This is a genomic window from Rhizobium sp. BK049 (assembly GCF_014193135.1).
Classification (GTDB): domain Bacteria; phylum Pseudomonadota; class Alphaproteobacteria; order Rhizobiales; family Rhizobiaceae; genus Rhizobium.
The window spans coordinates 54,846-111,337 of sequence record NZ_JACHYV010000024.1 but is presented as its reverse complement, the minus strand read 5'-3'; the positions used below and the strand labels follow the sequence as shown (position 1 = coordinate 111,337).

54 protein-coding genes and 3 pseudogenes (2 of these 57 cut by a window edge) are annotated in these 56,492 nt (G+C 61.0%); 23 read left to right on the top strand and 34 right to left on the bottom strand.

Going from position 1 to position 56,492, the window contains the following annotated elements; all coding sequences use genetic code 11:
• Positions 1 to 235 carry the 5' portion of a DUF2493 domain-containing protein gene (locus FHT70_RS22945; protein ID WP_183705076.1) on the bottom strand. Its footprint begins 707 nt before the window's first position, so only the first 235 of its 942 coding nucleotides appear in the window; the start codon lies at positions 233 to 235; its stop codon lies off the left edge, out of view.
• 319 nt (positions 236 to 554) lie between these two features.
• On the bottom strand, positions 555 to 1,589 hold the full coding sequence (locus FHT70_RS22940) for a toprim domain-containing protein (RefSeq protein WP_183705074.1): 1,035 nt from the start codon (positions 1,587 to 1,589) through the stop codon (positions 555 to 557).
• Positions 1,590 to 2,018: 429 nt separating this feature from the next.
• Between FHT70_RS22940 and FHT70_RS22935 the strand changes: the two are divergent.
• The 3 genes and pseudogenes from FHT70_RS22935 to FHT70_RS22925 all read left to right on the top strand — a co-directional run bounded on the left by FHT70_RS22935 (position 2,019) and on the right by FHT70_RS22925 (position 4,509).
• Positions 2,019 to 3,210: pseudogene (locus tag FHT70_RS22935) on the top strand (DUF1173 domain-containing protein).
• A gap of 235 nt (positions 3,211 to 3,445) precedes the next feature.
• On the top strand, positions 3,446 to 4,039 hold the full coding sequence (locus FHT70_RS22930; protein WP_183705072.1) for a DUF433 domain-containing protein: 594 nt from the start codon (positions 3,446 to 3,448) through the stop codon (positions 4,037 to 4,039).
• 92 nt (positions 4,040 to 4,131) lie between these two features.
• Entirely contained in the window at positions 4,132 to 4,509 is a 378-nt protein-coding gene (locus FHT70_RS22925) for a PIN domain-containing protein (protein WP_348649564.1), read from the top strand.
• Positions 4,510 to 4,579: 70 nt separating this feature from the next.
• Here the strand turns inward: FHT70_RS22925 and virB11 are convergent, their stop codons facing one another.
• The 13 genes from virB11 to FHT70_RS22865 are packed head-to-tail and all read right to left on the bottom strand — an operon-like array spanning position 4,580 to position 14,782.
• Complete coding sequence (virB11, locus tag FHT70_RS22920) at positions 4,580 to 5,656, bottom strand: P-type DNA transfer ATPase VirB11 (protein ID WP_246721932.1); 1,077 nt, start codon at positions 5,654 to 5,656, stop codon at positions 4,580 to 4,582.
• Positions 5,657 to 5,666: 10 nt separating this feature from the next.
• A complete protein-coding gene (gene virB10, locus FHT70_RS22915; protein ID WP_183705070.1) occupies positions 5,667 to 6,845 on the bottom strand; it encodes a type IV secretion system protein VirB10 in 1,179 nt (392 codons plus the stop codon).
• Positions 6,846 to 6,853: 8 nt separating this feature from the next.
• Positions 6,854 to 7,711, bottom strand: coding sequence for a P-type conjugative transfer protein VirB9 (virB9, locus tag FHT70_RS22910; RefSeq protein ID WP_183705068.1), 858 nt, complete (start codon positions 7,709 to 7,711; stop codon positions 6,854 to 6,856).
• A complete protein-coding gene (locus FHT70_RS22905; RefSeq protein WP_183705066.1) occupies positions 7,708 to 8,379 on the bottom strand; it encodes a virB8 family protein in 672 nt (223 codons plus the stop codon). The genes virB9 and FHT70_RS22905 overlap by 4 nt, the downstream gene beginning before the upstream one ends.
• A complete protein-coding gene (locus FHT70_RS30475) occupies positions 8,373 to 8,666 on the bottom strand; it encodes a hypothetical protein (protein ID WP_246721931.1) in 294 nt (97 codons plus the stop codon). The genes FHT70_RS22905 and FHT70_RS30475 overlap by 7 nt, the downstream gene beginning before the upstream one ends.
• Before the next feature lie 39 nt (positions 8,667 to 8,705).
• Entirely contained in the window at positions 8,706 to 9,638 is a 933-nt protein-coding gene (locus tag FHT70_RS22900) for a type IV secretion system protein (RefSeq protein WP_183705064.1), read from the bottom strand.
• 3 nt (positions 9,639 to 9,641) lie between these two features.
• Complete coding sequence (locus tag FHT70_RS22895) at positions 9,642 to 9,875, bottom strand: EexN family lipoprotein (protein WP_183705062.1); 234 nt, start codon at positions 9,873 to 9,875, stop codon at positions 9,642 to 9,644.
• Entirely contained in the window at positions 9,872 to 10,573 is a 702-nt protein-coding gene (virB5, locus tag FHT70_RS22890) for a P-type DNA transfer protein VirB5 (protein WP_183705060.1), read from the bottom strand. Before virB5 ends, FHT70_RS22895 begins: the two co-directional genes overlap by 4 nt.
• A complete protein-coding gene (locus tag FHT70_RS22885) occupies positions 10,570 to 12,936 on the bottom strand; it encodes a VirB4 family type IV secretion system protein (RefSeq protein WP_183705059.1) in 2,367 nt (788 codons plus the stop codon). The genes virB5 and FHT70_RS22885 overlap by 4 nt, the downstream gene beginning before the upstream one ends.
• Positions 12,929 to 13,267: a type IV secretion system protein VirB3 gene (locus FHT70_RS22880; RefSeq protein WP_183705057.1), complete on the bottom strand. Its 339-nt coding sequence runs from the start codon at positions 13,265 to 13,267 to the stop codon at positions 12,929 to 12,931. The genes FHT70_RS22885 and FHT70_RS22880 overlap by 8 nt, the downstream gene beginning before the upstream one ends.
• Positions 13,268 to 13,272: 5 nt before the next feature.
• Positions 13,273 to 13,572 carry a TrbC/VirB2 family protein gene (locus FHT70_RS22875; protein ID WP_183705055.1) on the bottom strand — a complete coding sequence of 100 codons (300 nt, stop codon included), beginning with the start codon at positions 13,570 to 13,572 and terminating at the stop codon, positions 13,273 to 13,275.
• On the bottom strand, positions 13,569 to 14,240 hold the full coding sequence (locus FHT70_RS22870) for a transglycosylase SLT domain-containing protein (protein WP_183705053.1): 672 nt from the start codon (positions 14,238 to 14,240) through the stop codon (positions 13,569 to 13,571). The genes FHT70_RS22875 and FHT70_RS22870 overlap by 4 nt, the downstream gene beginning before the upstream one ends.
• 2 nt (positions 14,241 to 14,242) lie before the next feature.
• Complete coding sequence (locus FHT70_RS22865) at positions 14,243 to 14,782, bottom strand: hypothetical protein (RefSeq protein ID WP_183705050.1); 540 nt, start codon at positions 14,780 to 14,782, stop codon at positions 14,243 to 14,245.
• Between the two features lie 101 nt (positions 14,783 to 14,883).
• Here FHT70_RS22865 and FHT70_RS22860 point away from each other — a divergent pair, with 101 nt between their 5' ends.
• Positions 14,884 to 15,249 carry a MarR family transcriptional regulator gene (locus FHT70_RS22860; RefSeq protein ID WP_085782007.1) on the top strand — a complete coding sequence of 122 codons (366 nt, stop codon included), beginning with the start codon at positions 14,884 to 14,886 and terminating at the stop codon, positions 15,247 to 15,249.
• Positions 15,250 to 15,658: 409 nt separating this feature from the next.
• On the opposite strand, the gene FHT70_RS22855 is transcribed toward FHT70_RS22860, so the two are convergent.
• The 3 genes and pseudogenes from FHT70_RS22855 to FHT70_RS22845 all read right to left on the bottom strand — a co-directional run.
• Positions 15,659 to 16,846 carry a DUF932 domain-containing protein gene (locus tag FHT70_RS22855; RefSeq protein WP_183705048.1) on the bottom strand — a complete coding sequence of 396 codons (1,188 nt, stop codon included), beginning with the start codon at positions 16,844 to 16,846 and terminating at the stop codon, positions 15,659 to 15,661.
• 118 nt (positions 16,847 to 16,964) lie between these two features.
• A complete protein-coding gene (locus FHT70_RS22850; protein ID WP_183705046.1) occupies positions 16,965 to 19,127 on the bottom strand; it encodes a ParB/RepB/Spo0J family partition protein in 2,163 nt (720 codons plus the stop codon).
• A gap of 403 nt (positions 19,128 to 19,530) precedes the next feature.
• Positions 19,531 to 19,755 (bottom strand): annotated as a pseudogene (locus tag FHT70_RS22845) (gfo/Idh/MocA family oxidoreductase); the annotation flags it as partial.
• Positions 19,756 to 19,759: 4 nt separating this feature from the next.
• Between FHT70_RS22845 and soxR the strand changes: the two are divergent.
• Positions 19,760 to 20,184, top strand: a pseudogene (gene soxR, locus FHT70_RS22840) (redox-sensitive transcriptional activator SoxR).
• A 157-nt stretch (positions 20,185 to 20,341) separates the two neighbouring features.
• Here soxR and FHT70_RS22835 read toward each other — a convergent pair.
• The 9 genes from FHT70_RS22835 to FHT70_RS22795 all read right to left on the bottom strand — a co-directional run bounded on the left by FHT70_RS22835 (position 20,342) and on the right by FHT70_RS22795 (position 28,657).
• Entirely contained in the window at positions 20,342 to 20,725 is a 384-nt protein-coding gene (locus FHT70_RS22835; RefSeq protein ID WP_246590423.1) for a DUF3307 domain-containing protein, read from the bottom strand.
• A 12-nt stretch (positions 20,726 to 20,737) separates the two neighbouring features.
• Positions 20,738 to 22,600 (bottom strand): adenylate/guanylate cyclase domain-containing protein, encoded by a 1,863-nt coding sequence (locus FHT70_RS22830; protein ID WP_183705042.1) that lies wholly within the window; start codon positions 22,598 to 22,600, stop codon positions 20,738 to 20,740.
• Positions 22,590 to 23,867 (bottom strand): NAD(P)/FAD-dependent oxidoreductase, encoded by a 1,278-nt coding sequence (locus tag FHT70_RS22825; RefSeq protein ID WP_183705090.1) that lies wholly within the window; start codon positions 23,865 to 23,867, stop codon positions 22,590 to 22,592. The genes FHT70_RS22830 and FHT70_RS22825 overlap by 11 nt, the downstream gene beginning before the upstream one ends.
• Before the next feature lie 45 nt (positions 23,868 to 23,912).
• Entirely contained in the window at positions 23,913 to 24,386 is a 474-nt protein-coding gene (locus FHT70_RS22820) for a DoxX family protein (protein ID WP_097601291.1), read from the bottom strand.
• Between the two features lie 14 nt (positions 24,387 to 24,400).
• Positions 24,401 to 25,183 (bottom strand): putative DNA-binding domain-containing protein, encoded by a 783-nt coding sequence (locus tag FHT70_RS22815; protein ID WP_183705040.1) that lies wholly within the window; start codon positions 25,181 to 25,183, stop codon positions 24,401 to 24,403.
• Positions 25,173 to 26,198, bottom strand: coding sequence for a DUF692 domain-containing protein (locus FHT70_RS22810; RefSeq protein ID WP_183705038.1), 1,026 nt, complete (start codon positions 26,196 to 26,198; stop codon positions 25,173 to 25,175). Before FHT70_RS22810 ends, FHT70_RS22815 begins: the two co-directional genes overlap by 11 nt.
• A gap of 32 nt (positions 26,199 to 26,230) precedes the next feature.
• Entirely contained in the window at positions 26,231 to 26,500 is a 270-nt protein-coding gene (locus FHT70_RS22805; protein ID WP_085862087.1) for a DUF2282 domain-containing protein, read from the bottom strand.
• A gap of 222 nt (positions 26,501 to 26,722) precedes the next feature.
• Positions 26,723 to 27,796, bottom strand: a complete 1,074-nt coding sequence (locus FHT70_RS22800; RefSeq protein ID WP_176536388.1) for a patatin-like phospholipase family protein — start codon at positions 27,794 to 27,796, stop codon at positions 26,723 to 26,725.
• A gap of 30 nt (positions 27,797 to 27,826) precedes the next feature.
• Positions 27,827 to 28,657 (bottom strand): 3-hydroxybutyrate dehydrogenase, encoded by an 831-nt coding sequence (locus tag FHT70_RS22795; protein ID WP_183705036.1) that lies wholly within the window; start codon positions 28,655 to 28,657, stop codon positions 27,827 to 27,829.
• 181 nt (positions 28,658 to 28,838) lie between these two features.
• Between FHT70_RS22795 and FHT70_RS22790 the strand changes: the two genes are divergently transcribed.
• From FHT70_RS22790 to FHT70_RS22775, 4 genes are all read left to right on the top strand, one after another.
• Positions 28,839 to 29,735 (top strand): LysR family transcriptional regulator, encoded by an 897-nt coding sequence (locus FHT70_RS22790; protein WP_097601250.1) that lies wholly within the window; start codon positions 28,839 to 28,841, stop codon positions 29,733 to 29,735.
• Positions 29,736 to 29,928: 193 nt separating this feature from the next.
• Positions 29,929 to 30,429: a cupin gene (locus FHT70_RS22785; RefSeq protein WP_183705034.1), complete on the top strand. Its 501-nt coding sequence runs from the start codon at positions 29,929 to 29,931 to the stop codon at positions 30,427 to 30,429.
• Positions 30,430 to 30,517: 88 nt separating this feature from the next.
• Positions 30,518 to 31,723: an MFS transporter gene (locus tag FHT70_RS22780; protein ID WP_183705032.1), complete on the top strand. Its 1,206-nt coding sequence runs from the start codon at positions 30,518 to 30,520 to the stop codon at positions 31,721 to 31,723.
• A gap of 124 nt (positions 31,724 to 31,847) precedes the next feature.
• On the top strand, positions 31,848 to 32,300 hold the full coding sequence (locus FHT70_RS22775; RefSeq protein WP_246721940.1) for a DUF302 domain-containing protein: 453 nt from the start codon (positions 31,848 to 31,850) through the stop codon (positions 32,298 to 32,300).
• 304 nt (positions 32,301 to 32,604) lie between these two features.
• On the opposite strand, the gene FHT70_RS22770 is transcribed toward FHT70_RS22775, so the two are convergent.
• The gene (locus tag FHT70_RS22770) at positions 32,605 to 33,288 is read right to left on the bottom strand and encodes a peroxiredoxin-like family protein (RefSeq protein ID WP_183705030.1); all 684 of its coding nucleotides are present in this window, start codon (positions 33,286 to 33,288) and stop codon (positions 32,605 to 32,607) included.
• Between the two features lie 544 nt (positions 33,289 to 33,832).
• Between FHT70_RS22770 and FHT70_RS30470 the strand changes: the two genes are divergently transcribed.
• A complete protein-coding gene (locus FHT70_RS30470; RefSeq protein ID WP_097601245.1) occupies positions 33,833 to 34,021 on the top strand; it encodes a hypothetical protein in 189 nt (62 codons plus the stop codon).
• A 133-nt stretch (positions 34,022 to 34,154) separates the two neighbouring features.
• Positions 34,155 to 35,294, top strand: coding sequence for an ROK family transcriptional regulator (locus tag FHT70_RS22765; protein WP_183705028.1), 1,140 nt, complete (start codon positions 34,155 to 34,157; stop codon positions 35,292 to 35,294).
• A gap of 28 nt (positions 35,295 to 35,322) precedes the next feature.
• Here FHT70_RS22765 and FHT70_RS22760 read toward each other — a convergent pair whose 3' ends face one another.
• Positions 35,323 to 36,369, bottom strand: coding sequence for a Gfo/Idh/MocA family oxidoreductase (locus FHT70_RS22760; protein WP_183705026.1), 1,047 nt, complete (start codon positions 36,367 to 36,369; stop codon positions 35,323 to 35,325).
• Between the two features lie 341 nt (positions 36,370 to 36,710).
• On the opposite strand from FHT70_RS22760, the gene FHT70_RS22755 reads away from it, so the two are divergent.
• The 9 genes from FHT70_RS22755 (at position 36,711) to repC (ending at position 47,163) form a co-directional block, all read left to right on the top strand.
• Positions 36,711 to 38,009: an extracellular solute-binding protein gene (locus tag FHT70_RS22755; protein ID WP_097601244.1), complete on the top strand. Its 1,299-nt coding sequence runs from the start codon at positions 36,711 to 36,713 to the stop codon at positions 38,007 to 38,009.
• An 84-nt stretch (positions 38,010 to 38,093) separates the two neighbouring features.
• Entirely contained in the window at positions 38,094 to 39,023 is a 930-nt protein-coding gene (locus FHT70_RS22750) for a sugar ABC transporter permease (RefSeq protein ID WP_183705024.1), read from the top strand.
• Positions 39,020 to 39,862, top strand: a complete 843-nt coding sequence (locus FHT70_RS22745; RefSeq protein ID WP_085782016.1) for a carbohydrate ABC transporter permease — start codon at positions 39,020 to 39,022, stop codon at positions 39,860 to 39,862. Before FHT70_RS22750 ends, FHT70_RS22745 begins: the two co-directional genes overlap by 4 nt.
• Before the next feature lie 43 nt (positions 39,863 to 39,905).
• Positions 39,906 to 41,144, top strand: a complete 1,239-nt coding sequence (locus FHT70_RS22740; protein ID WP_097601242.1) for an ROK family transcriptional regulator — start codon at positions 39,906 to 39,908, stop codon at positions 41,142 to 41,144.
• A 45-nt stretch (positions 41,145 to 41,189) separates the two neighbouring features.
• Complete coding sequence (locus FHT70_RS22735) at positions 41,190 to 42,044, top strand: sugar phosphate isomerase/epimerase (protein ID WP_183705086.1); 855 nt, start codon at positions 41,190 to 41,192, stop codon at positions 42,042 to 42,044.
• 22 nt (positions 42,045 to 42,066) lie between these two features.
• Positions 42,067 to 43,128 (top strand): sn-glycerol-3-phosphate ABC transporter ATP-binding protein UgpC, encoded by a 1,062-nt coding sequence (gene ugpC / locus FHT70_RS22730; protein ID WP_183705022.1) that lies wholly within the window; start codon positions 42,067 to 42,069, stop codon positions 43,126 to 43,128.
• Between the two features lie 240 nt (positions 43,129 to 43,368).
• Positions 43,369 to 44,577, top strand: coding sequence for a plasmid partitioning protein RepA (repA, locus tag FHT70_RS22725; RefSeq protein ID WP_183705020.1), 1,209 nt, complete (start codon positions 43,369 to 43,371; stop codon positions 44,575 to 44,577).
• A gap of 70 nt (positions 44,578 to 44,647) precedes the next feature.
• Positions 44,648 to 45,622, top strand: a complete 975-nt coding sequence (gene repB, locus FHT70_RS22720; protein ID WP_183705018.1) for a plasmid partitioning protein RepB — start codon at positions 44,648 to 44,650, stop codon at positions 45,620 to 45,622.
• A gap of 212 nt (positions 45,623 to 45,834) precedes the next feature.
• Entirely contained in the window at positions 45,835 to 47,163 is a 1,329-nt protein-coding gene (gene repC / locus FHT70_RS22715) for a plasmid replication protein RepC (RefSeq protein WP_183705016.1), read from the top strand.
• Here the strand turns inward: repC and FHT70_RS22710 are convergent.
• From FHT70_RS22710 to FHT70_RS22695, 4 genes are all read right to left on the bottom strand, one after another.
• Complete coding sequence (locus FHT70_RS22710) at positions 47,145 to 48,950, bottom strand: methyl-accepting chemotaxis protein (RefSeq protein WP_183705015.1); 1,806 nt, start codon at positions 48,948 to 48,950, stop codon at positions 47,145 to 47,147. The two genes, repC and FHT70_RS22710, sit on opposite strands and share 19 nt — an antisense overlap.
• 8 nt (positions 48,951 to 48,958) lie before the next feature.
• Positions 48,959 to 49,942, bottom strand: coding sequence for a cytochrome c peroxidase (locus FHT70_RS22705; protein WP_183705014.1), 984 nt, complete (start codon positions 49,940 to 49,942; stop codon positions 48,959 to 48,961).
• Between the two features lie 190 nt (positions 49,943 to 50,132).
• The gene (locus FHT70_RS22700; protein WP_183705013.1) at positions 50,133 to 51,347 is read right to left on the bottom strand and encodes an MFS transporter; all 1,215 of its coding nucleotides are present in this window, start codon (positions 51,345 to 51,347) and stop codon (positions 50,133 to 50,135) included.
• 114 nt (positions 51,348 to 51,461) lie between these two features.
• The gene (locus FHT70_RS22695) at positions 51,462 to 51,938 is read right to left on the bottom strand and encodes a ProQ/FINO family protein (RefSeq protein WP_183705012.1); all 477 of its coding nucleotides are present in this window, start codon (positions 51,936 to 51,938) and stop codon (positions 51,462 to 51,464) included.
• A 252-nt stretch (positions 51,939 to 52,190) separates the two neighbouring features.
• Between FHT70_RS22695 and panC the strand changes: the two genes are divergently transcribed.
• Positions 52,191 to 53,114, top strand: coding sequence for a pantoate--beta-alanine ligase (gene panC / locus FHT70_RS22690; protein ID WP_183705011.1), 924 nt, complete (start codon positions 52,191 to 52,193; stop codon positions 53,112 to 53,114).
• The gene (panB, locus tag FHT70_RS22685; RefSeq protein WP_183705009.1) at positions 53,111 to 53,932 is read left to right on the top strand and encodes a 3-methyl-2-oxobutanoate hydroxymethyltransferase; all 822 of its coding nucleotides are present in this window, start codon (positions 53,111 to 53,113) and stop codon (positions 53,930 to 53,932) included. Before panC ends, panB begins: the two co-directional genes overlap by 4 nt.
• Positions 53,933 to 53,977: 45 nt before the next feature.
• Here panB and FHT70_RS22680 read toward each other — a convergent pair whose 3' ends face one another.
• Positions 53,978 to 54,892 (bottom strand): hydrogen peroxide-inducible genes activator, encoded by a 915-nt coding sequence (locus FHT70_RS22680; RefSeq protein ID WP_183705007.1) that lies wholly within the window; start codon positions 54,890 to 54,892, stop codon positions 53,978 to 53,980.
• 143 nt (positions 54,893 to 55,035) lie between these two features.
• On the opposite strand from FHT70_RS22680, the gene katG reads away from it, so the two are divergent.
• Positions 55,036 to 56,492: the 5' portion of a catalase/peroxidase HPI gene (gene katG / locus FHT70_RS22675; RefSeq protein ID WP_183705006.1), read on the top strand. The gene runs 730 nt beyond the window's last position; only the first 1,457 of its 2,187 coding nucleotides appear in the window; it begins with the start codon at positions 55,036 to 55,038; its stop codon lies off the right edge, out of view.

Here is a 56,492-nt window from a genome sequence, read left to right as displayed (position 1 = left end):
AGAACAAATCTTCGAGATCAGGCTCAAGCCGTGTGCCGCCGAGCATCTCGAACAAGGCGTCGAAGATTGCGGTCAACCCGGACTGGACGAGCGGTTCTTCGGGCAGCGGCCGCGGGTCCGGCTCGTCCTGAAAAGGACGATAGCCGTGAAGCTGCATCTCGTAGATGAAGTGGTCCGTTGGGGAGGACGCGTGGTGGGGCTCGATGGCATCGTCGATGGGAAGGGGCAAGGTCATGAGGATCTCCATCCGGTTGCGACCGCGCCTCGCGCGGCCTGACGGCGATCCTGCTCACGCGGAGACGGGCCGGAACCGCGGCGCAAAGCGCTGCGGCCCAGCGCAGCGCCGGGCGGCAGAAGGAAGGTTTCTTGGCCCGCGAGGAGCGCCGGCAAAGCCGGCGCGGGGAAGAAACCTGACTGATCCGCTGAAGGCCCGCCGCCGCGTGGTAAAGGTCGCCTCCCGACAGGCCCGCAGGCGAACCCGGCTGGAGGAAGTGCTTTTGAGCGGCCTTCACCATCTGCCAGCACCGCCACCGCCGCCTGCCGTTCGGTCTGCCTCACGGGGTCAGGAAGTTCATTGCATCTCCTGGAACAAGCTGAGCCTGCAGGTTGGTCTTCAACCGGTCCGCCCCGAGCCAGCGCAGATCCTCGTTGAAGTCGCCGAGTTCAGGGGCGAGGACAAGCGGCAGGATACCAAGTGCCTGAGCGCGACGGCTCAGTCGCTTGATTGCCTGCCGCCCCGCCGCATCGGCATCGCCAGCAATGTAGAGGCGCAGACATCCGGCAGGAGGGCAAAAGGCTGCGAGGTGATTGGCTGTGAGTGCAGCGACCGCTGGCATGCCTGGCATCACCTCCAATAGCGACAGCACCGTTTCGAGACCTTCAGCCGCGGCCAGGACCGGCACAGGCTCACCGGGGGGAAACCGGAAGCGGACGGCGTTGCCGAGAAGACCACCGAGCGCCCGGCGCGGATCGGCCACCTTGGCCTTGCCGCCGCTCGGATCGAGCCATGTGCGATGAATGCCGGTGACTGTGCCGGAAGGATCGGTCACAGCGGCAATGAGTGCGGGATAGGCCTCCGTGCTGCCCGTGGCAAGGTCACGATAGTAGCAGGATGGATGAAATCCGAGCGCCGAATGAGCTGTAGCCTGCAAGAGGCCACGATCGCGCAAATAGCCCTCGGCAAGTGTGCCGGCGAGCGGCTGTGTCATGGCAAACAGGCGCCGAGCCCGTTCCGCAGCCGGGCGGTTGGCCAATCGGCGCTCGCTAACATCGATATTCTCGGACGAGGCCATTTTCGGTTGGGACAAGCTCAGGAAGCGCCTTGCTTCCTCCGCGACATCCCGGAAATCGAGGAGCCCGCACGTCTCCCGTATGAGATCGAGAAGGTCTCCATACTCGCCGGTCGCCGCGTCCGTCCACCGGCCGGCGCGCGGGCCCGTCAGATGGACATAGAGTGATCGGCCCTCTTTGTTTCTGGCATCTCCGACGATCCAGTAATTGCCGGCACGCCTTCCTGCAGACAGATAATGACGGCAGAACGCGACTGCATTTAGCGCTAGACGATCTGCCAGTTCCGAGATTGATAACATGATGCTGCCTCCCTCATGGACGACTGATAAAGATCGAATGGCAGCCTCGCGCAGTGTCGGCACATGATTGTCGGTCGCGTTATCTGGACTGTAGAAGGTACGCGGCGCGAGGAAGATTGCGAGGACACAGCCGTGTTTGCGTGTTTGCCGCCAGAAATGAGTTTGTATTCATGGCAGGTCCTCTAAGAGCGAGGAGTGACGTTGCGCTGAAACTCTTTTGCCCTGCCCGGCCCCCTCTTCCGGCCCCTCCCTGCCTCTCTCACCCTGCCAACGGCCGCCTTGCGCACCTGCCGGGCGATGGCGAGAAACAAAACCCCAGCGGCAAAGTTCGAATTCACTATACTAACTATTTTGCGCTAGTATAAAGCGTCATCATTGTGCTAATTCCTTATGAGGCTTGTTGAGCCCTGCAGGGACCCCGAGGAGCAAGTGAAACAGTTTGTAATAGGCAATCAGGCGCTCGAAGAAAGCTCACCAGAGTTTCAGTCAGAGCTCGCACGCGCCTACGAGCAGAAGCTCAGGCCACTTTGCCGGTGTCGGGAACCGCCGGTGCCGATGTACATCGCCCGGATGGACGGCCAGTTCCTGGTCAAGCGCATGCCGCTGTCAGGCCGGCAGCATGATCCGGTTTGTCCGTCCTATGATCCGACCCTATGAACTATCCGGCCTCGGGCCGTTGATCGGCAGCGCGATCCAGATCGATGCGGCAACCGGTGCGGCCATGCTGAAGCTCGACTTCTCCCTGTCGAAACGAGGCAACCGATCCAACTCGAGCGCGTCATCGGAGCCGACGGAAACTGTGCGAAGCCAGCCAAAAAAACTCTCGCTCCGAGCGATGCTCCATTATCTGTGGGATACGGCAGAGCTTACAGAATGGACATCGTTATGGGCTGGCAGGCGAGGCTGGGCCCGCGTTCGCAGCAGTCTGATGAATGCGGCAAGACAGATGATCGTTCGCGGCGGCCCGTTAAGCGATATCCTGTTTATTCCGGAAGTATTTCACCAGGAAGACAAGGAGGGTATTTCTGCCCGGCGCGCTGCGACGCTGGCTGGCGCCCAAGCAGATACTTCCGGACCGCGCAAACTGATGGTGATGGTCGCAGAAGTGAAAGAGTTTTCGCCAGCCCGCGACAGCCAGAAAATCCTGGTTCGCCACCTCCCCTTTCCCCTCATGATCGATGAGGGAGCATGGAAGCGGTTGAATGGACGATATGACACCGAGCTGGAACTTTGGCGATCAAACGAAGTGTTCCATCTTATCGTGATCGCCACTTTCGGCATTTCGAGCGTAGGGATCGCATCTGTGGAGGAAGTGGCGATGATGGTGGTGAACGAGAACTGGATCCCGTTCGAAAACATCTACGAACAGCGTCTCCTCGAACGGCTCTCCGGGTTAAAGCGCATAAGCAAAAAAGGATTGCGCTTCGATCTTTCACGTGGTCAGCCGATCGCCTCCGTGACATTACCAGATCCAAGGCCGGCGCCCGTGGCCCTTTTCATCGTTCCGACGAATGCGGACGAAGATTATGAGGTTGCTCTGAGCGAGATGATTGCCGCCAGACCAGAGATGGCGTCATGGATCTGGCGTGTGGCCGAGGGTGAAATGCCGCGCTTGCCTTAAACTATTGAGCTCTAATACGCAGCAGCCGATTTCTTGCCAAGAGCAGCTTGGCGCACCCGGTGCTCAATTGTGCGAGATGGCAATTGGTTCAATCCTGCTGCTTTGAGCGCGTCCGTAGCCTGGCTGGTGCGATCGGACGTTAGTTCCTCGACGTTTAGGGCAGTCGCTTGACCTGATCGATTGTCGACACCTATATTAATTCATCTCCACATGGAGTTGAATTAGGACCATCGACATGAGCAATATGGAATTTACGGTTACGGAAGCGAGCTTCTTGGCAGATCGCTCTCCTACGGACGTTCAAAACGCAGTCGACAAGAAGGTCGTCAAATCCACCGTGGTTAAAGTCGGGCAACGAGCTCAACGCCTTCTAGGAAGGGCTGAGCTGCGGTTTCTAACGATGGATCGCGAAATCGGCGAAGCCCTGTCCGGCGTAGGCAAACGCCGTCTTTATGAGGAACTGTCGAGGCTTCCAGAAAAGGCCACGACGGCGCGATTTGGCGCGCTCGTCGTGGATCTTCGAAAAAGCGACGCCAAACTCAAGAGGAGATTGAGGCTGCTCGAAACGATCAAGGCTTCAATAAAAATGAAAGGGGGAGAGCCTTTTATCAAGGGAACCGATATTCCTGCTTATCAGGTGGCTGCCTTGTATCCTGCGGCTTCTATCGAGGAGATCCTCGAGGATTTTCCCTCGCTCAAGCGTGACCAAGTTGAACATGCGATCGACTTCGCGAGGGCATATCCAAAAAAGGGGCGCCCTTATCCTTCGACGTCCCTGAAACGCGGAATCTCCGGTCTTATCAAAAGCGGTGTCTTTGATGATGACTAAGACAGGGCCTCGGAGTGCTTAAATATTTGCTCGACGAGTCCGTCATCCGTTCAATGGATACGCACAACAATGTCGTTTAGTGGAAGAGATCCATCGACGACAACGAACTGGCAATTTGCGTTTTCACGCTCTTCGAGAAACGCAAAGGCGCCGAGGCGCAAATGAAAAAGGATCCGAAGAAGGCTCAGGCCAAGTTAGACGCGATAGCCGCGTTCGAAATCAGCTTCGGGCCCGATCGCGTTCTCAGTCTCGACGCAGCGGCAACGAAAGAATGGGCTTCTTTTGTCGGCGCTAGGGAAAAGCATGTCATGGATGCCGGCATCGCCGCCGTCGCGAAAACGCACGGGCTTATCATTGTCACCCGCAACCTGGAAGACTTTGCTGACTTCCGCGTACCCTGTCTCGACTCATTCCGAGACCCACCGCTTCTGGTGGAATATGGCGACCAGCGGACGAAGAGCAAAAGATGAGATGAAGACCATTCGGTCGGCGACGGCACCTCTGGGATCGGAAAGCTGGCGACCTCGGTTGGTTAGCCACTTAAACACCCGCGTCGCTGCGACGCCTGCTACTGCGCATAGCGCTGTTTCGAAATGCCCCCACGCCAGTACGATTGCCTCCCCCAACTGCATCTCGATAATAGACCTCGCTCACCCGAAACCGTCCGCCGATGCGCTTGCACTGGACGATGATGTCTATCGCAACTGTCAGCATTTCGCGAATGTCGCTGCGTTCGAGATTCCCGCCACCTTCCGATTCCTTGACCAGCAACGTCAACTGCTCGAAGGCAAGGCGTGCGGAATCGGCGTGCACGGTCGTGATTGAACCGGGATGGCCCGAGTTGACATTGCGAATATAATAGAAGGCCGTTCCGTCCCGTAACTCCTGCAGCAGGATGCGATCCGGCCGCATGCGCAGGCAGGATTCGAGCAGATCCTTGGCGCCGACTTTGGCAAGCCCTTGGCCGCCCTTCGAGTAGAAGAGCCGAACGTGGTTCGGCTGCGGAACGACCAGTTCGGCGGTATCCTCGATCGAAATGATCCGCTCGTTATGGGGAATATGGCGGATCAGAGCTTTCGATAGCGTCGTTTTCCCTGACCCCGTAGCGCCGGATATGATGATGTTCTTTCTTGCTAGCACGGCCTCCCGTAAAAACGCCTTGTAGGCGCCGATCCGAAAGTATTCACCCAATCTCTGATCGGGTCGCGTTCCGGAGCCGTCAACGGGCGCGACATCTGCAAACAATCCTCCATGATCGAGATCCTCAAGCGTTAACGACACCGAGGACGGCTTGCGGATGGTGATGCTGACGGTGCCCTTCGTCGTTGCAGGCGGGATGACGATCTGGATCCGCTCATCATTCGGTAAGCTCGCCGACAGGATCGGCCGAGTTTCGTCGATCGACTGGTTGGAGAAGCTTGCGACTGCCCGGGAAAGACGCATCAGGCGATCGTAAGACAGCTCCGCCATAGCATGTGTCTGCCATCCATCTCTTCCTTCCGTGACGACCTGTCCAGGCTGATTGACGATGACCTCATAGAGCGTGTCGTCGCGCAGAAAGCGTGAGAGTGGCGAAAGCAGTTCGCGCACAACGCCGGCGTCAGCAGCTTCAGTCATCCTCGGTGCCCTATTTTGTTGCGAGCCTGGAGCCTGACGCGAAATCCCCGAGCACGGCGCGGTCGTAGATGCGGTTGCGGGACTCCTTCACGCGAAGCCGATAGACGCTCGAGAAATCGAGATCACGCGCGACGAAGATCGAAACCAGTTCACCCTGATGTTTGATGAGGGTCGGTGGAATGTTGATGGACTGTTCGACGGCAATCGAGGCGGCCTGCTGACCGGCGCCGGTGGTGTTTTGCGCCTCGACATCGCTGTCCTGAAGCCGGCTGCTGGCATAGGAGGTCGCATCGCCAACAATCGACAGCAGGATCGCGCTCCCGAAACGCTCCCACCAATGCGTGTCGACGGAACCGTCGACGCCGGCCCGGCCAAGAGCATCGGTTGCAGGCGATGCCAAGGTGATGATCACACCTTTTGGGGTCTTGGCCCGGTTCCAAAGGACGAAGAGGCGTTTTTGCCCACGACGAAGGCCGCCGCGATACTCGCCGACCACCTGGGTGCCCTTTTCCATCAGCACGACACGACCGTTGTCCGACAGGACATCTCGGTTGATGACGCAACTCGTAAATCCCGGCTGATCGGAGGAGAGCGCCGTCTCCAGAACGCAGGGGACGGATGTTCCCATCGCGACGATAAAATCGCGGTTGCCCAGTGTACCGGCACGGGAACCCTGCAATTGCGTCGGCGTCAGCAGGCGGTTGAAGCGCTGGTCATCGCTTTGGCCTTCCGGCGGGAAGCTGCCTTGATTGTTGCCGAGCTGCATGTAGGGGGAGGTCTCTTCGGAACCTCCAGCCTGATCGCGCCGCTGCGCTGGCGGCGATTTCTCGCCGCCATAGGCTATAACAGGGGCGCGGCGCGCAGCATCGAGCAGCTTGTCGTTGTCGGTCGACGCGCTCTCGATTATCCCGGGCGTGGGGAGCAGGGCCGCCGGTGGCGGCGTCAGCGGCTCTTCGGGCTCCTTCGCCGGCTCGAAGTCCGATGTCTGACGGATGACGACCCGTTCCGGCTGCCCGCTGCCGGATTGCTTGTCCTGCTCTCGCATCGACCAGAGGGCGAATGCGACAAAGACGACGGTTGCCAGAGCGACGGCGCCTCGCTTGACGATCGGATTGCTGTCGATCCGACGCGCAGTCGATGTCTCGGCCCGCTCACCCGCAATCTGGGTAATCTCTTCCTCGGCTACCATGACACCTCCTATTGCATTGCCGCAGGCGGCACCCTGACGACGCGCTCGACGGATGGCGACGTCGTGTTGGTCCCGGGATTGATGCCGATACGATCGTAGGCTTCGTTGAAGACGCAGAGGACATCGCCGCCCCTGCGCAAGATGAACTTGCGGCTGATCGCGTGAACGAGGACGAGATTTCCGTCGACGGATTTGGGAACGAGGCTCTCGGTGCCATCGGAATTTTCCATGTAAATCGCCGGCATTTCCTGGTTGCCGGCAAAGGCGAAGGTGGTGACCTTGCCGTTGTCGTAGACTGCCTGCGGCTCGAGCGCCTGGGACCCTTGCGCCGAGTAGCGCCAATTGCGCGGTCCATAGGCTTCGTGAAGGGCAAGCACGCGATCGGCCTCACCGGCCTGTGCCGCCTGCGCGCGGACAGCTGCCGCCTGTCGGCGCCGCTCCGCTTCATCGGCTGGATAACGATATTTCAGATAGAAATAGGTGTTCTGCCCGGCCTCGACGCTGCCGTCACGGACGGTCAGTTCCATCTGGTAGCTGCGGGTCGATCCGTCCCGTCGTGTCGTCACGACCGAGATATTTGTCACCGGCTGGCTTTCGCGGGGTTTCAGGAACAGGATGTTGCCGGCCGGCGCCACCTCCCATGCGACACTGTTGCCAAGCGCTACATGGGCGATTTCCTCGTCGGCCGCGAATTCGATCTGTACCGAAGACCGCAGCGTGCCAACGACCTTGGTGATGTTATAGGGTTGATAATCGACGAAGCGGATGCGGCTGTCCTGCGCTGCCCCACGTGGAGTTTCGAGGGCGACCGCCGCCGAAGAAAGGCTGCCGGCCAGGATCAGCGGAAGGAGGAAACAGGCTCTCAATTGATCGCCTCCGGATCGGCGCGATATTCGCTGACGACGAAGCCGAGGGGATTGATCAGCCGATCGGTCGAGGACATCGGAGCGTTGGCATAGGAAAAGGTGAGGGTTGCGACCCAGTGCGTGGTGGCCACCTCCTCCCCGCGGGTAACGGTTCTCATATAACGCACCGATGCCACATTGGCATTGATCAGCGAGATGGAAACGATGTTGATGCGCGAGGTGGCGCTGCGGCCATAGATGTTCTGAGGGGATTGGGGATTGCTGCCGCGATAAAGAGCGGCAAATCGCGTCTGTTCCGGCTGCGTCGACAACAAGGCGACGGTGCGAAAATTCTCCTCAGCTTCACTCCATACATAAGCTTCGCGAGCACGGACATACTTGGCCGCAAAGTATTTGGTGACGGCCTCGTCGTAGGTGCCGGCCGTCGACGTCAATGCCGAGACCACGTCGACGATTCCCGTCGAGTTGTCGACCCGCACCACGAAAGGCTCGACGGTTTTCAACGGGGTGAGGCCGGCTATGGCAAATACGGAAGCGCCTGCAAGGATGCCGGCGCAGACTGCCACGAACCACGCAATCCGCGCGGATCGCTCGACCTGCATCATCCGGTCCTGGTCGAAGCGTCGGGCCTTTTCGAAGTAACTCTTCAAACTGTCCGTGGTTACCATTTGGTGGCCCCGCATGGACGATAAGAACCTTCAATATCGAAAAGCGCGAAGGCAGCCGGTGCGGCTGAGGGGAGCGCCCCCTCCCAATAGGCAAAAGGCTGGCTCGCCGGCTGTACGGGAACAGCCCCCGTCACGGGCTGTTCTGCACTTCTATTATCCTGCCATTGCCACATCGAGCGGTTCATCGGCCGGCGGGCATAGCCATCACATTTGGGAAGAGGGTGGGACATCGAGCCGCAAGCGGCCAGGCTCGGGATCAGGAAGAGCGATAAAGCGACACGGATCATGGGAAAGTAGCCTGTCCAATTGTCTTGAGGTTGAAGCGTTCACTCGATCCGGCTTGGCGCCAGGCGGCGGCCGACCGAACGAGCCCCGCGGCCGATCGCCGTAGCTGAACGGGAAGTGGCCCAGGCGAGCGTGCTCTCATGGGCATCGCGCGCGGCGCCATATCCGTAGGTCAGCGACGCTCCTCCGGCAGCAAGTGCCGAAGCGATGCCCGGCAACTGGTAGAAAACATAGAGAGCGGCAAGGCAGATGGCGCAGAGCGCAATCGGACGCATCATGACATCGCTATAGCCTTCTATCGCCGTAAATGTCGTGTCGATGCAGGTAATCAGCAGCGAGCCGATCGCGACGACCAGGACCTGCAGGATGACCAGGTTTGCGAGCAGCCCGATCCAGGATTCAGTAAACCGGCGGGTCGACTGGAACATGGCGAGCGCGATGAAGATGGGGCCGATCGCCAGTACGATAGCGAGCGCGAGCCGGGCGTAGAGCGAAACGATGTACCCGATAGCCGCCACGACGAAGCTCGCGCCGATGACCATCATGCCGCCGATCCCGGTGACGAAGTCGACCGGCCAGGAGGCCCGGGACCATATCTCGTGGGCACATTTTTGGCCCTTATCGAGCAGGCTGTCGAAAGTCGACGCGCTCGGTGCGGTGCCAGAGTTCAGCGCTTGCGAGATCTCGCGCGGCAGTGTGTTGAAGAAGATGTTGGTGACGTAGGTCTGATAGTCGCTCGCATTTCTGACCAGTATGACGATGATGGCAAGCTTCATTGCCCGGAAGGCAAATTCGAGGATGGGTTCCTGGATGGATCCGCGGAGAACAAGGTAGCCGTAGAGCACCACATAGAGTGTCAGCGCCGCGGTCAGTGGTCCGCTCACCCAACTCGCAATATTCGAGGTGCCCGAGGAAATGAAGTTTTCCAGCGGTGTCTTGAACTGTCCGTCGACGAAGCTGAAGACCTGATACACCGCTTAGCCTCCGAGCGACTGGCGCATCCGCTCGAGCCGCAGCTTGCCATCGGCCGCCTCGGCGTTGCGGCAATTGGGGGTATCGCTGAGCTCGCCCGGATTGTTGCGGCATTGAACGATGATCCTTGCGAGCAGAGCATCGTCGGCAACCAGTTCATCAACGGTATAAACCGCTTCCGTCTGTGCAGAGCAGGCCGACAGGAAAAGGACGGCCATGGTGGGAAGAAACCATTTCATTTGAGCGCCGCTCCCATAGTGTCCATGCGTTTGCGCCAGTCTTCGGCTTTTCGCTGTTCATCGACCTGTACCTGCGCCTGCTGGATCATCTGCAGTGCCTGCATGCGAAGGACGTCGCTCTGCAGGAAGGCTGTTTCGGCCTGGAGGCGGGCCTGCAGGTCGGCGACATCCTTGGCGTCAGCTGCACCGGAGATCTTCTGGCGCAGCTCGTCGATGCCTTCGATGCGTTTGGTGGCGGCATCATAGATCTGCTGACCGAGGCTCATCTGCCCCGCATTCTGGTTTTGTATGCGCGACAACTCCTGCGCATAGAAATCGTTGGCATCAGTGCGATAGGTGGAATTGTCCTGGAGGAATTTTGAGGCGGAGCTGCCGAAGACGCCGCTGCCGGTTCCTTTGAACAGGGTCTCGATCGCATTAAAATCCTGTGGGAGGGCCTTGCGGATCGAAGGTTCGTTCAGAAGGCTCGCGACGTCGGCCATGTTGGTGATCTTGTTCAGCGATCCGTATAGCTGTTGGGCCTGCTGGAGCTGCTGGTTCAGGGTGTCGAGCTGGGACTTGAGCTGCGAGATGCTCTCGATCTGCTTGGCGATCGAAGTCTGGTCGATGACGGGTATGCCCTGTGCAGACGCCAGCATTGCCGACGCAAAAAAGACGGCAGATGCAAACAAGGGCCCCATAGTTCCGGTGCGGATCATGCTGTCTTCCTTCTCTGGTGAAACACGGAAAGCCAATCCTCCTGCCGGTCGCCAAGTTGCGATCGGATGGCATCGGCAAGTTCCACGTTGGCCGTCCTGCCCGAGAGAATGGCGAGCTCGTCGTCGAAGCCATTGAGGTTCAACTCGGCGACGACGCTGTTGTGCCCCTGCTTGACGATGAACCGGCGGCTCTCGACGGAGAGCTCGCGTGAGACGAGCTCGAACTCGCGTTCGGTCAGCTTGAAACCATCGACATAGTCGATGCGGTCGCCGCGCGGGTTGGCCAGGAAAATCTGCGTCGGGCACTGTTCGATGATTGTATGGGCAATCGGCGAGGCGATGGCGTCGCGCGGGCTCTGGGTCGCAAACAGCATCAGCCCGTTCTGTTTGCGGATGGTCTTGAGCTTGTTTTGCGCGAGATCCCGAAAGCCCTCGTCCTGAAGCGCCTTCCAGAATTCGTCGATGACGATGATGATGCGGCGCCCATCGATCAGCTGCTCGATGCGATAGAACAGGTAGGCCATCAACGGCGTGCGGATTTCCTCGTTGTCCAGGAAATCCGTCATGTCGTAGCCGATGAACTTGGCTCCGATGCCGATATCGTCGGCCTCGTTGTCGAAGACCCAGCCGAGCGGTCCTCCCCTCTCCCATCTCCTCAGTCGAGAGGCAATTCCTTCGGGATCGGTGTTGTTGAGAAACGTGCGCAGGGCACCGATGGAGCGGCGCTCCATCGGCAGGTCCGCCACCCCGTCGACCGCCGAAGCGATGTCGCGCAAGTCGGTTATTGATAGGTCGCCAGATGCTGATCCGACCAACTTGGCGATCCAGCCGTTGAGGAATAGCTTGTATTCTGGAGTGAGGTCCAGCGCCTTCAACGGAGCGCAACCGGTGATGATGCCATTTCTCAGCGGCATATAATTGCCGCCTGCTGCGCGCACGAAAAGGTCGGCGCCTCGGTCCTTGTCGAAGAGAACCATATGGGGATCATGCTTTTCGAGCTGCGACAGCATGAAGTTCAGGAGCACGGTCTTGCCGGCGCCAGATGGGCCGCAGACAAAGGTGTTGCCGAGATCGCTGTGGTGGAAGTTGAAATAGAAGGGTGAGCCCGATGCTGTCTTGAGCATGGCGACCGCCGGTCCCCATTCGTTGTCGTCCCTCCGACCGGCAGGGTAGGAATGATAGGGAGCAAGAGCGGCGAAGTTGCGCGAGGTGATCGCCCCCGAGCGCGCCCGATAGCGGAAGTTCCCGGGCAGCTGCGCCCACCAGGCAGCCTCGAGCCCCAGGTCCTCGCGAGCGACGACGGCGCCGCCGCCGGTAAGACTAGCGCGAGCTTTCGCCATCTGGTCGCTCAGCTCCTTGACCGAAGGGGCGAAGACCGTCAACGCAAGGTGATGTTCTCCCAGAACGAAACGATTGGATTCGAGGTCGTCCAGCGCCTCCCCTAGCTCTTCGATCTGGGTTGCTGCCTTGTCGCCGGCACTGACCATCTGGTTCTGCTTGCGGCCCATGATCGTGCGGGCGTCAGCTTTCGAGGTAAACGCGAAGGACTGCGTCAGAATAAGTTCAAAAGGGGCCGTCAGGATGCCGTCGAGCATGCCGCTACGCGTGGTCGCCGGATATTCCTTGAAGCCGAAGATGCCGGCATAGCGGCTTTCGGCCTCGTGACGGATCTCGACTGTCTCGCGCCCGAAGATGACCCGATCGGAATAAATCGCCGAAGAAATCCTTCCTTCCGTCAGCGGAACTGGTTCACGCCGCCCTCCGACGATCTGATGGAGAACTTCGCTCGGTTCAGAGAACAGGATGCCGCCCTGCTCTTGCAAGGTGAGGAGACGTGGCTCGAAGCGCTGCAATCCGGCCAGCACATCCGCCACCCGGTCGCGCAGATGCTTCAGGGCATCTTCATCAAGTTCGATACGGGAGCGGCGCGCCTTGCGCAGCCGGGAGAGAAGATTGGCTGCCCTTTCGGCAGCGTCCCGGCCCGGATGCCAGACGAGGGCAAGATAAAGGTCGTTTCGGAAAAGGTCTTCACCGATCATCCGATCGCGATATTTGGCATTGAGGCCTTCGCAGAAGGGGTTGGCGAAACGTCCCTCGGGATAGGTGTTGTCGCGACGGCGAATGACATGCGTCCAGAGCGCCAGCCGTTCGTCGGCGATATTGCGGTAAAGCGTATTCAGGCTGCGGTGCAGGCCGTTAAGATCGCGGATATCGGCGGTCTCGAAGGAAACTCCTTCCAGCGCGATCATGGTCATCAGCGCTCTGGAATCAAGCGCGATCGTCGCCTCGTCGACATGCCTGACATAGGGGATGAAGGTCTCCGCGCCGAGTTCTCGAGACCGGAGCGTCGCAATACTAGGCAAGGCTGAAATCCCTCTCGTCGTAACGGCGGGCGAGCGGCAAGGGCGAGAGGCTCGCGCCGCCCCAATAGGCGCTATTGCGCGATCGCCCCCGGGTCTCGATCCACGCGATCAGGATCCGGAACCTATTGTGATCGTGCTTGACGAGTGCGCGAAACAGGACGTGAAAGGCGACGCCGACGAGCGCATAGGCGATCGATCCTGCGGTGATGTAAAGAATGGTCGTCAGCATGATGTTGACGCCCATGGCCTCCATGGTCACGCCGGCGATCATTGCCGGGCGGGTGCATGCGAGAAACAACGTATCGTCTTCGAGGTGCAGGGCGTTCGCCACGGCGTTCAGCTCCCGACGATGGTGTTGACCAGTTCGGTCGCCCCGAAAATTCCGCCTATGCCTATGATCCAGAAGCCTGCGCGCCTCAGATCCATGTATCCGAACATCCACGCAATGCAGATGATGATGACGGCGATGACCGCCAGCAGACGGGCGATATTGCCTGTCAGCATGTCGACGATGTTCTGCAGCACGGTTTCGATACCGGCGGCCTGGGCGAAGGCCGGCTCGACCATGAAGGCGACGATCGCCGCCGCCATGAGGGTGGATGTGGCAAGGGGGCGAAGACGGGGTTTCGAGATCATTCGCTTTGCTCCAATCTATCGTTCTGGAAAACGAGAGCCGACGACCGCCGCCGGGAGTTATAAACATCCCATGGCTCGGCTTCAGCGGCCTGGGTGGGGTGTGAGGCTTGTTTGAGAGGCGCTTGTCTCGGCTGATCCTGCGGCGATGGGGCTGACGGGAGCTGGTCGTCCGTTCCCGCAACGGAGAGCGAGGCCAGCAGAGGCGATAGCCGCCCGATTTCCTGACGCACCTGCTCGTCATACCGGACTATCGCGCCAACGGATGGATCGCCGCGACCGTAATAGGAGCGGAGCATGACTGTCTCGGCTCGCGCCGGATCGTCGCCCACGCGGAGAGCCTCACGGTAGTATCCGTCGAGAAGCGTCGCCGTGGCCTTGAGGCTCAGGCAAGGATCGAAGGCGTCCGCAAGGGACAGATCGAGTTTCTGAAGCGCCTCGATCCCGAGGCCGCCAAGACCGACCTGGATATCCTGGCGATCGGCCATCAGAGATGTGGCGTCCTCGATCGCCTCTTCCTTCGATGTGGGTTGGTCGGCAAGTGGCGGGCCGCTGTTGATGCGAATGGCGAGAGGCTGAAAACCGCTCTCAAGGCTGACGACGGCTGCCAGCGTTTCGACCTTGACCATCGGCGCGCAGGCTTGCGCGATATCGATGAAGGCAGCGGCCATTGTCAGTACCACACCCGCTGCGTCGTCGCGCCGTCGATGGTGACGTCGATATAGTGAGGCTGCGACCTCACATTCGGGCGCATGATCGGGTAACCCATGCACCGGTAGCGCCCATCCTGACGCTGCCAATGTGGTGACAGTACCGAATTGTCGTGGGTGCCAAAGTTGTCAGCATCATGCAAGCAGAGGGCATTGCTCACCGGTTGCGGTGAAGTCGCCACGCAGGTCACTTGCCCCCCGCCGGAACCGTCTCCTCCCCTCAGCCTATATCCGGCATCGCAATAATAGGGTTCATAACCAGGCCGCGAGCTGTGAAAACCGACGCCGCTGCAGGTCGGGAACGAATGACCTCTGGCAAGCTCCCGCCACAATTTTTGGATCGGCGGCCGGCATTCCCCGAATTGCGTCGGCCCTCCGGGATTCGAAAGGCACAGGATAACCTGGCATCCCCAAACTTCAGCTTGCGCTTTACTGCCGGAAATAAGATAGGATGGCGTCATGCAGCAGATCGTTAGCAATGAATTCAGCAGAAGGCTTTTCATGGGCAGACCCCTTCGACACGACGATGTTCCATCGCATTCGGGAGAGCTTGCACAGCTGCCTTCCCGAGTTCTTACTGACTTATATAACACAGTTAAATGACATGACAAGCGCACTTAAAAAGCAATGGCAGAACCTTGCCTTCTCGGGACTCATTCTCCATGAGATCCTCGATCATCCGCTGGAAGACGAGACGCCGCAGGCGCGACTGAAACAGGTCGGCATGATGACGATCCTCTACACGATGAGCCAGGCGCACCAGAAGCTAACCCTTTCGAATATCATCGAGATTACCGAGCTGACGCGAACTGGCGTCAAGGAAACCGTCGACCTTCTGGTCAAGCGTGGAATGCTGAGCGAGACGATGGTGAAGAATTCCATGGGCAGGGGAACGGCCCGGCAATTCGAGATTTCGGAGGATCTTTTGAACAAACTGAGCTCGTTCCGCGTCGGCCAGAAATCGGATTAAACTGACTTTCTTTCGCAAGTAACGGGACGCAACGGCGAATCATTTGTCGCCCGGTCGTGCTGCTGACCCGGAGAGAAAGGGTGGTCGGGCAACCCGCCCCCGGGCGGGTTCCAGACAGACAATTGAAGAGTATCGGAGAAATCAGCATAGCGCCGCCGAAGGCGGGATTTCGGAAATTCTTGCCACGCTAAGGGCGGAACAAGGGCAGCCGCGGGAGCCTCAGCATAGGGGCCGGCAGGGAGGCGGAACCGACTGCCCCCGCCCGTGCGTTCCTTTTTTCCCGAGAATATTCGCCGCACCTTGTCATTATTATCGCGCGGGAGCCTGGAAGGGGCGATGCGGTTGGCGGAAAAAACAATGCCGTCGAGCGGGCTCGGACCGATCGACGTCATTACCTTATGAGGCGCGCTCAGACCGCGCTTTCCAGTAGCCTCCTCGCCTTGCCTTCCAGCTCCAGACGGACGTCCTGATGGCTCTTGTCACGTGCCAGGGCGGTGATTCCCTGAACGAAGTCGAAGACCGATTCCGGCGGGCGGCCTTCTTCGGACAGAACAGTCTCGATGATCTTGCCCGTTTCACTTTTCGAGAAACCTCGCCGGCGCAGGAATGATTGTCTGTCATCATCGTCGCGGGCGACGATCCGCTCGCGCGCGGCCTGGATGCCTGCGACGAAAGCTGCAGGTGAGGAATTGGCAAAGCTTGTCAGCGCGGGTCCCGCTTCATGGGCGAAACGCTCAGCAGCGAATTTGCTGTGCCGGATGCTGATCTCCTGGAAGTTTTCCGTGCCCCAGATGTTGCGGTTGGCGCAGACGGCGCGCAGGTAGAAGGAGGCGATGCCGAGCGTTTTCGACCCCACCTCCGAGTTCCAGGCATAGAAGCCGCGAAAGAAGAGATCAGGTTCACCATTGGGCAGGCGCCCCGCCTCGATCGGATGAGTATCATCGACCAGGAACAGGAAGACATCACGGTCGGATGCGTAGAGCGTGGTCGTATCCTTGGAGATATCGACGAAGGGGTTATATGTCATGCTCGCCCAATCAAGCAGGCCCGGCACTTTCCAGATCGTGTCGCCGGTCGCGTTGCCGGCGATTTTCATTACGGCAGACACGAGCTCGTGGTCCCAGATCCTGCCGTAGTCGGGGCCGGTCACCGCCCGCAGCTCGACGCGGCCATCATCCATTTCGAGCGTCTTGACGAGCTCGGCACGATTGTTAAGCAGGCCATGTTGTAGATTGATCGCGGCAAGCGGCGCGGGAAGCTGGCGCATATAGGTGGCGGGCGCGCCTACCAGGTTGCAAAGCTGACCATAGCTCCAATGCGTCGGTGCCACCGGGCGTCGGTTGCCGGGTAAGATTAGCTCGAGCCGCTCGGAGTTGTCGCGACTGGCCTCGAGGCGGATCGACGAACTTTCCACCGTTCGGGCGTGAGCGCGCTCAGCACGGGACCTGACCGCACCGTAGAGTTCGCCAAGAGAAAGATAGCGCTCATCATCAGGTCGAGAGAACCATTCGGACGAGACGCGGCCATTGCGCTCACCGCGCGAGATGTCGACCCTGAAGCCAGATGCCGGTTGCGAGGCGGAGGTGATGGAGTCCATGACATTTGCTCCTTGAAACGAAAGTGGTCCGGCCTCCTGTTGGAGCCGGACCATGCGCGTGGATCGGAATCGAAGGCCCGGCATACCCGCCGGACCATATCGGTCGGATGGTTAAAGCCTACTCGGCAGCATCTAGATGCTTCTGCTCCTGCCGAAAGGCGTCATCCGGCTCTCCCGTCGCTTGCTCGGCGTTCACCTCGTCACTGAGAAAAGCCGGAAGATCTGAAGCCGCGGCTTCGATCATAACATCATCGGCAGCGCGGTGGGCGATCTCACCGACTGCTGTTCCGGAGCTGTCTGCCGATGCGTCTTCAATCGCCATTTTTAGCGGCTCGGGTAGCCAGCCGCTGCCGTCGAGCAGGCGCTCGGCTTCGCGCGCCATATCGGCTTTCTTCAGATGATCGATCAGGTGAGCCGATTGTTCGCCCTTCGCCTCCCGCACGGCCTGCAGGATCTGCGCCTTGGTGACCCTTCCAAGATAGGCGTCGACTGTCGGCATCCAGCCGGCACCGGCCATGTCGAAGCCGATTGCACGGGCGAGCTGGTCGGCATGAGCGATCGCGCGGGTGCGTTTGTTCCATGGCTCGATTACGGCATTCAGCGAGAGGGATGCGCAATGGGCAAACAATGCCAGCCGGCTGACCTCATCGAGCGCGATCAGAAAGTCCCACAGATCCTCGGGTAGCTTCGGAAGGTCCTGGCCCCATGCTTCCTGCCGCTGGTCGATCTCCCCGGCCCAGACGGTGCCGGAGAGCCCTTCCGTCTGGCCGAAGGTGGCGCTTTGCAGCGTCAGTTCCAGGCACGTGCCCGAGCCATAATGGTAGAAGGTCTTCAGGACGAAGGCGTGCAGCACGGCGATGAATGCGACAGCCGGATTGTTGGCGAGCGCATTGCGCAGCGCCACCGTGCGTGTCGCCGTCAGATCGACAAGCAGACGATCGGATATCGGGCGGATGGCACCGTCCTCCTCGTCTGCCTCATCACCGGCAGCGGCCCGACCGTCGAGCGTTGCCCCACCGATGGACGATGATCCACTCACCTCGTAGCCGTCATCGCTCCCGGACATCACTGCCTCGGTCTCCACCGTCTCCGGCTGCGGTTCGTCTTCCGGCCGGACAAATCCGCGCTCGATCTTCAGTTCGCCGCCGGCGCCAAGAGAGATGAACGCGCCGCCACGGGCGACATCCTGAGGATCGAAGACATACGGCCGGTCGTTGATCCTGTCGAGCTCGTTCCCGAGTTCCTCCAAGCGATGTTCGGTCTGCTCGCACGTTTCCTCGGCCTCCGCATAGGCTGCATCCAGATCGTCGTATTCGGCCTTCAGCGTGCCGTATCGAGCAGCCTCTTCGTCGGTCATTTCGGCCTGGTGCCCATAGAAGCGACGCAGCCCGGCTGTATGCCCGTAAGGAAAGTCGAAGGCCGCTTCGACCCACTTCCAGCCTTCCGCAGCCTTTATTGCTTCTGCGTCTGCCGCCAGTTTCTCGAGCGCCAATTGCTCGAGCAGCGCCGGATCCTGAAGCCACCCGCCGTTGTCCTGCTCGAACAGGTCGCGCATCACGACACCGCCGGAGGCTACGTAGGCATCGATCCCAACATAGACGGTCCTGCGATCGCTCGCGCGGATCGTCGTTTCGGTCAGGAGCCTGCGGATGTAATAGGGTTCACGAACCTGCTGGCGCGAGACCGTGTCCCAGACCTGCTCCTGGCGGACGTGGTCGTTGCTGATGGAAAAAGCCATGATCTGTTCAAGTTTCATCTCCTCATTGGCGTAGAGTTCGAGCAGTCGCGGCGAGACCGAAGCCAGACGCAGGCGCTGCCGGACGATGGCGGCCGAGACAAAGAAGCGCGCTGCGACTTCCTCTTCGCCAACCCCCTGCTCGCGCAAGGCCTGGAACGCGCGGTATTGGTCGAGGGGATGAAGGTCGACCCGCTGGACATTTTCCGCGAGAGAATCCTCGGTTTCGAGGGTATCGCCGCTGCTGACGATACAGGGAATACCGGCGGTCTTTGCCAGCCGTTTGCAGGAGACCAGCAGCTCAAGCGCACGATAACGCCGGCCACCGGCGGGGATGCGATAAAAGCCGGTCTCCTTGCCGACGCCGTGGACTTCAGCACGCACATTCAGGCTGGTCAGCAGTCCGCGACGTGCTATGTCCTCCGCGAGATCTTCGATCGAGACTCCTGCCTTGACCCGACGGACGTTCTGCTCGCTCAGGATCAGTTTATTGAAAGGGATCTCGCGTCCAACGTTCAATGTGATTTTCTCGATGGCCTGTGCCATTTCGCTTCTCCGTGACGAGCCGGCCGGAGCTCTCTCCTGCCTTCCAAACCCGTCTCAGAATCCCCCTCCCTCCTCTCCCTCTTGCGTATACTCGCCTGGAATGATCGCAGGAGACCCTGATTGCCTCGGCGTTTTTCGAAGTCGCAAGTTCTTCTGGTGGATTTGTTGGCGAGACCTACGTCTGGCGCGGCCAAGGTGTTGGCAAGTTTTCGGTACATCCAGTCTGAATTGATCGACGATGTTGCGCCAGTTCTGACTTCCGGCTTTGCAATGGATTTCGCCGATGCGGCCGGCAAGCTTCAGCGGCGGCGTGGCGCTCGGTGCCGCCCTCCTGCCTTTCCTCAACACGCTCCTGCTGCCGCTGGCTTCGCCCTAAGCCGAAGTACAGCGCGATGCGGCTGCCTCAATCGATCGCCCCGTCGGCGTGGCTGAGATCGGAGGCGATTGCCTTGTCGAGCACCTTCTGGATGTTGGCGGCACGCCGGAAGGACGGCTCCTGGGTCTTGCCCGCACGCACGGCCTGGACAAACGCTGGTAGTTCGTTTCCACCGGATCGAAGGGCAGGTCACGCCAGGTCGCAGTATGCACGTCTTCGGCCAAGGCAGGCGCGCAGCGTCGATTTGCCGGTCCCGATGCTGACCATCACCGAGGTGTCGCGACGCAGCGGCGTTGCCTCATCAGCTCTGCGCTTCTATGAGGAGCGTGGGTTGATCGCATCCGAGCGCGCCGGCTCGGGACACCGACGCTACCACCGGTCCGCATTGCGGCGGATCGCTTCATCGTCTTTGTACAGCGGATCGGGCTGACGCTTGAGGAGATCGGCGCAGAGCTCGCTCAGCTGCCGGCCGATCGCGTACCGTCACGTCGGGATTGGTCGCGGCTGTCGAGCGCGTGGGCAAAGCGTATCGACCAGCGCATAGCCGAGTTACAGCGCCTACGGTCCGGTCTTGGCGAATGCATCGGTTGCGGCTGCCTGTCGATCGACCGATGTCGCTTGGCGAACCCTGCCGACGTGGCAGGGCGCAAAGGGCCGGGAGCGAGGTATTGGCTGGGGTGAATGAGCCTCCAACGGTATGCCGAACGATCTTACGATCTTGCCGGTTATTCAATGTGTCATGTCCCGACTTCACCTCCACACTGTAGATTGACTTATGGCGGAACGCTACCCGCATAACCTGATCTCAACAGCCGAGACGACGATTCGAATGTCTGCTTCAAGAAATGAACACAGTATCCCAGGCCACGATCGCCAAGATTGCCGAATAGGTCAGGTGATGAGCGAGCTGGTCGGCACCGTGAAGTATCCAGAATGAACGAGTATTGACCGGGTGCGGCTGACGTTGACCGTGGATGGCCTTCAAGTGGTCGATGAGGAAATGGATCAGAAACTCGCCGGAGGCAATGGCGAAAATCCACATCGGATCCGTGATTGCAACCAAGAGGATTGGCGCGGTGGCGACGGCGTGGATGCCAGCGTGGACATAAGCGCCCGGCTTCTTGAAGTTCCCTTTGCCGGCAATCATCCATTCGGGCTGCAGGACATAGTCAGCCATGAAGTGCTTGGTTTGCAACCAAATCAGCGTTGTGAGCAGCAGCATCGTCATGCTCCTTCAGTCCGCCATAACCGCCGGATCGATCGTGTGCACTCGGACCGGCGCGATCCTTCCCCGTATGCCGACGCAGCCAAGCGGCCTTGTCTGAATAAGGTCTCGGGTCTTTCGAAGCGTTTCGTCGCTTAGCGCAATTTCCACGCCTTTGTCCTTGGCCACGCCAACGAGCCGGCTCGCGAGATTGACGACGTCGCCGATCGCCGTATAGCTGAGGCGTTCAGTCGAGCCGATATTGCCGACAAGGGCCACGCCGGTGTTGATGCCGATACGCACCCGAATCTCATCATGCTTGGGCGCAATCGGCGCCATGGCATGCATCGCATCGCGAATTGCCGCTGCGGCGCGGCACGCGCGCAATGCGTGATCCGGCACATTGCCGGGGGCATTCCAGATCGCCATCACCGCATCGCCGATGAATTTGTCGACTGTGCCGCCTTCGGCATGAATAGCGGCGATCGAGAGGGTCAGAAACCGCGTCAGGCTTGGTTCAACGCCAGCGCCGAACTCTTCCGTGAGTTCCGTAAAGCCTGGCAAATCCGCAAACAACACCGTTATGTCCCTGAGTTCGCCGCCGGGACGAGGCTTAAGACCGCCGTCGACAAGGGGACGAACGACCTCGACCGGCATGAAGCGAGCGAACGCGGCAAGGCCGCTCGACATGCGCTTCAGGGCGGAGGAGAAATGATCGAGTTCAGTCAACAGCGCCGGGCGATGTTCCACGGCGTCGAGTTCGAACCTCTCGATCATATGCAGCTGCTCGGCAAGGCGCGACAGTGGCCGAGCGAAGAGAATTCTGGCAAACAGGATCGCCGTCACAGCGGCCAGCACAGCAATGCCCCCGATGATGAAGATCAGTCGCTCGGTATTGGCGTCGATGTCACGGGCAAAAGTCGCCCGCGGTATGGCGGTGACCAGACGCCAGTCTTCGAACGGCAACTTGCCAGATGACACGAAGATTGGGCCGAGCGCCTTGCTTGCCACCAGCGTCCGGGAACCGTCGGGCTTTTCGGGGCTGGCAGCCATGGCGACTGCCGCGGCCAGAGCGTCGGAGGCGGCAAAATCCTTGAGATGAGCAGCGACCATACCGTCTGACGGCTCGGATGTCGCCAGTACCGCGTTATCCCGCGCTAGCACAAAGGCCTTGCTGCCTTCCGGCATCTTGAGCCCTCCAAGGATGGCCGACAACCGATGCAGGCTGACCGCCACCATCACCACACCTTCGAAATGGCCGAACACCTCGACTTTCTTCGAGACGACAATCGCCGGTTCGAAGCCGTTCGGAAGGATATTGACGAGACTCCAGGCCGGTTCTGCACTGGTCCGGCCAAGTCTGTACCATGGCGAGCCCTCCGGAACGTAGACACTCTCGGCCTTCAGCCGATTTTCGAAAAAAATATCGCCAGGGATTGGCTTGTAGAGATCGCGGCGTAGCGGACGCGGCTTGCTCAGGGGTGCCCAACCGATCTCCACCATTTCGATCTCGCCATCCGGCAGCGCGTGCGCCCCAAAGAAGCGCCCGTCCGGGAAGCCGAAACCGATCCAGGCAATCGCCGGCTGTTCACGCAGCAACGACAGGAAAAGGAATTCACGCTTCACCTCGTCGTCCGGCCTGATCGCTCCCTGGAAAAAGACCGATCTGACGATCTCCGCGCTGCTCGAAACCAGCGCCAGATTAGAAGAAAGCTCGTTGCGGACCGCAGCGGTGCTCTGAGCATCAAGGCTCGCAACAACCGTTTCAATGTTCCGGCTTGCGGTACGATACCAGACCAGGTGCACGAGCGCCGCCGTCGACAACACTGCAAGCAGCAGCAGTGCAGTGACCGCACGCCCCATCTTTATGCGTGGGAATGTTCTAGCGTTCATGGCGGTCGGTAATCAGACGGGCGGCGCGGTCATAGCGGACATAAGCCAGCGCCCAGTCCGCGAACACGACGAAGCGATTGCGGAAGCCCACGAGAAACCAGAGATGGGCGATGTTCCAAACCAGCCAGGCGGAAAATCCTGAAAGACGGATGCGGCGAAAGTCGGCGACCGCCGCATTGCGTCCGATGGTTGCCAGATTTCCGAAATCGCGATAGCCGAACAGACCGGCGGTCCGATCATCGAGACCGGCGAGAATGGCGCGAGCCGCGTATTCGCCCATCTGCTTGGCGGCCGGTGCCACTCCGGGAACCGTTCTGCCGTTCCTGTCCGTGACCGCCGCGGTGTCGCCGATCACGAAGATCTCGTCATTGCCCGGCGGGTTGAGGTTCCGGTCGACATGAACGCGGCCGGCGCGATCAGCGGGCACGCCAAGCCATTTGGCCGCCCTGGAGGCCATGACACCGGCCGCCCACAGCACGCAGGATGATCGGATTTGCCGGCCGCCGGCAAGCGCTACTCCTTCAGAGTCGCAGCGCGTTACCGCTTCCCCGAGGGACACCTCGACGCCGAGCATCTCCAGGTGTCGCCGGGCTTCTCCCGACAATTTCGCCGGCATGGTCGGCAGAACGATATTGCCGGCTTCGACCAGCACCACGCGAGCCGAGGACGGATCAATGCGCCTGAAGTCACGGACGATGACCTTTCTTGCCAGCTCGGCGATTGCTCCAGCCAGTTCAACGCCTGTCGGGCCGCCGCCAACAACGACGAAGGTGAGAAACCGCCGCCGCTCGGCTTCGTCCTCGGCTGCCTCGGCACGTTCGAAGGCCGACAGGATCCGGGCACGGATTTCAGTCGCATCGGCGATTGTTTTCAACCCGGGCGCGGTCTCCGCCCATTCATCCTTTCCGAAATATGCGTGCCTTGCACCGGTGGCGACGACCAGATAGTCGTAGGCGATGCGACTATTTGTGGTCTGAACGAACCGGTTCTTCTTGTCGATCCCCTCGACACGCTCCATCAGCACAGTGACGTTGGATTGCCGAGAGAGAATGCGGCGGATCGGCATGGCGATCTGGGCTGGCGAAAGTGCGGCCGTCGCGACCTGATAAAGCAGCGGCTGAAAAAGATGATAGTTGCGCCGATCGACGACCGTCACATCCACGTCCGCGTGCCGAAGCCCCTTGGCGGCGGCAAGGCCGCCGAAACCGGCTCCGAGGATGACGACCCTCGGGCGGTGACCCGCCGCCTGATGTGCCCCTGGGCTCATGAGCGGCGAGCCGCCACTTGTCTCTTCGACAACTGCGCGCATGGCTCAGCGCCCCCTCGGAAACAGGCGCGCTGCCAGATAATCGAGCGAAACGGCGCCTGCCCCGCGCGTCAGGATCAACAGCAACGGCGCCGTCCAGAGCAAATGGTCCGGCCAGTTCTGCGGGTAGACGAGGAGCTGGATTGTCGAGATGACGCAAAGCAGCATAATGGCGGCGGGGCGAGAGAACAGGCCTAGAAAAATCAAGATCGAGCCAGTCACTTCGGCCGTCGTCGCAAGCACGGCGGCCACGCCGGGATCGATGACGGGCAGCTGGTATTCAAGGGTGAACAGCTGAATTGTCACCGGCCAGGAGGCAAGCTTGCTCTGCGACGACTGCCAGAAGACGTGGGCGACCGCCAGACGGGAAACAAGTTGGGCGAGCGACAGGGGCAGGCTGTTGAAGCTCTCGAGAGCGGCGACATAAAGTCCAATAATACCGCCTCTGTGTCGCGTCGAAGAAGGGGACATCATAGTCATGATTTCCATCCTGTTTACTTAGTTGCGGGCTTGATGTGGCGAATGCGAGCGACGAGGCCAAAGGCGAAAAGACTGCCAAAGGCACCCTCAAGATCGAAGCCGGGAGTCCGGGCAAGCACGCGGCTGACCGCAGCCTCCAGGCTGGCGCGTTTTTTCAGGGCATGAAGGAAGGCGAAATCGCTGGCATCGAGGCGCAGAAATCGCAGGCTATCTTGGCCGCGCCAGAGCGCGATCCGCTCCGGTCGGCGGCTCAGACTCGCCAATGCTTCGATGTTTCCGCCGGCTTGATGCGCCTCCCATATGTCCAGCGCGGGCCAACGGCAAACCAACAGGCGTAGCGAGGGCTGAAGAAATATCTGGGGAGCGGTCTCGGCTTCACCGTCCGCCAACTGCTCCAAGCGACAGCCCGGCAGCGCCGGCGCATCCAGCGCCTCGGCAATCATCCATTCCAGCCGCGCCGTTTCGGCAATGAAGGGCATGGCGCGGATGCCCTCGAAGTCGGCCAGGAAGCGAGGGAAACTCGTGCCATAGCGAACAAGCTGCGCTTCCTGCGGCGGATTGTTTCGGATGAAGGCGCCGGCGACATGACGAAAGTAGTTCTCGCCCAGAAGCTGGACCGTGATCGGAAAAACCGCGATCAAAGTCGCTGTCAGCGAGGCGAAGGTGTTGTTGCGGTAAATGTTGAACCGACGCAGCGGATCGAAAGCACCTTTCGCCAGCACCGGCGCAAGATCGCGGCCATCTTCACCGAGGATGGCTTGGGCGACCCGCGATTGCAGCGCGCAACTAGAGAGCATGGCCAACCCTCCTTGCGCCGGAATGATTGGCGAACACCGACGGCTTAATCGTCGCAAGCGCGGCGAGCGCCGGCATCGGGCCCGTCCGCTTGTCGGCCCGCAATGGCAGGATCATCCCCTCGAACCGGGTCGACTGTGGTGTCGGCCTTTCCGCCAGCATGCGGTCTTCGAAGGCGATCGACTGCGCCAGCATGTCGGCCCACATGGCTTCACCGAGGAGCACGTCGAGAGCGGGCACATCCGTATCCCATTCGATGAGCGTCGGACGCGGGCCGATCTTGCGGATCGCATGAGCATAGAGCGACCAGACAGCCGGCGGAACACGCGAACCGTGGTCGTCGATCAGTACGATATCGCCTTCGACCTCGTTGATCGCGTGCCCGGCAAGATGAATCTCCCCGATGGCGCACGCGGGAAGCTGGTCGATGAAGGCTTTGGAATCGAAGCCGAGATTGCAGGCCGAGACGTGAACATTATTGATATCGAGAAGCAGCCCGCAGCCGGTGAGGCGCACGAGCTCGACTAAGAATTCCGCCTCGGTCATTGTCGAGTCCTCGAAGGCGACATAAGCAGAGAGGTTTTCGATGTAGACGCGCCGCTGGAGCGTATCCTGCAGCCGCGAGACGTTGGCGCTCACGATGGCGAGGGCCTCTGCGTCATAACGCAGCGGCAGGAGATCGTTCAGATAGGCGCCGTCGGCGGCGCTCCAGGCGAGATGCTCGGAGACCAGGCCTGGCTGGAAACGCAGGCAGAGCTTGCGCATGCGCTCCAGGTGGTCGCCGTCCAGACCGGAACTGCTCCCGAGTGAAAGGCCGACGCCATGGACGGACAGGGGATAGCTTTCCCGCAGCCGCTCCAGCGCGTCGACGGCCGCCGAGCCGCCCATGTAGTTTTCCGCGTGAACTTCAAGCCATCCCGCCGCGGGGCGGCGAGACAGCATTTCGCCGATATGCTGGGAGCGAAGACCGATGCCCGCGGCGGTTGGCACCGGATTGCTGGGATATATCTTGGACATCGATTACTCCTTTGGTTGAAGTGGTGGAAAGGTCAGGCTTTGGGTTCGTTGCTTCCGCCGGTGATCTTGGTGCAGGTGCCGGCCGGCACGTAGATCCATGAATCCTTGGCGTTGTCGGCGGTGGCCGTGCCGGCGCAGGAGTGGCTGGCCGTCTGGCAGTCGTTCAGGCCGGCCTTGACGACGCCGAAGCACTTTTCGAACGAGAAATCCGGCTTGGCAGCCGGGCCGGCAAAGGCGCTGCCCGCAGCCACGGAGGCTGCGGCGGCAAGGGCCGAACTGATGAGAAGACGAGTGGTATTCATGAGAAATCTCCTGGGTTACGTGAGGTCAAACCGCCATCGGCTTGCCTGTCTTCACCTTCCCAGAAGTCAGTCGTCACCTGAAATGCTGTCTCTGCATGATTTCGATACGCTGTCTCTATGCGTCGACGGGCAATCTTGAAGACAAAAAAGCCCCCGCCGGAGTGGTGGACGGGGGCTTAAGTTTCTGCGGGCGGGAGGCGGGACTGCTGGAATGGCTGAGGATCAGAGATAACGTTCGCGGACGTCCACGGTCGATCGTTTGCCGATATATTGGTAATTGGCCTGCAGCCAGAGATCGGCGCATTGGCGGCCGCGATCCCTCAGGTCCATGAGCGCCCCCCAGTCGGCGTTGAGCTTGCTCGCGACGCTGAGGTTTTTCATCGCTTCGTCGTCTGAGATACCGTGCACGAAAATGCGCTTGAGATTGGAAGGCGGCGTCGCTGCCGTGTCGATCAGCTGTGTGACGAAGGCCACCGCACGCATTTCCCTCAGCAACGACGAATTGAAACTGATTTCATTGATGCGGTTGAGAATTTCTCCAGCCGTACGCGGCAGTTCCGTTCGTTCTATCGGATTTATGTGAACGACCAGTACATCGGGCGTGTCGCAGCCATAGATCAGCGGGAAGATTGCGGGATTGCCCATATAGCCGCCGTCCCAATAGGCTTCCTCTCCGATTTCCACGGCTTGGAACAGGAAGGGCAGGCAGGCAGACGCCATGATGGCATCGATCGAGAGCTCGTCGTTGCCGAACACCTTCACCTTGCCAGTCCGCACGTTGGTGGCACAGATGTTGAGCTTGACAGGGCAGCGTGCCATGCGGATTGCCTCCAGGTCGATCGACTGTTCCAGCACCTGGCGCAGGGGATTGAAATTGAAGGGGTTGAACTGGTACGGCGACATCAGCCGTGTCACCAGGTCGAACATGATGAACGCCGGCGAGAATTCCAGCGATTTCGAGCCTGTAATGCGGTCGAGCAAGGTTGGCTGCAAAGGTCCGGATGCAGCTGCGTGGCTGACGCGGCGCCAGAAATTGGCAAGCGCCGTCTGTGCTCCGCTCCGCCCGCCTTCAGCCAGGCCATAGGCTGCGACCGCAGCATTCATGGCGCCGGCGCTGGTTGCCACAATGCCTTCGAATGACAGGCTCGGCTCGTCCAGCAACCGATCGAGCACTCCCCACGTAAAGGCGCCGTGCGCCCCGCCGCCCTGCAGCGCAAGATTGATCGTCCGCGGCTCGCGCTCGGCAGGCGATGAGTCGGGCTGCATTTTGAGCTTTGCACCCACATGTTTGTTCACGATCGCAACCTCCGTGTCTCAAATGATTGATCAGTGGGCAGTCCAGCCGCCGTCGACAGGGATCGCCGTGCCGGTAATCGATCCGGCAAGATCGCTGCAGAGAAAGACGGCAAGCGCGCCCATTTCCTCAACCGTGGCAAAACGCCTCGTCGGCTGGTCCTTCAGGAAAACGTCGCGGATCACCGCGTCCCGCGGGATGTTGTGTGACTTCGCCTGATCCTCGATCTGGTGCTCGACAAGCGGCGTCCAGACGTAACCGGGGCAGATCGCGTTGGACGTCACCCCGTATTCCGCGCCTTCGAGCGCGATCGTTTTGGTGAAGCCGACAACACCGTGTTTGGCCGCCACATAGGCGGATTTGAAGGGGGACGCGACCAATCCGTGGGCGGAGGCGACGTTCACGATCCGGCCATAGCGGTTGGCGCACATGCTGTCGAACGTCGCCTGAACGAGATGGAAGGCTGAGGAAAGATTGATAGCAAGTATGGCGTCCCACTTTTCAGGCGGAAACTTCCCGAGCGGCGAAACATGCTGGATACCGGCATTGTTGACGACGATGTCCACCTGCCCAAAACGGGCGACCGCCCTCTCGACCATCATGCGGATCGCTTCCGGCTTCGACATGTCAGCGGCGTCATAGGCAACATCGACATCGTTATCGGTGGCAATGCCGTCGCGCAGCATCTCGATCTCGGCAGGATCGCCGAAGCCGTTCAACATCACGGCGGCCCCTGCCCTTGCAAGCGCATGTGCAATGCCAAGGCCGATGCCGCTGGTCGAGCCAGTGACTATGGCGCTACGCCCTTCCAAGGGCCTGCGGCCGACGAGAGTATCAGTTACGGGATCAAAGGCGTTCAGCATATCCGCTCTCCACTACGATCGACGACGCCGTCTGGCGTCTTGCAATCACAATGGTCGACGGGACTTCGCTTTAGAAATGCCAGTCTGGTATGGAATTGATAAATCCATGGCATTGGAGGAGAATGCCGCCCGCGGAGAATATTGAGGGCATTGCAAATAGAATTCATGCCGAGGGGCGGCGATGGATATTCACCATATAAGGTATTTCCTGGCGGTGTGTGAAACGCGAAACTTCACGCGCGCGGCCGAAAAGTGCAATGTTACTCAGCCAGCTCTCAGTCGCGCCATCCAGCAGCTGGAGGATGAGGTGGGCGGACTGCTCTTCCGCCGGGAGCGCAATCTCACGCACATAACAGATCTCGGCAATCTTCTTCGCCCACGATTCCAGCAGATCCAGGACGAGTTGATGGGCGTGCGTACTGAGGCATCGCGATTTCTTTGTCTCAGCGAAGCGCATCTCAAGGTCGGCATCATGTGCACGATCGGACCGCGCCGGTTCACCGGTCTGCTCACCGAATTCAATATGCGCCACAAGGGAATCCAGCTGCAGCTGATCGAGGGCGTGCCCGCCCGATTGTCCGATCTGCTGGAGACCGGCGAAATCGATGTGGCGCTCATGTCGACGGCAACGAGCTTTCCGGAACGCTTCGACGTGACCTCGCTCTTTCGCGAGAGGTTCATGCTGGCTTTCCCCGCCGGCCACCGCCTCGGCCAATATGACGCCATTCCGATCGCGGCGATCGACGGTGAGATCTACCTGCGGCGTGTCAACTGCGAATACTGGGATTACCTCACGGATCTCTGCGATGCACAAGGCGTGAAGACCCTCGTCTCCTATTCCAGCGAGCGCGAGGACTGGATCCAGAACCTGGTCGCCGGTGGCCTTGGTATCTGTTTCATTCCCGAATACAGCGCCGTTATCCCAGGATTGCAGGTGCGACCTGTCGCGGACCCGGAAGTCTCGCGCGAGGTCTGCCTTGTGACGGTGGCGGGCCGACGCTTCTCCCCGGCGGTTTCAGTCTTTGTCGGCGCCGTGAAATCCTATGGCTGGGCGAAAGCGTCGGGCCGTTCGCATTAAAGGCAGTATCGTAACAATCACGGGAGCTCAGCCTGGCAAGCTGCCGGGCATTCGGTGTTTCCCCTGCGGCTGACAATAGCTTGCGGCTATCGAAATCAAAAGCATCTGGCATTTCTCTTTCGATCGGCGCTGCGCCAGTCTTCGAACATGCTCGGCACCGTCCTCGCCGGGCTCCAACAAGGAGAAACCGCTGATGAAGCCCGTATTGAAAACCGACCGCATGTCCCTCGCCGCTCTCGCATTTGCTGCAGTGGTCCTCGGCGCCGGCCTGCCCGCCGCGTCCGCCATGGCGGGCGAATGCCCGGCTGATCAGGTCACTGAAGATGGCATGAAGCCTGGCCCGATGATGCCGAAGGGCGTCTCCGACAGCGTCGTCAAGACAATCGATCTCTCGTCCAAAGGCGAGGCATGGAAGGGAAGCATGCTGCGCATGCGCAAGCTCGTCGTGCAGCCGGGAGGCATCGTTCCCTGGCATTCGCACGAGATGCGCCCGGCCAATATCCTGATCATCTCCGGCTCGATCACGGAATACAGCAGCACCTGCAAGGTGCCGATCCTGCACAAGAAGGGCGAGGTGACGGCCGAGTTTGGACATCTCTCCCATTGGTGGAAGAACAATGGCAAGGCTTCGGCCGTGCTCTATTCCTCCGACATACTGAGCCCGGAAATGCACACCGATGACGCGGCGATGTAACGGTTGCCCTTTGATCTGAAGCAGCCCCATCGCTCGCCGGCGTTTCCCTCGCACTGGCAGGGAAACGCCGCATCCCGGAGGAACAAGCATGACCGACATCGAACAGCCGCTCACGGCATCCGTTCAAGAGCGGAGGACCATTCACGCCGACAGTTGGCGCTTTGGACTGATCGCACTCATCGCCTTTTTGACCTTGGTCGACCTCTTTGCGGCGCAAGCCGTATTGCCTTCTCTGGTCGAGAGGTTTCAGGTCAGCCGCGCCACGATGGGTTTCGCCGTCAATGCCAGCACCCTCGGTATGGCGCTCGCCGGTCTGCTCGTCGCCTTCGTCGGCAGCGGCCTGGACCGGCGCAACGGCATCTCGATCAGCCTCGCGATCCTGTCCGTGCCAACGACGCTTCTGGCAGTTACCGACAACATCATCGTCTTTGCCGCGCTGCGAATACTTCAGGGGCTTTGCATGTCGACGGCCTTCACGCTGACGGCCGCCTATCTGTCGGAGCATTTCTCCGCCGGAAAGGCCTCCACGGCCCTAGCCGCCTATGTCACCGGCAATGTTGCCAGCAACCTCTTCGGCCGCATGCTGTCCGCTGCCGTCGCAGGCATTGGCGGCCTCTCGATAAATTTTCTGGTGTTTGCCGCCCTCAACCTCCTCGGCGCCGCCCTGGTTTGGTTCACGCTCAAAAGGACGACCAGCATGATGCGGAGCGATGATCGCGGGAACCTCACCATGCGCATCTGGGGCGGACATCTTGCCGATCCAAAGCTGCGACGCGTCTTCGCTATCGGCTTCCTCATCCTCTTCGTGTTCATCGGCACCTACACCTATGTCAACTTTCGGATTGTCACGCTCGGGGTACGCCCGATGGCGCTCGGCCTTGTCTATCTCGTCTTCCTTCCGTCGATCTTCACCACGCCTTTCGCCGGCAGGCTCGCAAGCGCTGTGGGGCCGGCAACCGGAATCGTGCTGACGCTTGCGATTGCCATCGTCGGACTCGTCGCGCTTCTCAGTGCGTATTTGCCGGTCATCCTGATCGGTTTGACACTGGTGGCGGTCGGCACCTTCCTCGCACAGGCAATGGCAACCGGCGTCGTCGGTCAACATGCCAGGAGCGACAAGGCTGGAGCGAGCGGCATCTACCTCGCATCCTACTATACCGGAGGCATGGCCGGCAGTGTGGTTCTCGGTCAGGTCTACGATCACGTCGGCTGGAACGCATCCGTCTACGTGCTTATCGCAGCTCTGGCGGTAGCAATGCTGCTCGCGGGTTCGCTAAGCGCCCCGCACCGATAGATCCCAACTTTCCGTGGTAGCCGGAATAGGGGTCGCCCCTTCCATGCGGAAGCCGGCGACGAGTTTGAATGAGACACAACCGAAAGGAGTAAATGACATGCAAAGAATGATCAGACTATTGTTCATGGCCGCGCTTTCATTGGCAGGAATTCTGTCGGCATCAGCCACTATCGTCCAGGCAGGTGCCCGGGACGGTGTCGTTGTTCTGAAGAGTCGCTATTCGGTCGACGAGACTGTCACAAAGATCAAAGGCAGCGTCGCAGAGAAGGGCATAATGCTGTTCGATGATATCGATCAAGCAAGGCTCGGCAACGCGGCTGGCAACAAGGTCCGTCCATCGCGGCTGATCCTGTTCGGCAATCCGGCGCTCGGAACGACGTTCATCACCGCCAATCCAGTGGCCGGGCTCGATTGGCCCGTCAGAGTTCTCGTTTACGAAGCGAAGGATGGAACGGTGCGTGTCGCCTACACGGATTTTAACTGGATCGCGCGACGCCATGGCATCACCAGCCGCGAGAAGGAGTTCAAGATGGCGTCCGAGGTCATCAAAGCGGTGACGGATCCGGTCCATCAATGAGGTCACGGCGATGCGGTGATAAATGGGGAGGGAGCGACTTCCTCCTCATTGCGGATGTTGCAGAGAAGTTACCATCCGAGGCTGCCCTGACCTTGATGGTTGGTTGAGAACCTTCCAGGCGCGATGCTGACTTTGGTCCAGATTCTACTGGTTCTGATGACCGTTGCTCGCCACGGACTTCGCAATGCCCACGGTCCGCTGGTGGCCCCAGACCTGCTGATCATCGTATACAACGGGAAGCTCTGCGCGTTCGCCGATTGGTATAAGGCTGCCAACCATCTCGTGGGACGAGTTGTTCAGCAGCTTACTGAAGTGCGACTTGGGACGCTGCTGACATCAATTCTTCGGGACTCGGCGCCCGGCATAGATTTTGGCCCCCCTCTTCGGCTTCTGTGAAACTCCAGCGCACAGTGCCGTCCCGATCGAGCAGGAACTCGCCGATAAGCGGCATGTGACCGGCGATGATAATCTGCTGGTCGGCCGCCGTCATTTCATACGGGTCCTTTTTCTCCAGAAAGTCGCCCGCCGCAGCCGGGTTCATCGGCACGGGCAACTCCCGCGGTAAATCGATCCGCATTGTCCTGACCGCATCCATTCCGAGCTTGTGCGGCCATTCGGTTTCATTCTCCGTGAGCTCGAGGATGGGTAAACCGAAGGCGCGATGCGAAGCCCCCTCCGGGTCGGATGCGCTGATAAGGTTCGGTAGTGGATGGTAACGAAAGTAGAGCCGCGCCCGTTCGACGGGCGTCTTGACGACAGCGAGACACTCGATGCCTTTCTCCTTCAGGGCAGGGTTGAGCTGCGCCATCGCCGAGACATGACGCCGACAGAATGGACAGTGTAGGCCTCGAAATAGACCGATCAGTAGCGGGCTACGGCCTCGAAAGTCATCGAGCGCGATCTTGCCTTCGCGCGAGATCGCATCGAGTACAACATTCGGTGCCCGGTCGCCCGGCTGCAGCGGGCGGTCGACACTATCCGTGGACATGAACAACCTCCTCCCGATCGATCAAAAAGGCAGCACACCCAGCGCTTCGGGGGGCGAGCCCCTGCTGGGCGCAAACCCCCTTCGCCGGGGCAAAGTAGCGTTCGGCCTCTGCCATATTCCAGACGTCGAACTTGAGCTTTGCAGGCCCATCATAGCATGGAAAAGACATCCGCGGGCGAACATTCAGAGTGGTCAGCAATCCGCGGCGTGCTATGTCCTCCGAGAGATTTTGGATCGAGCCGCCTGCCTTCATCCGACGCACGTTCTGATCGTCCAAGACAAATTTATCGAAAGCGATATCACATCCAACACTGAGCGTGATCTTCTCAACGCCCGTGCCATGTCGTTTCTCCTTAACGAGCCGGCCGGAGCTCTCTCCAGCCTCCCCTTCGAAAAAACTCGCTTTCTAAGTAGGCGACCATCAGCCGCAAGGATAACGCAATCTTGATCGATGATGACAGTTTCCTGATCGCAGCATCGACCTATCTGCTTTGGCAACCACACTGAAGACGCTGCCTGTTGGCGGCGAAGGGAGGGTTGAGGGATGCTCCGGATGTGGAAATTGCCGGCAGCGATGGCAGCGCTCATCGCCGTTGCCATGTCGGCGTCGTCCTGCACGACGACCTCTACCGACCCGGCGCAGACCGGATCGGTTGGATACTCCAGCGCTGACTTCGCACTCAGGCCGGCTTGTCGCGACGGTTTCGGCAACGATCGTCCTTGCAGCTATTAACGTATAGAAGACGCAGCGAGGATGATCGGCACGCCGTTGCGGTTCTCGAAAGCCGGAGCACTTCGTTGGAAAATCGTTACGAACACCGATAAGCGTGATACACACCGTCGAAGTGCTCTCAAGAAAGACGGTCATGCGGTATCTTCGGTCGGGGCCGCGTCGGCTTCACACTCAAGAGTTGGGCGCTCCCCGCGCCAAAACGGTGGGCTTGAGATCGGGTGAGATCGCCGACCGGAATATCCGCGTCATCCTAGAAGCAATCCGCCGGCACGGGCCACTGACGCGCACCGAGCTTGGGCGGCATAGCGGGCTGACCGGGCCTGGCATCACCAATATATTGCGGCGGCTTGCCGACGAGAAGCTCGTGACATCGAACCGGCGCACCGGGCTCGGCGGCGGGGCGACGGCCACGGAATTCGCGCTGCGGCCGGAGGGCGCGTTTTCGATCGGCGTCAAGCTTCGACGGACGCGCGGCGAGATCGTGCTGATCGATTTGAGCGGCCAAGTGCATGACCGGGTCTATTTCGACGTGGAGCCGGAAGACGGGGTTGGCGCGGTACACGCGGCGGTCCGGGACATGGCCGATCGGCTTGCGACATTGCCGATCGTCGGGCTCGGGATCGCCGCCAACGATTGGAACGATGCCCGCAGCGAGCAGCTTGCCGCGATGTCGACGATCGCACGCACCTACGTCGAAAACGAATGCACGGCGAGCCTGCTTGCCGAGCGCACGATCGGCAGCGCCATGCCGGAGGGCGGGCTCGCGATGATCATCATCGACGATGACGTTCAGGCGGGTTTCCTCATCCGAGGCATACCCTATTCCGGCGTGCATGGGCGGGCGGGCAGCATCGGCGAAATGCTGACCGGGCCCGACAATGTCCAGCTCAATACCGTCGTCGGTTTCGATTCCCTGCGCTCACGCATCGGAGACGAGGACTTCGCGCGCCTGCTCAGGGGCGAGGAGTTCTCCTCGTCGTCGCTGTCGCAATGGATACGCGAGGCCGCCGGCCATCTGCTCGACCCGATCATCGCCATGGCCGGCTTCATCGCCCCGAGCGTCGTGATGATCGGCGGCGACCTGCCGCAGGGCGTGATCGAGGCGCTGATCCATCAGCTTTCCGTCGAGCGGCGCGACACCTCGACCAGGCCGTTGCTGACGCCATGGATTTCGCCGATGCGGCCGGCAAGCTTCAGCGGCGGCGGGGTGGCACTCGGTGCAGCCCTCCTGCCCTTCCTCAACACGCTTCTGCTGCCGCCAGCTTCGGCCTAAGCCGACCGTGCAGCATAATTCGGCGGGCTCAGCCGAGCGCCTCATCGGTATGGCTGAGATCGGAGGCGAGCGCCTTATCGAGCACCTTCTGGATGTTGGCGGCGCGCCGGAAGGAGGGTTCCTGGGTCTTGCCCGCCCGCACGGCCTGGACGAAACGTTGGTAGTTCGTCTCCACAGGATCGAAAGGCACATCGCGCCATGTCGCGGTATGCACATCTTCGCCAAGGCAGGCGCGCAGCGTCGATTTACCGGTGTCGTAGATCATCTCGACCGAGCCGGTTTCACCATAGACCCTAAGGCGCAGTTGATCCATCTGGCCGGCGGCCGTACGCGTCGCCTGGATCGTGCCGATCGCGCCATTGGTGAAATCGACATTCATCGTGAAGCTGTCATTGGCGTCGAGATCGTATTCGCCGATCCTGTGATCCGGCGCCTTGTCGAAAGTCTTCAGCCGCGCAAAGACGTGGGCGACGTCGAGGCCGGAGCCATAAGAGGCGAAATCGACGATGTGAATGCCGATATCGCCAAGCGCGCCGTTCGAGCCGTGTTTCTTGCTCAGCCGCCAGAGCCATTTGCTTTCGCTCTTCCAATCGCCCCAGTGGCGGCCCACCAGCCAGCTTTGCAGATGCGACGCCTCGACATGGCGCACGGCGCCGATCTCGCCGGCCAGCACCATCTGCCGGCCCTTCTGCAGCGCCGGCGAATTGCGATAGGTGAGGTTGACCATGCCGACCTTGCCGGCCCGCTCAATCGCCTCGGTCATTTCCATCGCCTTGACGGCATCGGTGGCGAGCGGCTTTTCGCAGAAGACGTGTTTGCCGGCGGCGATCGCCTGAAGCGTCGTCGGGTGGTGGATACGGTCGGGCGTGACGTTCGCCACCGCGTCGAACTCGCCCCAGGCGAGCGCATCCTCCAGCGAGATGAAATGATTGGCGATGCCGTGTTCGGTGCAAAAGGCGGCGAGCCGCTCCGGGACGACGTCGACGCCGCCAACGACGCTGACGCCTTTGATCGCCTTGAAACGCGCGGCGTGCTGGTTGGCCATGCCGCCGGTTCCGAGAATGAGTAAACGCATCTTCTCCTCCATGGACTTCAGTTTCCGGCTGCCGCTGCGGCCGGAGCACGAACTGACACCATCGCGGCCATCCGCGATCGATCGGCCTTTTCGTCAGGAAAATTGCGGGTTGGATGCGCCTGATTTCCCTAAAGGCGCTGTCGGCAACTTATTTTGGTGTGCATCCCTTCCGAAAACCGCAGCGTGCACTAGCTGCTGTTGAATGTCGCCAGCATCTCATCCTCCCAAGCTCTGGCTTGACATCAAATCAAAGTAACTTAATCTAATTAATGCAGCACGGAAATGAGGAGAGGTCAACCGACCGCCAGGCTGTATTCGTTCAAATGGGGAGGAGACCCATCATGAAGAGCGCGACCGTCAGCGCATTGGCGCTGAGCACTGTCTTATTTTCAGCATCCACCATTTTTGCCCAGGAACTTGCCACCAAAGACCGGATCGGCCTTGCCGATGCTCCGAAAACGCTCGTCGTCCGCCTGACGAACGACAGCCCGAACAATTCCGATCCCGCCATTGCCGAGGGCTATCAGAAGCTCTTCGTCGATTTCATCAAGAAGCATCCGGACTGGAAATTGCAGATGCAATTCATGTCCTCCGACATCGGCACTGAACAGGCCAAGATGCTGGAGCAGGCCAAGGCCGGCAACGCGCCGGATTGTGCGGCCGTCGACTCCTTCGTGCTCTCGCAGTTCATGGTCAATCACGTGCTGGCCGATTTCACACCCTATTTCTCCAAGGAAGAAATCGACGATCTCTTCCCCTTCATCCGCGACGGCATCACCGACAAGGACAAGACCATCCGTGCCTGGTGGTGGGATACGGACCTGCGCGTTCTCTACCGCAACAAGTCTGTGGTCGCAGATGCGCCGAAGACCTGGGACGAACTGAAGAAGGCCGCCCTTGCCTCCACCAAGGAGGGCATGGAAGGCGTGCTCTTCAACGGCGGGCGCTGGGAAGGCACGACCTTCGACTGGCTCGCCAATTACTGGGCGCTCGGCGGCAAACTCGTCGACGACTCGGGCAAGCCAATCTTCGGCGAAGGCGAGAACAAGGAGAAATTCCTGAAGGCGCTGAACTACTTCAAGGATCTCGTCGATTCCGGTGCGGCGCCGAAGCGCGTTACGACGATCGCAAATTACGACGATATGAACGCTGCGGCGGCTGCCGCGACGACGGCGCTCTTCATCGGCGGCAACTGGCAATATGCACAGCTGAAGACGACGCTCGACGAAGAGGAATTCAAGAACTGGACCTTCTCGCCGATCCCGGGCCCCACGGCCGACCAGAAGTCGACGGGCACCGGCGGCTGGACGGTCGCCTCCTTCAGCAAGGACAAGGAGAAGATCGAAATGTGCGCCAACCTGGCGCGCGACGTCTATATGGGTCCTGCAAACGCGCTGCAGCAGCAGCTGCCGACGCGCAAGTCGCTCTTCGACAAGTATGAGGTCTTCTCGACGGAAGCCAACAAGACCTTCGCCAATGCGCTGGTCGATGGCCAAGCCCGGCCCGGCGTGCCGATCTATCCCGAGATCTCCAACCAGATCCAGATCATGATGGGAGACGTGCTGTCGGGGACGAAGAAACCGGAAGAGGCCCTGGATGCCGCATTCAGCGCGGCGATGGAGGCTTACAAGCGTCTCTGATCCCGGGCGTTTCCACGCTTCCGACCGCGACGGCGCCTGGACTTGAGGCGCCGTCGACAGTGCCAAACCCGGACAGAGAAGCCAATGAGCCCAATTGCCATCGAGGCTGACAGCCCGCCTCAAAGCAGAACGTTCATGCGCCGGTTCGCCGGTGCGCCCCTGCCCTGGATCATGCCCGTGATCATCGTCATCGGCATATTCTACCTCTATCCCGTCATCGACGTTTTCCGGCTTTCCTTCACCAATGCGACGCTGATCGGCGAGAACCAGCAATATACGTTTGGGTCGATCACCAGTGCGCTGAGCTCGCCGCAACTGCCCGACATTCTCTGGGCGACGCTGATCTTCGTCGGCGGCAGCGTCATCGGCCAGCAGATCCTCGGGCTTGCGGTCGCCGTCACCGTCATTCGCGGCGAAAAGCGCGGCCTGTTCGGCACCACGATCCTGAGGACCACGGCGCTTGTCGCATGGGTCGTGCCGGGCATTGCCGGCGGCATCATCTGGCAGATGTTGTTTTCCGAAGCGCCCTACGGCGCGCTCAACAGCATTTTGAGGCTGATGCACATGCCGACCGTCGCCTGGCTCTCGGACCCGGCATTGGCGCCGTGGTCGACTCTGATCTCGAACATCTGGCGCGGCACCGCCTTTTCGATGGTCGTCATGTATGCGGCGCTGAAATCGATCGATCCCTCGCTCTACGAGGCGGCGGAGGTCGACGGCGCCAGCGCCTCGCAGCAGTTCTTCTTCGTCACGCTGCCGCAGCTGCGCGCTGCCATCCTCGTCAACATGATCCTGATCACCATCCAGACGGTGAACACCTTCGATGCGATCATCACACTGACAGGCGGCGGACCCGGGCGCGCGACCGAAGTGATCTCGCTCTACGTCTTCAATATCGTCTTCCGAAACTATGACCTCTCCGGCGGCAGCGTGCTCTCCGTGCTGATGCTGATCATCAGTCTCGGGCTTGCTTTGGTCTATGCGTCGTTCCTGCCGAAGGAGGAAGAGCAATGAGCGGACGCACCGGAAGCCGGTTAGGCGATGCCATGAGCTATCTCTTCATGCTGGTGATGTTCGTCTTCTTCGCCGGCCCCCTCACCTATCTGCTGTCGATGGCGCTACGCGACAAGCGCGAGGTCTATCGCGGCGCGGCGCGCTACATTCCCGACAACCCTACCATTCAGAACTTCATCACCGTTCTCAACAACAGCTATTTCCCGATCTATCTCTGGAACGGCCTAAAGCTTGCGGCTCTGAGCGGGCTCGGCGTGCTGATCGTGGCCTTGCCCGCCGCTTACGCTTTTTCCCGCTTCCAGTTCCGTGGCAAGGGCCTCTCGATGATGGGGCTGCTGCTCTTCCAGATGATCTCGCCGCTCGTCATCATGGTGCCGCTCTATCGCTACATGAACCGCCTCGGCCTGCTGGACACGCATTTCGCCGTCGTCATGGTCTATATCGCGCTCGGCGTTCCCCTGGCGACCTGGCTGTTGAAAAGCACGGTCGACGGCATCCCGCGCAGCCTCGACGAAGCGGCGATGATCGACGGCTGCAACCGCTTCTCGGTTTTCTGGCGTATCATCGTGCCCCTGTCGGCGCCGGGCATCGCCTCGGTTTTCATCATCACTGTGATTGCCGGCTGGTCGCAATTCCTGGTGCCTTTCCTGCTGCTCACCAAAAATGACCTGATGCCGATCGGCGTCGGAATCTTTAACTTCCGCGGCATGCAGACCGACTCGTCCATCCAGCTGCTTGCCGCCGCCTGCCTGATTGCGGTCGTTCCGGCGATCGTGGCCTTCCTGTCGCTCCAGAGGCTGATCCTCGGCGCGATGACCAGCGGCGCGGTGAAGGGATGAGAGGGTCTGCTTCACTCTCCACGCGCGCGGAAGGATTGAACGCATGAACCAGACACTCGGCGCTAGGCTCTCCCCCGATCTGACGGGCGCCAATGTCGAAGACGCGGGCGAGCACAACAGGGCCGTCGTGCTCCGCTGCATCCACCGCCAGGCGCCGATTTCGCGCGCCGAAATCGCCAGGCAGACGGGCTTCACCAAACCGGCGATCGCACGCATCGTCGACCGCCTGCTGGACGAGGGCCTGATCATGGAGGCCCGCCGCCGGCATGGGCTCAGAGGCCAGCCGGCAATCGAACTCGAAATCAATCCCGACGCCTATTACGCCATCGGCATCAACATCGACCGCGACCATCTGACGATCCTGGCGGTCGACGCCGTCGGCAATGTGCGCGCCCGCGTACACCACGAGAAACGCTTCATCCTGCCGGCGGAATTCATGCAACTGACATCAGATGCGATCTCGCATTTCCAGCGCAGCCGGCTGATCGACGATGCGCGCCTTGCCGGCATCGGCCTTGCCATGCCGGATTGGCTCGGCGAAATCTCGCTGCTCGGCAAGCCCGACGCCTATCAGGAATGGACTGATTTCGACGTGCGCGCCGCACTGGAGAGCCTGACGCCGCATCCCGTCTTCACCGAAAATGAGGCTAATGCCGCTGCCCTTGCCGAGCTCAACTACGGCCTCGGCGCGGAAAGCAGCAGCTTCTTCTATATCGCCGTCAATGCCTGCCCGGGCGGCGGCCTCGTTCTCGACGGCAACGGCCATCGCGGCGCCATGGGCCTCAGCGGCGAGATCGGCTGGCTTCCGATTGCCGACGGCCGCGACGGCGAGGCGCAGAAGGTCCAGCTTCTCGGGGAGATCTTCTCGCTGTTCTTCCTCTATGATTTCCTCGCCCGGCATGGGATCAAGGTGAGCGTGCCGCAGGATCTGCTGACCCTCGACGCGCGCGGCAAGCGCCTCGTTTCGCAATGGCTGAAGGAAATGAGCGCGCATCTCGCCGTCGCGGTCAAACATATCGCCATGATCGTCGATCCCGATGCCGTGCTCGTCGGCGGCCGGCTGCCGATCCGCATCGTCGATGAACTGCTGCGTTACGTGCACGAGCATCTCGACGCCGAGGACACGAACCTGCCCTCGCTGCATCGCGCCTCGATCGGCGAGGACGCCTCGGCCATGGGTGCGGCGGCCATGCCGATGGCGGCGGCCCTGATGCTCGCATCGGCCGATGTGGCGCAGCGCACGCGCTCGCCGCTGAAATTCATGGATCGGCTGAACAGTTGAAACGACCGCAAGGCCCCCGGATTTTGATGAGGATCGGAGGATATGGTGAAGATCGGCTTCTATACCTCGACATTCAATGACCGCCCGCTGGAGGAAGTGGTAGATTTCGCCGCGTCGGCGGGGTTCGAAGCGATCGAGATCGATGTCGGCGGCCACATCAAGACGCCCGACCGGGTGGAAGATGCCGTTACGCTGGCAAGAAGCCGCGGCCTCTTCGTCTCCTCGATCACTTTTTTCGGCAATCAGCTTGATGCCGATCGCGACAAGCGCCGGGAACTCCGGGCAAGGACCTCAGAATTTGCCGAAGCGATCGGCGGCGCCGGCGTTCCGATATTCGTGATCTTTCCCGGCCGTAACGATACGGCAAGCGACGAGGCCAATTATGACGACTTCGCCGACTTCGCGATTGGACTGATCGCGCAAACGCAGGCAAGCGGCCTCACCTTCGCGATCGAGAACTGGCCCGGACCTAGAGACAATTTCATCGGAACGACGCCTCGGGGATGGCAGGAACTTTTCCGCCGCATCGAGGACCGCCGCTTCGGCCTCGAATTCGACCCCTCGCACCTCATCCGCATCGGCGTCGATCCCTATCGGGCGCTGGAGGCGGTCAAGGACCGCATTGCCATTCTGCATGCCAAGGATACGGCGATCGACGCCGAGGCCCTGCAGGCACTCGGCTATCACGGCAAGGGCTGGTGGCAATACAAGTTGCCGGGGCTCGGTCTGCTCGACTGGCCGCGTTTCCTCAGGCAGGCCCGCGGCTACGGTTTTGACGGCACGCTGTCGATCGAGCACGAGGATGCCGCTTACGGCTGGCCGGGCAAGGACTTGGCCGCGCGCAAGGAGGGTGAGCGCCTCGGCCTCGATTTTCTCAAAAGTGTCTTGAACGGACTTTGACGGCGAATTCGGGAGGAGTTTCATGGCCCATGTTTCGGTCAGCAATGCGCGCAAGGACTACGGCGCGTTCAAAGCCATCAAAGGCGTGTCCGTCGATATCGGCGACGGCGAATTCGTCGTCCTGGTCGGCCCCTCCGGCTGCGGAAAATCGACGCTGCTCAGAATGATCGCCGGCCTGGAGGGCATCACCTCGGGCAAGATCCAGATCGGCAAGCACATCGTCAACGAGCTTGCGCCCAAAGACCGCGACATCGCCATGGTGTTCCAGAACTACGCGCTCTATCCGCATATGACGGTGGCGAAGAACATGGGCTTCTCGCTGCGGATGAAGCGCATGCCGAGATCGGAGATCGATCAGCGCGTCGGCAATGCGGCGAAGATCCTCGGGCTGGAAAACCTGCTGGAGCGTTATCCGAAGCAACTTTCGGGTGGCCAGCGTCAGCGCGTCGCCATGGGCCGGGCGATCGTGCGCGATCCAGCCGTCTTCCTGTTCGACGAGCCTTTGTCGAACCTCGATGCCAAGCTTCGGGTGCAGATGCGCTCGGAGATCAAGGAACTGCATCAGCGGCTGCAGACGACGACAATCTACGTGACCCACGACCAGATCGAAGCCATGACCATGGCCGACAAGATCGTTGTCATGAAGGACGGGCTGATCGAGCAATCGGGCTCGCCGCTCGAACTCTATGACCGCCCGAACAATCTGTTCGTCGCCGGTTTCATCGGCTCGCCGGCAATGAATTTCATCAAGGGCAGCATGAGCGAAGACGGGTTCAGGACCGTGGACGGGCTGCTGCTGCCGAGCGAACGCCGGCCGAAGGATGCCGTGACCTACGGCATTCGCCCCGAACATATCATGCTCGAACCCAACGGCATCGAAGTGACGACCGTCGTCGTCGAGCCCACAGGCTCGGAAACACTCGTGCTCGTGCGGCTCGGAGGGCAGACGCTGACCTGCGTCTTCCGCGAGCGGATCCGGGCCGCCCCCGGCGACGTGTTGAGGATCGCCCCCGGCCACGACACCGTTCACCTCTTCGGCGCCGACGAGCAGCGCATCACTACAGGCGAAGCGCCATTGAGTTAAGCCCGCCGAATGCCCCCTCCCCTTCGGCCGGGCGCCGCCGGGGGCGCGTTATCAGCGCCCCCGGCCCAAAATCCCCGGTCGTCCGGACATCACGCAGAGATCCGGCAAGCGCTTGGACGAGCATCGAAAAGGTTAATATGCGTTAACCTTAAATTTCTTGGCCGGTATCGGAGAATCGCGGATAATAACGGTTACAGGGGCTTTTGATCCCGAAAACCGTTATCCGAAAGATTGCTGCCGATGAACGCTAATTCGAACGCCGTGAAGGCCGCGCCGCTCTATTTCGAGGATCAGATTCTCGAGCACGGCGACGTGATTTCGAAGAAGCTGCATCTCCTAAGCGTGCAGCGCTTTCCGCCGAACGCGAAGAAGACGCTGCGCAGCTTTTCTCTTGCCGAGGTCGCCAGTTATGTCGGGGCCTCGCAGAGCACGCTGAAGAAACTGCATCTCGAGGGCAAAGGCCCGCGCCCGCAGACCTCGCCTTCTGGGCGGCGCTCCTACAGCGCCGAGCAGATGCTGGAGCTGAGGCGCTATCTCGATGCGCATGGCCGCTCCGAAAGCCGCATGTATGTGCCCCACCGCCGCGCTCATGAGAAGCTGCAGGTCATCGCCGTCGTCAACTTCAAGGGCGGCTCGGGCAAGACGACGACGGCTGCCCATCTTGCCCAGCATCTTGCCCTGACCGGCCACCGCGTGCTTGCCGTCGATCTCGATCCGCAGGCCTCGCTCTCCTCCCTGCACGGCTTCCAGCCGGAGTTCGACCAGGCCGCCTCGCTCTATGAAGCGATCCGCTATGACGGCGAGAAGAAGCCACTCTCCGAGATCATCCACAAGACGAATTTTCCCGGTCTCGACATCGTGCCAGCCAATCTCGACCTGCAGGAATATGAATACGATACGCCGCTTGCCATGGCCGACAAATCGACCAATGACGGCAAGACCTTCTTCACCCGCATCTCTCGCGCGCTTGCCGAGGTCGACGATCGTTACGACGTCGTCGTCATCGATTGCCCGCCGCAGCTCGGCTACCTCACGCTGACGGCGCTGACAGCCGCGACCAGCGTTTTGATCACTATCCATCCACAAATGCTCGACGTCATGTCGATGGGCCAGTTCCTTCTGATGCTCGGCGGCATCCTGAAGCCGATCCGCGCCGCCGGCGCCGAAGTGAACCTCTCCTGGTATCGCTATCTCATCACCCGCTTTGAGCCGACCGACGTGCCGCAGGCGCAGATGGTCGGCTTCATGTCGACGATGTTCCACGAATTCATGCTGAAGAATCAGATGGTCAAATCCACCGCGATCTCGGATGCCGGGATCACCAAGCAAACGCTTTACGAGGTCGAGCGCGCCTCGATGAACCGGGGAACCTATGATCGCGCGCTTGAGGCGATGGACGCGGTCAACGCGGAGATCGCCGGCCTCATTCACCAGGCATGGGGGCGGTAAATTTGTCGGCTGACAAATTCGCCGTTTCCGTGAAGCAAATCAATGCAATGACCGCAATCGGAGGACGCTGATGGCACGAAAGAACCTGCTGGAAGGACTGGCCGATATGCCTGATGAAAACGCAGGCGCGCCGAACTACCCGATGCGCGGGGCAGGCCGGTCGCTCGTCCGCTCGCTGGATGAGCTTGCCAAGCAGGCGGAAAAATTCCTGGAGGGCGAGGCGGTGGTCGATCTCGACCCCGATCTCGTCGAAGCCTCCTTCATCAAGGACCGGCTGTCCGAGGATGACGAGGACTTCCAAGCGCTCGTCGAAGCGATCCGCGCGCGCGGACAGGACACGCCGATCCTGGTGCGTCCCCACGCCAGGATCGACGGACGTTATCAGGTGGTCTTTGGTCACCGGCGGCTGCGCGTCGCCCGCGAACTCGGCCGCAATGTCCGTGCCGTCGTCAAGGTGATCGACGACCGGACCCACGTGATCGCCCAGGGGCAGGAGAATTCGGCACGCGCCGACCTCACCTTCATCGAACGAGCGCTCTTCGCCCGGCGGCTGGAGGAGCTCGGCTACGACAGGGAGGTCATCTCGACAGCCCTTGCCGCCAATGCGGCTTCGGTCTCGAAGATGATGTCGGTGATGGATCGCATCTCGCCGGAGGTCGTCCAGGCAATCGGACCGGCACCCGGCGTCGGCCGCGAGCGCTGGGTGGAGCTGTCGCTGCTCGCCGGCAAATCCGCCAATGCGGCAAACGTCGCCAATGTCCTGCAGGACGACAACTTTCATCAGCTACCTTCCGACAAACGTTTTGAAGCGCTCTACACGGCACTGAACAAAAGCGCGCGACCGGTCAAGAAAACCGTCGCTGCGAAGAAGGTCAAATGGCAGCCGCGGGACAAGGCAGTCCAGGCGGAAATGAAGAATGACGGCAAGGCGTTCTCGCTCTCGATGAAGGCGAGAAATGCCGGCCGCTTCGGAGAATTTCTCTCCTGTAGGCTGGATGCGCTCTACGAGCAATTCCTCGCCGAGGAGGGCAAACAAGGAGACTGAAACCGCAAAAGAAAAAGGCCCCCAAACGAACGAGTCGTGGAAGCCCTTCTCACATCCTTAAGCAAGACAGAGAATCGCATTTTCACGAATCCCAGTCAAGAGTCCTGCAGCGCCTCGGCGTCTTTTCAGACGCGCAAATGACGCTGCGGCACTTTTCCTCCTCGCATCGTTTCGGTGAGCGGATTTCTTTTGCCTGATGAGAGGTGAAGGAAATGGAGAGTGACTATGTGACGACGCCCTTCGGGCGGCGGCCGATGACACTTGCCTTGCTGCTGAAACAGCGGCGTGGCGAGGCGATCGCGGCCGGAACGACGCGCAACAAATGGAAGCTGTTCCGATCGGTCTGCGAGGCGCGGGCAGGGCTCGACGTGACCGACCGGGCGCTGACGGTGCTTGATGCGCTGCTGAGTTTTTATCCCGAGGATGAACTCTCCAGCGACAAACCGCTGGTGGTCTTTCCCTCGAACGCGCAGCTTTCGCTCAGAGCCCGCGGCATGGCCGCCGCCACCTTGCGCCGGCATCTTGCCCTGCTGGTGGAAGCCGGCCTCATCTCCCGCAAGGACAGCCCGAACGGCAAGCGTTATGTGCGCCGCAGCCGGGAAGGCGGGATCGACGAGGCCTACGGCTTCAGCCTCGCCCCGCTTCTCGCCCGCGCCGGCGAAATCGAGGTGATGGCGGCGCGCATCGCGGCCGACCGGCAGATGCTGCGTGGTCTGAAGGAGCGGCTGACGATCCGCCGGCGCGACATCGCCAAGCTGATTTCCGCAGCCGTCGAGGAAGCGGTTGCGGGAGATTGGGAGCGCGTGTCCTCAATGTTCCATTCTATCCTGCAGCGGATTCCGCGAGCCGCGACGATCGAAAATCTCACGCCCGTCCTCAAAGACCTTGAGACAATCCGCACAGATATTGTCAACCTGTTGGAGCTGCACGAGAAAACGCAGATGGCGAGCACCAGTGAATCCCAGATTGAGCGCCACATACAGAATTCTCACACCGAATCCCTATCTGAATCTGAACCGCGCTTGGAAACGGGGACGACGCCGGCGGGGCAGGCCGACCGGGATCAGCAACCGGGCACGAGTCCGCACGATGATGGGCCGAAAGCGCAAACAGGCGGCAGGGAGGGATCGCGCCTCGCCGTTCGGCCAAGGGCAGGCGAACTTCAGTCCTTCCCGCTCGCCACTGTTCTCCAGGCCTGCCCCGACATCATGGACTACGGCCCGGGCGGCAAGGTCGGCAGCTGGCGGGATCTTATGACGGCGGCTGTCGTCATACGTTCGATGCTGGCCGTAAGCCCCTCGGCCTATGAGGCGGCGTCAGGCGTGATGGGACCGGAAAATGCCGCTACCGTCATGGCCTGCATCCTGCAACGGGGAGGGTGCATCAACTCCGCCGGAGGCTATCTCAGGGACCTGACGCGACGCACCGAACGGGGTGAATTTGCGCTCGGCCCGATGCTGATGGCGCTGCTGCGGGCGAAAAGCCCTGGTGTTAGCCTGACCGGAACGTGCCCGCGCTTACATCACGCAGCGTCGCGATAGCTCCGCGTGCGGGACTCCGCTCCGCCCAGTTCGAACTGGGTGACCAGTTCGCGCAGCCGTTCGGCTTCGCTGGCCAGTGTCATGCTGGCGGCGGTGGTTTCCTCGACCATGGCGGCGTTCTGCTGGGTGACCTGGTCGAGCTGGCCCATGGCCGAATTGACTTCCGAGAGACTGGTCGCCTGGTCACGCGCCGAGGCGGCGAGCGTTTCCATGCGCTGGTTGATATCGACGATGAAACGCCCGATGTCGCTAAGCGCCGCGCCGGTGTGGTTGACCAGTTCGACGCCGCTCGCGACCTTGGCGGATGCCCGCCCGATCAGCTCCTTGATCTCCCGGGCGGCCTGGGCCGAGCGCTGCGCAAGCTCGCGCACTTCCTGGGCAACGACGGCAAAACCCTTGCCGGCCTCGCCGGCGCGTGCAGCTTCGACGCCGGCGTTGAGCGCCAGCAGGTTGGTCTGGAAGGCGATCCGGTCTATGACGCCGATGATATTGTTGATCTGCCTCGAGGATTCCTCGATCTGGCTCATGGCGTCGACGGTCTGGGCCACCACCTTGCCGGAGGCGATGGCGCTGCGATTGGCGTTGTCGGCAACGTTGCGCGCCTCTTCGGCGATCTTGAAGGCTTCGGTCACCTTGGCCGTGACGGCGTCGAGCGCAGCGGCGGTCTCCTCGAGCGTCGCTGCCTGCCGTTCGGTGCGGCCGGAAAGTTCGCTGGAACCATTGTTGATCTCGCGGGTACCCGAATTGATGATCGACACGCTTTTTGAAACCGAAATCAGCGTGCCGCCGAGCTGCTCCACCGACGCATTGAAATCGTGCCGCAGCGGCTCGAATTCCGGCGCGAACCGATCCGAGAGCTGAAAGGCGAGATCGCCCTCGGCAAGCCGTTTCAGGCCGGCGGCGAGGCCCGAGGTCGCAGTCTTCAGCCGTGCTGCAGCGCCGCGCTCCGCCTGCTCCTGGTCGGCCAGCCGGTTTGCTTCGGCCAGACGCCGGCTTTCCTCGGCCTGGCTTTCCAGCCGGATCCGGGCGATGGCGTTTTGGCGGAAGACCTCGACTGAGCCCGCCATCAGGCCGATCTCGTCGCCGCGCCCGGCATATGGGATCGCCTTATCAGTCTCGCCGGCTGCGAGTTCCTGCATGGATCGGGTGATGCGCTGGATCGGACGCGACACATGTCGGGCGATGGCAATGAGAATGCCGAGGCCGATGATGGCGGCAAGGACCGCGAGCGCCAGCTCAGTTTCAATCTTCGTTTCAAGGGCCTTGCCGGCCTCGGCGACGCTCTCGGTCGCGATGCTGTCGACGATGGCGTTGACGGCGGTGATGCCGATCAGGATCGCCTGCTGCGAACGCGCCAGCTTCTCGGCCGTCGGCACTTCGTCTGCCTGCTGGAGGCCGAGGCTCACCTTGACGTCCTTTTCCCAGGCGCCATGCGCCTCGCGAAGCGAGCGCACGCCCTCGGTCAGGGATGTGGCGAGATCGACGCGGCTAAGCTCGTCGAGCGATCGCGAAAGCGCGCCGTTGCTTTCCTCGAATGCCGCCTTGACCTCGGCTGCCGGCACGAAATTCGTCATCGCGAGCACCTGGTCGACCACCGATGTCGCCTGCCGGAACTGCTGCTCGATATGGGCCGAGGCGAGCTTGGCATTCACCGCCTCCTGCACCACAGCGGCGACCCGAGCCTGGCCGGTGATAGCCTGGTTGCCGATCAGGAAGGCGCTGCCGAATCCCACGACGATCGTCGCCACCATGGGGACGAGGATCTGCATGCGTATGGAGAGTTTCATGGTGCACCTTAGTTTGGCAACGTCGGCAGGGGAATGTCCTGCTTTTCGGCGGTCAGAGTTCCCAAAAAGGCGATCAGATCGTCGCGCTCCTGGTCGGTCAGCAGGAAGGGCATCATGGCGGGGTCCTGCGAGGGGCGGCCGACGCCGCCGCTTTCGTAATGGGCGATGACCCCCTCCATGCTCTTCAGGCTGCCGTCATGCATATAAGGGCCGCGATAGAGCGTGTTGCGCAGGCCCGGCGTCTTGAAGGCATGCTGATTGTTCGGGCTGCTCGGATCAATCTTGAAGCGGCCTATATCCTCATCCGGCAGGCCGATGTCATGAAACTTGTTGTCCGTGAAATTCCAGCCCGAGTGGCAGGCGGAGCAGCCGGCGCTGCCGGTGAAGACCTCGAAGCCGCGCTTGGCGCTGTCGGAGACCGCCTTCTCGTCGCCATCCACCCAGCGATCGAAGGGCGACCAGTTGGAAACCACTGTCCGCTCATAGGTGGCGATCGCCGTTAGGATCGTCTCCCTTGTGATCCCTTTATCGGGGAAGACCTCGCCGAACCACGCCTTGTAATCGGGAATGTTCTGCATTTCGGCGACAGCGGTTTCGAGCTTGCCGTTCATCTCGGCGGCTGCGGTAATGGGGCCCGCTGCCTGCTCCTCCAGGTCCTTCGCGCGGCCGTCCCAGAAGAAGGGTGAGACCCAGGCGACGTTCAGGACTGTCGGCGCCTGGCGGGCGAGTGCGGTATTGGCCGCGCCGATCGGTGTCTTCACCGGCGTCTCGAAGCCGAAGGAAGAATTATGACAGCTGGCGCAGGTCATGTTCTTGTTGCCGGAAAGCCGGGGATCGAAGAACAGCATCTTGCCGAGCGTCGCGAGTTGCGGAGAATAGGGCGTCACCTTCTGGAAAGGCACCGTCAGAGGGCGCTTGTAGGCGGAAAGATCGGCCGCCGCGGACTGGGCTGCGACCATTGCGAAGAGGGAAGCTGCAACCAGAAAACGCATCGTTTTAGCACGTCCAGCGGTGTTTAATAGCTGATGCTTAAATTAGAGTAATTGCGTTAAATCTCTGTGAAGAGTGAAATATATGAGTAAAGTCGAAAAGTTTTAACTACCTGACGTTGCAAGAGAAATAGTCTAACCCTGAGAACACACTAGCAAGTTATGCTTCGCAGCATATCGAGCGCAATATTCTTCAAGACTTCTGCATCATGGGTGCTTTCACGACGAGGAGGGCAGCGCCGGCGAGCGCCGCGAAGGCCGCGCCGGCGGCGAAGGTGATGGCCGGTCCCGCCGCTTCCCACAAGGCCCCGGCCACCACACTGGCGAGCAGTAGCGCAACCCCCGAGACGAGGTTGAAGGCGCCGAACGCGGTGCCGCGCAGATCGGCAGGTGCCGTGTCGGCGACGAGCGCCGCAAAGACGCCCTGCGTGGAGCCCATGTGCAGACCCCACAACAGCACACCGAGACCGAGGCCGATAAAGCCTGGGACGAAGGCGAGGACGAGATCGGCCGCGATCAGCAGGCCGATGCCGATCAAAAGCAGCGTCACCCTGTCGAACCGATCCGCCAGGATGCCGACCGGATAGGCCGACAGGGCATAGACGAGGTTCATGCCGATAAGGACGAGCGGCGCCAGCATGACCGGCAGGCCGAGCCGCTCGGTATCGAGGAGCAGAAAGGCCTCGCTGAAACGAGCCAGCGTGAAAATCGCCGCCACTAACGTGACGAGCCAATAGGCGGTGGGAAGGCGGAGCAGGTCCTGCTTGCGCAAGGGAATGCGCACGCTCTTGCTTGCCGTCACCTGCGAAGGCTCCTTGACGAACATCAGGACGATGCCGACCGATACGAAGGCCGGGATGACCGCGATCCAGAAGACGGTGGCGAACTGGTCTGAAGTCCACCACATCAGGATCAGGGCAAGAGCCGGCCCGAGAAAGGCGCCGACGGTATCGAGCGATTGACGCAGCCCGAAGCTAGCGCCGCGAATTTCCGGCGCTGTTATGTCGGCGATCAGCGCATCGCGCGGCGCACCGCGGATGCCCTTGCCAACGCGGTCGATGAAGCGCGCCGCCACCAGCCAATCGATCGTCGGCGCCAGCGGAAAGACCGGCTTGGTCAGCGCCGCCATGCCGTAGCCGGCAAGCACCAGCAGCTTGCGCCGGCCGAACCAGTCGCTGATCGCGCCTGAAAAGACCTTGGTGATGGCGGCGGTCGCCTCCGCGATGCCTTCGATGACGCCGACCGAAAGAGCCGACGCCCCGAGTACCGTGACCATATAGACCGGCAGGAGGCCATGGATCATCTCGGAGGAGACGTCCATAAACAGAGAGACGAAGCCCAGTGCCCACACGCCACCGGGGATGGCACGGGACGGTTTGCGGCCCTTGGTGGTGATGTCAGTCGTCATCCGCGAATCCTCCAGGCGGGCCGTCGTCAAACCGTCGCAGCATTCTTATGCAGCAAAGACCCGTGCGCCATGAAAATGCCCAGGGTGTCACCGGAGGAAGAGCAACTGTTGGCCCTATCGGGCGGCGTTCCTCTTGCCGAGAAGGGCGGCCCGGATCTGCTCGCTTTTGCTGATGCCGGGAGGGGGAATCACCACAGGCGCCGGCTCCGGCTCCTCGGCCTTGGCGGTGCTATGCTTGAGGCTCAGGAAACGCTTCTGCGCGACCAGCCGGTCTTCCTCCGACAGCAGCTCAACGGGCTCGCCGTCGAGATTATGGCGCATGGAGTCGGGCTGGGCGCTGGCGAAATAATAGCGCCGGCAATGGACATAGGCAGCGGTCGCGCGCCGGAGCGTCGTCACGCCGGCATCGGGCTTTAAGAGCGGGCGAAGCTCGTTGAAGAGGCCGACGGCGAAGGGGAGAACTGGATCACCGGGCTTGGCCGGAAGCACGCCGACCGGCCGGATCAACAGCGAGTTGATCGCGTTTGCCTTCTCAACATCGAGCTCGGTCGCCGCTATCGGCCCGCGGCTGATCTTCCAGGGTTTGTCCATGTAAACTCCATAACGGCCGACTGTGATGGTATCTTGACGGAAAGGGTAGATAGAGGCGCAGTTCGCACATTGCTAGCCCTGCGCTAGCGCTGCGGCAAGCCGGGTGTGAGATACGATTTGCGAGCTGACCGGGCCAGCCTGATCCGCCGGCCATGCATCTAATCGTTTTTTGTCCGGAAGTGCATTGACCTCGGGCTTCGATTACATTTCTTATCCGCGCCCAAGATGAGTGACCGGCCGCGGGGAGGATGTATGCGGGTTTTCTCGAATATTGAAGAGCTGCGCCACACGCTCGATGCGCTGAAGCGGCAGGGGCGCACCGTCGGCCTTGTTCCAACCATGGGCTATCTCCACGCCGGACATCTCAAGCTCGTCACGCGCGCCCGGGCCGAAAACGACATCGTCGTCGTCTCGATCTTCGTCAATCCGCTGCAGTTCGGCCCGGGCGAAGACCTCGGCAAATATCCGCGCGATCTCGAGCGCGATGGCGCCATGCTCAAGCAGGCCGGCGTGAATTTCCTCTTCGCGCCGGGCGTCGAGGATATGTATCCCCGCCCGATGAAGACGGTGGTCGACGTTCCCGATCTCGGCCGCGAACTCGAAGGCGCAGTCAGGCCCGGCCATTTTGCCGGAGTCGCCACCGTCGTCACCAAGCTTTTCAACATTGTCCAGCCGCAAACTGCCTATTTCGGGGAGAAGGACTACCAGCAGGTCGTCATCATCAAGCGCATGGTGGAAGATCTCGCCGTGCCGGTGCGGGTGATCTCTGTGCCGACCGTGCGCGACAGCGACGGCCTCGCCTTGTCGTCGCGCAATGTCTATCTCAGCCCCGATGAGCGGCGCGCGGCGGTGATCGTTCCGCAGGCGCTCGATGAGGCCGAGCGGCTCATCGCCGAAGGCATCACCGATGCGCAAGAACTTGAGGCGAAACTCACCGCCTTCATTGGCCGCGAGCCTCTGGCAAAACCCGAAGTCGTCGCCGTCAGGGATGCAGAAACACTGGCGCCGGTCGCTTCGCTCGAAGGCGCCATCGTCGTGGCGCTCTTCGTGAGGATCGGCACGACGCGGCTTCTCGACAACAGAGTTGTCGGAGACAACAGCAGCCCGGCGAGCGGGAACAGAATGATCCGGGACAACCGAATGAGCGGTCAGCCGGGAAAGGGAGTGACGAAATGAGCGCCACCGGATCTCAGAAGCGCCTGACGCCGACGCGAATCGCAGCCATGAAGGGCGGTAAGCCGATCGTCTGCCTCACCGCCTATACGACGCCGATGGCGCGCCTCCTCGACGAGCATTGCGACCTGCTTTTGGTCGGGGATTCGCTCGGCATGGTGCTCTACGGCATGGAGACCACGATCGGCGTGACGCTGGACATGATGATCGCCCATGGGAAGGCCGTGATGCGCGGCGTCGCCAATGCCTGCGTCGTCGTCGACATGCCCTTCGGCAGCTATCAGGAATCGAAGGAAATCGCCTTCCGCAACGCCGTGCGCATCATGCAGGAAACCGGCTGCGACGCCGTCAAGCTCGAAGGCGGCGAGGAGATGGCCGAAACCATCGCCTTCCTGACGAAGCGGGGCATTCCCGTGCTCGGCCACATCGGCCTGATGCCGCAGCTCGTCCACACCGCCGGCGGCTATCGCTCCGTCGGCCATTCCGAACACGAAACCTCGAAGATCCGCCGCGACGCGCATGCGATCGGCGGCTCGGGCGCCTTCGCCGTCGTCGTCGAGGGCACGGTGGAGCCGCTCGCCCGCGAGATGACGACTTCAATCCACATACCGACAATCGGCATCGGCGCCTCTTCCGCCTGCGACGGCCAGATCCTGGTCTCCGACGACATTCTCGGCCTCTTCAACGATTTCAGGCCGCGTTTCGTCAAGCGCTACGACGAACTCGGCAAGAGGGTCGCGGACGCTGCCGCCTCTTATGCCGAGGAGGTGCGCGCGCGCAAATTTCCGGCAGCCGAGCATACGTTCAAGCGCCGCAGTTGAGGTGAGGGGCGGGGTCTTAGATGCTGAGATGACGGCCAAGGTCCGTCACGTGAGCGCATCCTGCGCGCGCATCGTCTCAGCCGAGCGGCGCACCGCCTCGGCGACTTCCTGCAGCTGCTTGGCCATGGGCGTCGAATTGCGCCAGATCATGCCGATCGTCCGCGACGGCTGCGGCGCGGGGAAGCGGGAGATCGAGACTTGGGCCGAGCGCGTTTCGACCGGAACGGCCATCTCAGGGATCAGGGTGACGCCGATGCCGGCGCCGACCATCTGGACGAGGGTGGAGAGCGAGCTGCCTTCCATGATCTCCCGCGGGCGGGCCGGGCCGATCTTGCAGAAGGACAGCGCCTGGTCGCGGAAGCAGTGGCCCTCTTCGAGCAGCAGCAGCCGCATTTCGCGCAAAGCTTCGCGCTCTGGCACCGGCTTGTCTCCATCCTCCTGCCGCCTGACCAGCACGAATTCTTCCTTGAAAAGCTCGAGTTCGGTGAGCGAGGGCTCCGACACCGGCAGCGCGACGATCGCCATGTCAAGCTGGCCCTGTGTCAATTCCTGAACCAGCCTGCCCGTCTGTGTCTCGCGCACCTCGATCTGAATTCCGGCGAAGCTTTTGTTGAGATCGTTTATAATTGCCGGGAGCAGGTAGGGTGCGATCGTCGGGATGATGCCGATGCGCAGACGCGTGAGGAAGGATTCATGCGAGGCTCGGGCAAACTCCCCCAATTCGTCGACGGCGCGCAGGATGTCTCGGACCCTCAGCGCGAAGCTCTGGCCGAACGGGGTAAGCTTCACCTCGCGCGCGCTGCGCTCGAAGAGCTCGCCGCCCAATTCTTGCTCGAGTTCTTTGATCTGCATGGAGAGCGCCGGCTGGGAGATGGCGCAGGCGTCGGCGGCGCGGCGGAAGCGGCCATCCCGCGCCAGGGCTTCAAAATAGCGTAGCTGTTTCAGGGTAAGATTCTTCATAACCTCAGCTTATCGCGACAATCAGTAAATCCAACTTAAAATTATTGAACGCTTCCGATATGAAGACTGCAGGGAGAGAGTGGGGCGTCAGCTCGGCTCATCTTTTTGAACCGCCGACCGATCAAGCAATGAAGGAGACGATCATGGACAATCCCACTGACAGCACAGGTAAATGTCCTGTAGCTCATGGCAATACGCCGCGCGGCAGAGCCAACCGCGACTGGTGGCCGAACCAGCTGAACGTGCAGATTCTTCATCACAATTCCGGCCGTGCCGACCCGATGGGCAGGGACTTCGACTATGCCGAGGAGTTCAAGAAGCTCGATCTGGACGCGCTGAAGAAGGATCTTCACGCGCTGATGACGGATTCGCAGGACTGGTGGCCGGCCGACTTCGGCCATTACGGCGGCCTGTTCATCCGCATGGCCTGGCACAGCGCCGGCACCTATCGCATCACCGACGGCCGCGGCGGCGCCGGCCAGGGCCAGCAGCGTTTCGCACCGCTGAACTCCTGGCCTGACAATGCCAACCTCGACAAGGCTCGCCGGCTGCTCTGGCCGATCAAGCAGAAATACGGCAACCGCATCTCCTGGGCCGACCTCTTGATCCTCACCGGCAACGTTGCGCTCGAATCCATGGGCTTCAAGACCTTCGGCTTCGCCGGCGGCCGCGCCGACGTCTGGGAGCCCGAGGAGCTCTATTGGGGCCCTGAGGGCACCTGGCTCGGCGATGAGCGCTACAGCGGCGAACGCCAGCTGGCAGAGCCGCTCGGCGCCGTGCAGATGGGCCTCATCTACGTCAACCCGGAAGGCCCGAACGGCAATCCCGACCCGGTCGCTGCGGCCCGAGACATCCGTGAAACCTTCGCTCGCATGGCAATGAACGACGAGGAAACCGTGGCATTGATCGCCGGCGGCCACACTTTCGGCAAGACCCATGGCGCAGGCGACCCGTCCTTTATCGGCGCCGAGCCGGAAGGCGGCGCGATCGAAGACCAGGGCCTTGGTTGGAAGAGCACGTTCGGCACCGGCGTCGGCAAGGACGCGATCACTGCCGGCCTCGAAGTCACCTGGTCGCAGACGCCGACCAGGTGGAGCAACTATTTCTTCGAGAACCTCTTTGCCCACGAGTGGGAGCTGACGAAGAGCCCGGCCGGCGCGCATCAGTGGCGGGCCAAGAACGCCGAAGCCACCATCCCGGACGCCTATGAGGCGGGCAAGAAGCATGTGCCGACCATGCTGACCACCGATTTGTCGCTGCGCTTCGATCCGATCTACGAGAAGATCTCGCGGCGGTTTCTCGAAAATCCCGGTGAGTTCGCCGACGCTTTCGCCCGCGCGTGGTTCAAGCTGACCCACCGCGACATGGGACCGAAGGTGCGCTACCTCGGCCCTGAAGTTCCGGCCGAAGACCTGATCTGGCAGGACGTGATCCCGGCGGTCGACCATCCGCTTGTCGACGATCAGGACATTGCCGAACTGAAGGCAAAGGTTCTCGCAACCGGCCTTTCCGTACAGGAACTCGTCTCAACCGCCTGGGCGTCGGCCTCGACCTTCCGCGGCTCCGACAAGCGGGGCGGCGCCAATGGCGCGCGCATCCG

Bases quoted from the DNA above. Each gene is read 5' to 3' on its own strand.
- FHT70_RS22940 (WP_183705074.1), bottom strand. From the start codon at position 1,589: ATGTTATCAATCTCGGAACTGGCAGATCGTCTAGCGCTAAATGCAGTC.
- FHT70_RS22930 (WP_183705072.1), top strand. From the start codon at position 3,446: ATGAGCAATATGGAATTTACGGTTACGGAAGCGAGCTTCTTGGCAGAT.
- virB11 (WP_246721932.1), bottom strand. From the start codon at position 5,656: ATGACTGAAGCTGCTGACGCCGGCGTTGTGCGCGAACTGCTTTCGCCA.
- virB10 (WP_183705070.1), bottom strand. From the start codon at position 6,845: ATGGTAGCCGAGGAAGAGATTACCCAGATTGCGGGTGAGCGGGCCGAG.
- FHT70_RS22905 (WP_183705066.1), bottom strand. From the start codon at position 8,379: ATGGTAACCACGGACAGTTTGAAGAGTTACTTCGAAAAGGCCCGACGC.
- FHT70_RS30475 (WP_246721931.1), bottom strand. From the start codon at position 8,666: ATGATCCGTGTCGCTTTATCGCTCTTCCTGATCCCGAGCCTGGCCGCT.
- FHT70_RS22895 (WP_183705062.1), bottom strand. From the start codon at position 9,875: ATGAAATGGTTTCTTCCCACCATGGCCGTCCTTTTCCTGTCGGCCTGC.
- virB5 (WP_183705060.1), bottom strand. From the start codon at position 10,573: ATGATCCGCACCGGAACTATGGGGCCCTTGTTTGCATCTGCCGTCTTT.
- FHT70_RS22875 (WP_183705055.1), bottom strand. From the start codon at position 13,572: ATGATCTCGAAACCCCGTCTTCGCCCCCTTGCCACATCCACCCTCATG.
- FHT70_RS22870 (WP_183705053.1), bottom strand. From the start codon at position 14,240: ATGGCCGCTGCCTTCATCGATATCGCGCAAGCCTGCGCGCCGATGGTC.
- FHT70_RS22865 (WP_183705050.1), bottom strand. From the start codon at position 14,782: ATGAAAAGCCTTCTGCTGAATTCATTGCTAACGATCTGCTGCATGACG.
- FHT70_RS22860 (WP_085782007.1), top strand. From the start codon at position 14,884: ATGACAAGCGCACTTAAAAAGCAATGGCAGAACCTTGCCTTCTCGGGA.
- FHT70_RS22855 (WP_183705048.1), bottom strand. From the start codon at position 16,846: ATGGACTCCATCACCTCCGCCTCGCAACCGGCATCTGGCTTCAGGGTC.
- FHT70_RS22850 (WP_183705046.1), bottom strand. From the start codon at position 19,127: ATGGCACAGGCCATCGAGAAAATCACATTGAACGTTGGACGCGAGATC.
- FHT70_RS22835 (WP_246590423.1), bottom strand. From the start codon at position 20,725: ATGCTGCTGCTCACAACGCTGATTTGGTTGCAAACCAAGCACTTCATG.
- FHT70_RS22830 (WP_183705042.1), bottom strand. From the start codon at position 22,600: ATGAACGCTAGAACATTCCCACGCATAAAGATGGGGCGTGCGGTCACT.
- FHT70_RS22825 (WP_183705090.1), bottom strand. From the start codon at position 23,867: ATGAGCCCAGGGGCACATCAGGCGGCGGGTCACCGCCCGAGGGTCGTC.
- FHT70_RS22820 (WP_097601291.1), bottom strand. From the start codon at position 24,386: ATGACTATGATGTCCCCTTCTTCGACGCGACACAGAGGCGGTATTATT.
- FHT70_RS22815 (WP_183705040.1), bottom strand. From the start codon at position 25,183: ATGCTCTCTAGTTGCGCGCTGCAATCGCGGGTCGCCCAAGCCATCCTC.
- FHT70_RS22810 (WP_183705038.1), bottom strand. From the start codon at position 26,198: ATGTCCAAGATATATCCCAGCAATCCGGTGCCAACCGCCGCGGGCATC.
- FHT70_RS22805 (WP_085862087.1), bottom strand. From the start codon at position 26,500: ATGAATACCACTCGTCTTCTCATCAGTTCGGCCCTTGCCGCCGCAGCC.
- FHT70_RS22795 (WP_183705036.1), bottom strand. From the start codon at position 28,657: ATGCTGAACGCCTTTGATCCCGTAACTGATACTCTCGTCGGCCGCAGG.
- FHT70_RS22790 (WP_097601250.1), top strand. From the start codon at position 28,839: ATGGATATTCACCATATAAGGTATTTCCTGGCGGTGTGTGAAACGCGA.
- FHT70_RS22785 (WP_183705034.1), top strand. From the start codon at position 29,929: ATGAAGCCCGTATTGAAAACCGACCGCATGTCCCTCGCCGCTCTCGCA.
- FHT70_RS22780 (WP_183705032.1), top strand. From the start codon at position 30,518: ATGACCGACATCGAACAGCCGCTCACGGCATCCGTTCAAGAGCGGAGG.
- FHT70_RS22775 (WP_246721940.1), top strand. From the start codon at position 31,848: ATGGCCGCGCTTTCATTGGCAGGAATTCTGTCGGCATCAGCCACTATC.
- FHT70_RS22770 (WP_183705030.1), bottom strand. From the start codon at position 33,288: ATGTCCACGGATAGTGTCGACCGCCCGCTGCAGCCGGGCGACCGGGCA.
- FHT70_RS30470 (WP_097601245.1), top strand. From the start codon at position 33,833: ATGCTCCGGATGTGGAAATTGCCGGCAGCGATGGCAGCGCTCATCGCC.
- FHT70_RS22765 (WP_183705028.1), top strand. From the start codon at position 34,155: ATGCGGTATCTTCGGTCGGGGCCGCGTCGGCTTCACACTCAAGAGTTG.
- FHT70_RS22760 (WP_183705026.1), bottom strand. From the start codon at position 36,369: ATGCGTTTACTCATTCTCGGAACCGGCGGCATGGCCAACCAGCACGCC.
- FHT70_RS22755 (WP_097601244.1), top strand. From the start codon at position 36,711: ATGAAGAGCGCGACCGTCAGCGCATTGGCGCTGAGCACTGTCTTATTT.
- FHT70_RS22750 (WP_183705024.1), top strand. From the start codon at position 38,094: ATGAGCCCAATTGCCATCGAGGCTGACAGCCCGCCTCAAAGCAGAACG.
- FHT70_RS22745 (WP_085782016.1), top strand. From the start codon at position 39,020: ATGAGCGGACGCACCGGAAGCCGGTTAGGCGATGCCATGAGCTATCTC.
- FHT70_RS22740 (WP_097601242.1), top strand. From the start codon at position 39,906: ATGAACCAGACACTCGGCGCTAGGCTCTCCCCCGATCTGACGGGCGCC.
- ugpC (WP_183705022.1), top strand. From the start codon at position 42,067: ATGGCCCATGTTTCGGTCAGCAATGCGCGCAAGGACTACGGCGCGTTC.
- repA (WP_183705020.1), top strand. From the start codon at position 43,369: ATGAACGCTAATTCGAACGCCGTGAAGGCCGCGCCGCTCTATTTCGAG.
- repB (WP_183705018.1), top strand. From the start codon at position 44,648: ATGGCACGAAAGAACCTGCTGGAAGGACTGGCCGATATGCCTGATGAA.
- repC (WP_183705016.1), top strand. From the start codon at position 45,835: ATGGAGAGTGACTATGTGACGACGCCCTTCGGGCGGCGGCCGATGACA.
- FHT70_RS22710 (WP_183705015.1), bottom strand. From the start codon at position 48,950: ATGAAACTCTCCATACGCATGCAGATCCTCGTCCCCATGGTGGCGACG.
- FHT70_RS22705 (WP_183705014.1), bottom strand. From the start codon at position 49,942: ATGCGTTTTCTGGTTGCAGCTTCCCTCTTCGCAATGGTCGCAGCCCAG.
- FHT70_RS22700 (WP_183705013.1), bottom strand. From the start codon at position 51,347: ATGACGACTGACATCACCACCAAGGGCCGCAAACCGTCCCGTGCCATC.
- FHT70_RS22695 (WP_183705012.1), bottom strand. From the start codon at position 51,938: ATGGACAAACCCTGGAAGATCAGCCGCGGGCCGATAGCGGCGACCGAG.
- panC (WP_183705011.1), top strand. From the start codon at position 52,191: ATGCGGGTTTTCTCGAATATTGAAGAGCTGCGCCACACGCTCGATGCG.
- panB (WP_183705009.1), top strand. From the start codon at position 53,111: ATGAGCGCCACCGGATCTCAGAAGCGCCTGACGCCGACGCGAATCGCA.
- FHT70_RS22680 (WP_183705007.1), bottom strand. From the start codon at position 54,892: ATGAAGAATCTTACCCTGAAACAGCTACGCTATTTTGAAGCCCTGGCG.